General features: G+C 38.0%; 64 protein-coding genes and 2 riboswitches (1 of these 66 only partly in view). Of the genes, 45 read left to right on the forward strand and 19 right to left on the reverse strand.

Going from position 1 to position 57111, the window contains the following annotated elements; all coding sequences use genetic code 11:
• The first annotated feature begins 17 nt into the window (after positions 1–17).
• From AC5WOF_RS08040 to AC5WOF_RS08050, 3 genes are all read left to right on the forward strand, one after another.
• Complete coding sequence (locus AC5WOF_RS08040; protein WP_496049446.1) at positions 18–1580, forward strand: 2-isopropylmalate synthase; 1563 nt, start codon at positions 18–20, stop codon at positions 1578–1580.
• A gap of 21 nt (positions 1581–1601) precedes the next feature.
• Positions 1602–2072, forward strand: coding sequence for a YbaK/EbsC family protein (locus tag AC5WOF_RS08045; protein WP_496049447.1), 471 nt, complete (start codon positions 1602–1604; stop codon positions 2070–2072).
• A gap of 245 nt (positions 2073–2317) precedes the next feature.
• On the forward strand, positions 2318–3505 hold the full coding sequence (locus tag AC5WOF_RS08050) for a low temperature requirement protein A (RefSeq protein ID WP_496049448.1): 1188 nt from the start codon (positions 2318–2320) through the stop codon (positions 3503–3505).
• Between the two features lie 37 nt (positions 3506–3542).
• Here AC5WOF_RS08050 and AC5WOF_RS08055 read toward each other — a convergent pair whose 3' ends face one another.
• A complete protein-coding gene (locus AC5WOF_RS08055) occupies positions 3543–4907 on the reverse strand; it encodes an MATE family efflux transporter (protein WP_496049449.1) in 1365 nt (454 codons plus the stop codon).
• Between the two features lie 474 nt (positions 4908–5381).
• Here AC5WOF_RS08055 and desA point away from each other — a divergent pair, with 474 nt between their 5' ends.
• The 3 genes from desA to AC5WOF_RS08070 are packed head-to-tail and all read left to right on the forward strand — an operon-like array spanning position 5382 to position 7209.
• The gene (gene desA / locus AC5WOF_RS08060; protein WP_496049450.1) at positions 5382–6395 is read left to right on the forward strand and encodes a Delta(5) desaturase DesA; all 1014 of its coding nucleotides are present in this window, start codon (positions 5382–5384) and stop codon (positions 6393–6395) included.
• Between the two features lie 55 nt (positions 6396–6450).
• On the forward strand, positions 6451–6807 hold the full coding sequence (locus tag AC5WOF_RS08065; protein ID WP_496049451.1) for a PadR family transcriptional regulator: 357 nt from the start codon (positions 6451–6453) through the stop codon (positions 6805–6807).
• The gene (locus AC5WOF_RS08070; protein WP_496049452.1) at positions 6808–7209 is read left to right on the forward strand and encodes a permease prefix domain 1-containing protein; all 402 of its coding nucleotides are present in this window, start codon (positions 6808–6810) and stop codon (positions 7207–7209) included. It begins immediately after the preceding gene.
• Positions 7210–7352: 143 nt separating this feature from the next.
• On the opposite strand, the gene AC5WOF_RS08075 is transcribed toward AC5WOF_RS08070, so the two are convergent.
• From AC5WOF_RS08075 to AC5WOF_RS08085, 3 genes are all read right to left on the reverse strand, one after another.
• On the reverse strand, positions 7353–7814 hold the full coding sequence (locus AC5WOF_RS08075) for a VOC family protein (protein WP_496049453.1): 462 nt from the start codon (positions 7812–7814) through the stop codon (positions 7353–7355).
• Positions 7815–7828: 14 nt separating this feature from the next.
• Positions 7829–8260, reverse strand: a complete 432-nt coding sequence (locus tag AC5WOF_RS08080) for a MarR family winged helix-turn-helix transcriptional regulator (RefSeq protein WP_496049454.1) — start codon at positions 8258–8260, stop codon at positions 7829–7831.
• Between the two features lie 142 nt (positions 8261–8402).
• Positions 8403–8840: a DUF350 domain-containing protein gene (locus AC5WOF_RS08085; protein WP_496049455.1), complete on the reverse strand. Its 438-nt coding sequence runs from the start codon at positions 8838–8840 to the stop codon at positions 8403–8405.
• 242 nt (positions 8841–9082) lie between these two features.
• Here AC5WOF_RS08085 and AC5WOF_RS08090 point away from each other — a divergent pair, with 242 nt between their 5' ends.
• The 6 genes from AC5WOF_RS08090 (at position 9083) to AC5WOF_RS08115 (ending at position 18823) form a co-directional block, all read left to right on the forward strand.
• The gene (locus tag AC5WOF_RS08090; RefSeq protein WP_496049456.1) at positions 9083–10705 is read left to right on the forward strand and encodes a SulP family inorganic anion transporter; all 1623 of its coding nucleotides are present in this window, start codon (positions 9083–9085) and stop codon (positions 10703–10705) included.
• Positions 10706–10907: 202 nt separating this feature from the next.
• Positions 10908–13232, forward strand: coding sequence for an RNA polymerase recycling motor HelD (gene helD, locus AC5WOF_RS08095; RefSeq protein ID WP_496049457.1), 2325 nt, complete (start codon positions 10908–10910; stop codon positions 13230–13232).
• Between the two features lie 256 nt (positions 13233–13488).
• Positions 13489–14910: a PTS mannitol transporter subunit IIBC gene (locus AC5WOF_RS08100; protein ID WP_496049458.1), complete on the forward strand. Its 1422-nt coding sequence runs from the start codon at positions 13489–13491 to the stop codon at positions 14908–14910.
• A gap of 185 nt (positions 14911–15095) precedes the next feature.
• Complete coding sequence (locus AC5WOF_RS08105; protein WP_496049459.1) at positions 15096–17222, forward strand: BglG family transcription antiterminator; 2127 nt, start codon at positions 15096–15098, stop codon at positions 17220–17222.
• A gap of 1 nt (position 17223) precedes the next feature.
• On the forward strand, positions 17224–17661 hold the full coding sequence (locus AC5WOF_RS08110; RefSeq protein WP_496049460.1) for a PTS mannitol transporter subunit IIA: 438 nt from the start codon (positions 17224–17226) through the stop codon (positions 17659–17661).
• A gap of 1 nt (position 17662) precedes the next feature.
• Positions 17663–18823, forward strand: a complete 1161-nt coding sequence (locus AC5WOF_RS08115) for a mannitol-1-phosphate 5-dehydrogenase (RefSeq protein WP_496049461.1) — start codon at positions 17663–17665, stop codon at positions 18821–18823.
• Between the two features lie 307 nt (positions 18824–19130).
• Here the strand turns inward: AC5WOF_RS08115 and AC5WOF_RS08120 are convergent, their stop codons facing one another.
• A complete protein-coding gene (locus AC5WOF_RS08120; RefSeq protein ID WP_496049462.1) occupies positions 19131–19532 on the reverse strand; it encodes a hypothetical protein in 402 nt (133 codons plus the stop codon).
• A 181-nt stretch (positions 19533–19713) separates the two neighbouring features.
• Between AC5WOF_RS08120 and AC5WOF_RS08125 the strand changes: the two genes are divergently transcribed.
• From AC5WOF_RS08125 to AC5WOF_RS08135, 3 genes are all read left to right on the forward strand, one after another.
• Entirely contained in the window at positions 19714–20154 is a 441-nt protein-coding gene (locus AC5WOF_RS08125; RefSeq protein ID WP_496049463.1) for a GNAT family N-acetyltransferase, read from the forward strand.
• A 133-nt stretch (positions 20155–20287) separates the two neighbouring features.
• Positions 20288–20743, forward strand: coding sequence for a hypothetical protein (locus tag AC5WOF_RS08130; RefSeq protein WP_496049464.1), 456 nt, complete (start codon positions 20288–20290; stop codon positions 20741–20743).
• Between the two features lie 56 nt (positions 20744–20799).
• On the forward strand, positions 20800–21009 hold the full coding sequence (locus AC5WOF_RS08135) for a hypothetical protein (RefSeq protein WP_496049465.1): 210 nt from the start codon (positions 20800–20802) through the stop codon (positions 21007–21009).
• Between the two features lie 346 nt (positions 21010–21355).
• Here AC5WOF_RS08135 and AC5WOF_RS08140 read toward each other — a convergent pair whose 3' ends face one another.
• The 5 genes from AC5WOF_RS08140 to AC5WOF_RS08160 form a co-directional block, all read right to left on the reverse strand.
• Positions 21356–21880, reverse strand: coding sequence for a 1,2-dihydroxy-3-keto-5-methylthiopentene dioxygenase (locus AC5WOF_RS08140; RefSeq protein WP_496049466.1), 525 nt, complete (start codon positions 21878–21880; stop codon positions 21356–21358).
• 12 nt (positions 21881–21892) lie between these two features.
• Positions 21893–22525 (reverse strand): methylthioribulose 1-phosphate dehydratase, encoded by a 633-nt coding sequence (locus AC5WOF_RS08145; RefSeq protein ID WP_496049467.1) that lies wholly within the window; start codon positions 22523–22525, stop codon positions 21893–21895.
• On the reverse strand, positions 22522–23181 hold the full coding sequence (locus tag AC5WOF_RS08150; protein ID WP_496049468.1) for a 2-hydroxy-3-keto-5-methylthiopentenyl-1-phosphate phosphatase: 660 nt from the start codon (positions 23179–23181) through the stop codon (positions 22522–22524). Before AC5WOF_RS08150 ends, AC5WOF_RS08145 begins: the two co-directional genes overlap by 4 nt.
• Positions 23178–24377, reverse strand: coding sequence for a 2,3-diketo-5-methylthiopentyl-1-phosphate enolase (locus AC5WOF_RS08155; protein ID WP_496049469.1), 1200 nt, complete (start codon positions 24375–24377; stop codon positions 23178–23180). The genes AC5WOF_RS08150 and AC5WOF_RS08155 overlap by 4 nt, the downstream gene beginning before the upstream one ends.
• A 74-nt stretch (positions 24378–24451) precedes the next feature.
• A riboswitch (SAM riboswitch) is annotated at positions 24452–24561 on the reverse strand.
• A 57-nt stretch (positions 24562–24618) separates the two neighbouring features.
• The gene (locus AC5WOF_RS08160; RefSeq protein ID WP_496049470.1) at positions 24619–25794 is read right to left on the reverse strand and encodes a pyridoxal phosphate-dependent aminotransferase; all 1176 of its coding nucleotides are present in this window, start codon (positions 25792–25794) and stop codon (positions 24619–24621) included.
• 176 nt (positions 25795–25970) lie between these two features.
• A riboswitch (SAM riboswitch) is annotated at positions 25971–26135 on the forward strand.
• Positions 26136–26209: 74 nt separating this feature from the next.
• On the opposite strand from AC5WOF_RS08160, the gene mtnK reads away from it, so the two are divergent.
• The 6 genes from mtnK to AC5WOF_RS08190 all read left to right on the forward strand — a co-directional run bounded on the left by mtnK (position 26210) and on the right by AC5WOF_RS08190 (position 32439).
• The gene (gene mtnK / locus AC5WOF_RS08165) at positions 26210–27427 is read left to right on the forward strand and encodes an S-methyl-5-thioribose kinase (RefSeq protein WP_496049471.1); all 1218 of its coding nucleotides are present in this window, start codon (positions 26210–26212) and stop codon (positions 27425–27427) included.
• Positions 27424–28491: an S-methyl-5-thioribose-1-phosphate isomerase gene (mtnA, locus tag AC5WOF_RS08170; RefSeq protein ID WP_496049472.1), complete on the forward strand. Its 1068-nt coding sequence runs from the start codon at positions 27424–27426 to the stop codon at positions 28489–28491. The genes mtnK and mtnA overlap by 4 nt, the downstream gene beginning before the upstream one ends.
• Positions 28488–29600, forward strand: coding sequence for a sugar ABC transporter substrate-binding protein (locus tag AC5WOF_RS08175; protein WP_496049473.1), 1113 nt, complete (start codon positions 28488–28490; stop codon positions 29598–29600). Before mtnA ends, AC5WOF_RS08175 begins: the two co-directional genes overlap by 4 nt.
• Complete coding sequence (locus AC5WOF_RS08180) at positions 29597–31114, forward strand: sugar ABC transporter ATP-binding protein (RefSeq protein WP_496049474.1); 1518 nt, start codon at positions 29597–29599, stop codon at positions 31112–31114. The genes AC5WOF_RS08175 and AC5WOF_RS08180 overlap by 4 nt, the downstream gene beginning before the upstream one ends.
• Before the next feature lie 31 nt (positions 31115–31145).
• Positions 31146–32111: an ABC transporter permease gene (locus AC5WOF_RS08185; protein WP_496049950.1), complete on the forward strand. Its 966-nt coding sequence runs from the start codon at positions 31146–31148 to the stop codon at positions 32109–32111.
• Between the two features lie 76 nt (positions 32112–32187).
• Positions 32188–32439 carry a hypothetical protein gene (locus tag AC5WOF_RS08190; RefSeq protein WP_496049475.1) on the forward strand — a complete coding sequence of 84 codons (252 nt, stop codon included), beginning with the start codon at positions 32188–32190 and terminating at the stop codon, positions 32437–32439.
• 149 nt (positions 32440–32588) lie between these two features.
• Here the strand turns inward: AC5WOF_RS08190 and AC5WOF_RS08195 are convergent, their stop codons facing one another.
• Positions 32589–33209, reverse strand: a complete 621-nt coding sequence (locus AC5WOF_RS08195) for a TetR/AcrR family transcriptional regulator (protein ID WP_496049476.1) — start codon at positions 33207–33209, stop codon at positions 32589–32591.
• Positions 33210–33297: 88 nt separating this feature from the next.
• Here AC5WOF_RS08195 and AC5WOF_RS08200 point away from each other — a divergent pair, with 88 nt between their 5' ends.
• Positions 33298–33834 carry a hypothetical protein gene (locus AC5WOF_RS08200; RefSeq protein WP_496049477.1) on the forward strand — a complete coding sequence of 179 codons (537 nt, stop codon included), beginning with the start codon at positions 33298–33300 and terminating at the stop codon, positions 33832–33834.
• A gap of 35 nt (positions 33835–33869) precedes the next feature.
• On the opposite strand, the gene AC5WOF_RS08205 is transcribed toward AC5WOF_RS08200, so the two are convergent.
• Positions 33870–35306: an NAD(P)/FAD-dependent oxidoreductase gene (locus tag AC5WOF_RS08205; protein ID WP_496049478.1), complete on the reverse strand. Its 1437-nt coding sequence runs from the start codon at positions 35304–35306 to the stop codon at positions 33870–33872.
• Between the two features lie 291 nt (positions 35307–35597).
• Between AC5WOF_RS08205 and AC5WOF_RS08210 the strand changes: the two genes are divergently transcribed.
• Positions 35598–36302 carry a hypothetical protein gene (locus AC5WOF_RS08210; RefSeq protein ID WP_496049479.1) on the forward strand — a complete coding sequence of 235 codons (705 nt, stop codon included), beginning with the start codon at positions 35598–35600 and terminating at the stop codon, positions 36300–36302.
• An 89-nt stretch (positions 36303–36391) separates the two neighbouring features.
• Here AC5WOF_RS08210 and AC5WOF_RS08215 read toward each other — a convergent pair whose 3' ends face one another.
• Positions 36392–37396 carry a C40 family peptidase gene (locus AC5WOF_RS08215; protein WP_496049480.1) on the reverse strand — a complete coding sequence of 335 codons (1005 nt, stop codon included), beginning with the start codon at positions 37394–37396 and terminating at the stop codon, positions 36392–36394.
• Between the two features lie 344 nt (positions 37397–37740).
• Between AC5WOF_RS08215 and AC5WOF_RS08220 the strand changes: the two genes are divergently transcribed.
• The 5 genes from AC5WOF_RS08220 to AC5WOF_RS08240 all read left to right on the forward strand — a co-directional run bounded on the left by AC5WOF_RS08220 (position 37741) and on the right by AC5WOF_RS08240 (position 42523).
• Positions 37741–38775, forward strand: coding sequence for a M23 family metallopeptidase (locus tag AC5WOF_RS08220; RefSeq protein WP_496049481.1), 1035 nt, complete (start codon positions 37741–37743; stop codon positions 38773–38775).
• A 136-nt stretch (positions 38776–38911) separates the two neighbouring features.
• Positions 38912–40012, forward strand: a complete 1101-nt coding sequence (locus AC5WOF_RS08225) for a winged helix-turn-helix transcriptional regulator (RefSeq protein ID WP_496049482.1) — start codon at positions 38912–38914, stop codon at positions 40010–40012.
• Between the two features lie 236 nt (positions 40013–40248).
• Positions 40249–40566 (forward strand): hypothetical protein, encoded by a 318-nt coding sequence (locus AC5WOF_RS08230; RefSeq protein ID WP_496049483.1) that lies wholly within the window; start codon positions 40249–40251, stop codon positions 40564–40566.
• Between the two features lie 57 nt (positions 40567–40623).
• Positions 40624–41046: a DUF6678 family protein gene (locus tag AC5WOF_RS08235; RefSeq protein WP_496049484.1), complete on the forward strand. Its 423-nt coding sequence runs from the start codon at positions 40624–40626 to the stop codon at positions 41044–41046.
• A gap of 136 nt (positions 41047–41182) precedes the next feature.
• Positions 41183–42523, forward strand: coding sequence for a D-alanyl-D-alanine carboxypeptidase family protein (locus AC5WOF_RS08240; RefSeq protein ID WP_496049485.1), 1341 nt, complete (start codon positions 41183–41185; stop codon positions 42521–42523).
• Positions 42524–43098: 575 nt separating this feature from the next.
• Here AC5WOF_RS08240 and AC5WOF_RS08245 read toward each other — a convergent pair.
• Positions 43099–43491, reverse strand: coding sequence for a DUF1885 family protein (locus tag AC5WOF_RS08245; protein WP_496049486.1), 393 nt, complete (start codon positions 43489–43491; stop codon positions 43099–43101).
• 109 nt (positions 43492–43600) lie between these two features.
• Here AC5WOF_RS08245 and AC5WOF_RS08250 point away from each other — a divergent pair, with 109 nt between their 5' ends.
• Both AC5WOF_RS08250 and AC5WOF_RS08255 read left to right on the forward strand, forming a co-directional pair.
• Positions 43601–44038 carry a hypothetical protein gene (locus tag AC5WOF_RS08250; RefSeq protein ID WP_496049487.1) on the forward strand — a complete coding sequence of 146 codons (438 nt, stop codon included), beginning with the start codon at positions 43601–43603 and terminating at the stop codon, positions 44036–44038.
• Positions 44039–44118: 80 nt separating this feature from the next.
• Positions 44119–44232 carry a GapA-binding peptide SR1P gene (locus tag AC5WOF_RS08255; RefSeq protein WP_240873783.1) on the forward strand — a complete coding sequence of 38 codons (114 nt, stop codon included), beginning with the start codon at positions 44119–44121 and terminating at the stop codon, positions 44230–44232.
• Between the two features lie 98 nt (positions 44233–44330).
• Here the strand turns inward: AC5WOF_RS08255 and AC5WOF_RS08260 are convergent, their stop codons facing one another.
• A complete protein-coding gene (locus AC5WOF_RS08260; RefSeq protein ID WP_496049488.1) occupies positions 44331–45821 on the reverse strand; it encodes an aminotransferase class I/II-fold pyridoxal phosphate-dependent enzyme in 1491 nt (496 codons plus the stop codon).
• Between the two features lie 101 nt (positions 45822–45922).
• Positions 45923–46549: a YktB family protein gene (locus tag AC5WOF_RS08265; protein ID WP_496049489.1), complete on the reverse strand. Its 627-nt coding sequence runs from the start codon at positions 46547–46549 to the stop codon at positions 45923–45925.
• 235 nt (positions 46550–46784) lie between these two features.
• Between AC5WOF_RS08265 and AC5WOF_RS08270 the strand changes: the two genes are divergently transcribed.
• The 6 genes from AC5WOF_RS08270 (at position 46785) to AC5WOF_RS08295 (ending at position 49935) form a co-directional block, all read left to right on the forward strand.
• Positions 46785–46976, forward strand: coding sequence for a YkzI domain-containing protein (locus AC5WOF_RS08270; protein ID WP_496049490.1), 192 nt, complete (start codon positions 46785–46787; stop codon positions 46974–46976).
• Between the two features lie 117 nt (positions 46977–47093).
• The gene (locus AC5WOF_RS08275) at positions 47094–47819 is read left to right on the forward strand and encodes a glycerophosphodiester phosphodiesterase (RefSeq protein WP_496049491.1); all 726 of its coding nucleotides are present in this window, start codon (positions 47094–47096) and stop codon (positions 47817–47819) included.
• Positions 47820–47868: 49 nt separating this feature from the next.
• Positions 47869–48135, forward strand: a complete 267-nt coding sequence (locus AC5WOF_RS08280; protein WP_496049492.1) for a YlaH-like family protein — start codon at positions 47869–47871, stop codon at positions 48133–48135.
• 23 nt (positions 48136–48158) lie between these two features.
• Positions 48159–48437: a hypothetical protein gene (locus AC5WOF_RS08285; protein WP_496049493.1), complete on the forward strand. Its 279-nt coding sequence runs from the start codon at positions 48159–48161 to the stop codon at positions 48435–48437.
• A 416-nt stretch (positions 48438–48853) separates the two neighbouring features.
• Positions 48854–49162 carry a magnetosome magnetite crystal formation protein family gene (locus AC5WOF_RS08290; protein WP_496049494.1) on the forward strand — a complete coding sequence of 103 codons (309 nt, stop codon included), beginning with the start codon at positions 48854–48856 and terminating at the stop codon, positions 49160–49162.
• A gap of 197 nt (positions 49163–49359) precedes the next feature.
• Positions 49360–49935: a hypothetical protein gene (locus tag AC5WOF_RS08295; RefSeq protein ID WP_496049495.1), complete on the forward strand. Its 576-nt coding sequence runs from the start codon at positions 49360–49362 to the stop codon at positions 49933–49935.
• Between the two features lie 27 nt (positions 49936–49962).
• Here AC5WOF_RS08295 and AC5WOF_RS08300 read toward each other — a convergent pair whose 3' ends face one another.
• Positions 49963–50715 carry a M15 family metallopeptidase gene (locus tag AC5WOF_RS08300; RefSeq protein ID WP_496049496.1) on the reverse strand — a complete coding sequence of 251 codons (753 nt, stop codon included), beginning with the start codon at positions 50713–50715 and terminating at the stop codon, positions 49963–49965.
• A 238-nt stretch (positions 50716–50953) separates the two neighbouring features.
• Positions 50954–51469, reverse strand: coding sequence for a YhcN/YlaJ family sporulation lipoprotein (locus AC5WOF_RS08305; RefSeq protein ID WP_496049497.1), 516 nt, complete (start codon positions 51467–51469; stop codon positions 50954–50956).
• 57 nt (positions 51470–51526) lie between these two features.
• Between AC5WOF_RS08305 and AC5WOF_RS08310 the strand changes: the two genes are divergently transcribed.
• The 6 genes from AC5WOF_RS08310 to AC5WOF_RS08335 are packed head-to-tail and all read left to right on the forward strand — an operon-like array spanning position 51527 to position 55387.
• The gene (locus AC5WOF_RS08310; protein ID WP_496049498.1) at positions 51527–52153 is read left to right on the forward strand and encodes an MBL fold metallo-hydrolase; all 627 of its coding nucleotides are present in this window, start codon (positions 51527–51529) and stop codon (positions 52151–52153) included.
• Positions 52154–52168: 15 nt separating this feature from the next.
• Positions 52169–52729: a TlpA family protein disulfide reductase gene (locus AC5WOF_RS08315; RefSeq protein ID WP_496049499.1), complete on the forward strand. Its 561-nt coding sequence runs from the start codon at positions 52169–52171 to the stop codon at positions 52727–52729.
• An 18-nt stretch (positions 52730–52747) separates the two neighbouring features.
• Positions 52748–53467, forward strand: coding sequence for a cytochrome c biogenesis CcdA family protein (locus AC5WOF_RS08320; protein WP_496049500.1), 720 nt, complete (start codon positions 52748–52750; stop codon positions 53465–53467).
• Positions 53468–53484: 17 nt separating this feature from the next.
• Complete coding sequence (gene resA, locus AC5WOF_RS08325) at positions 53485–54009, forward strand: thiol-disulfide oxidoreductase ResA (protein WP_496049501.1); 525 nt, start codon at positions 53485–53487, stop codon at positions 54007–54009.
• A gap of 17 nt (positions 54010–54026) precedes the next feature.
• Complete coding sequence (locus AC5WOF_RS08330; protein ID WP_496049502.1) at positions 54027–54347, forward strand: rhodanese-like domain-containing protein; 321 nt, start codon at positions 54027–54029, stop codon at positions 54345–54347.
• Positions 54323–55387 carry a class I SAM-dependent methyltransferase gene (locus AC5WOF_RS08335; protein WP_496049503.1) on the forward strand — a complete coding sequence of 355 codons (1065 nt, stop codon included), beginning with the start codon at positions 54323–54325 and terminating at the stop codon, positions 55385–55387. The genes AC5WOF_RS08330 and AC5WOF_RS08335 overlap by 25 nt, the downstream gene beginning before the upstream one ends.
• A gap of 42 nt (positions 55388–55429) precedes the next feature.
• Here the strand turns inward: AC5WOF_RS08335 and AC5WOF_RS08340 are convergent, their stop codons facing one another.
• Positions 55430–55645: a DUF2626 family protein gene (locus AC5WOF_RS08340; RefSeq protein ID WP_496049951.1), complete on the reverse strand. Its 216-nt coding sequence runs from the start codon at positions 55643–55645 to the stop codon at positions 55430–55432.
• A 321-nt stretch (positions 55646–55966) separates the two neighbouring features.
• Here AC5WOF_RS08340 and AC5WOF_RS08345 point away from each other — a divergent pair, with 321 nt between their 5' ends.
• From AC5WOF_RS08345 to AC5WOF_RS08355, 3 genes are all read left to right on the forward strand, one after another.
• The gene (locus AC5WOF_RS08345; protein WP_496049504.1) at positions 55967–56557 is read left to right on the forward strand and encodes an RsfA family transcriptional regulator; all 591 of its coding nucleotides are present in this window, start codon (positions 55967–55969) and stop codon (positions 56555–56557) included.
• A 153-nt stretch (positions 56558–56710) separates the two neighbouring features.
• Positions 56711–56932, forward strand: coding sequence for a biotin/lipoyl-containing protein (locus AC5WOF_RS08350; RefSeq protein ID WP_496049505.1), 222 nt, complete (start codon positions 56711–56713; stop codon positions 56930–56932).
• On the forward strand, positions 56929–57111 hold the 5' portion of the coding sequence (locus AC5WOF_RS08355; protein ID WP_496049506.1) for a hydroxymethylglutaryl-CoA lyase. 717 nt of this gene lie beyond the right edge of the window; the window shows 183 of its 900 coding nt (coding positions 1–183); the start codon lies at positions 56929–56931; the stop codon falls past the right edge of the window. Before AC5WOF_RS08350 ends, AC5WOF_RS08355 begins: the two co-directional genes overlap by 4 nt.

The following is a 57111-nucleotide window of genomic DNA, read 5'->3' on the forward strand; positions in this document are numbered from 1 at the left end:
GATGAGGAGAGATTAAGATGACGAGAAAGATATGGGTGTTCGATACGACTTTGCGTGATGGAGAGCAAGTTCCTGGAGCAAAGCTAAATCTTTATGAAAAGGTTGAGGTAGCCCAGCAGTTGAGAAAACTGCAAGTGGATATCATTGAAGCTGGTTTTCCTGCATCCTCAACTGGTGACTTTCAAGCGGTAAAAGCAGTAGCAGAGAAAGTAGGAAATACGGATGACTTGATGATCACCGCATTGGCAAGAGCAGTGAAATCGGATATAGATGCAGTGTATCACAGTGTGAAATATGCAGTGAATCCCTTGATACATATCGTTTTAGGGACATCTGATATCCATGTGGAGAAAAAGTTTGGTAAATCCAAAGATCAAATTCTCGATATTGGAATAGAAGCGGTCAAATATGCAAAAACATTGCTACCTGATGTTCAGTATTCTACAGAGGACGCATCCCGTTCTGATTTTGAATATTTGTGGTCCACTATTGAAGCAGTAGTTAAAGCTGGAGCCACCATTATCAATGTTCCGGATACAGTAGGATATGCAGTTCCAGAAGAATTTGGAGAACTGATCTTTAAATTAAACGATCGGTTGAAAAATGTAAACGATAAAGTATTACTGAGTGTACATTGCCACAATGATTTAGGGATGGCGACTGCGAACACATTAGCTGCGATAAAAAATGGAGCAGATAAAGTGGAGTGTACAATCAATGGAATTGGAGAGCGTGCAGGAAATGCTGCTTTAGAAGAAGTAGTGATGGCACTTCATACTCGCTCAACCGTTTACGGTGCCTATACCGATATCAACAAAAAAGAAATCATAAATGCATCCAGATTGGTTAGCAGTTTTATGGGCTTGGATGTACAAGTCAACAAAGCGATTACAGGTGGAAATGCCTTCGCTCATTCTTCTGGTATTCATCAAGATGGATTGTTAAAATCGAGAGATGCTTATGAGATTATCCGTCCAGTCGAGATCGGATTGGAAGATATGGAGCTGGTTTTGACTGCACGTTCCGGTCGACACGCAGTCAAAAATGCTTTATGCAAACTAGGGTTTCAATCATTAACAGAACAGCAATTTGAAGGGATTTTTGCAGCTTTTCTAGCGCTGGCAGATGCGAAAAAAGAAGTATACGATCATGATCTATATGTATTAGTGGAAAACTATTATCGAGAACACGAGAAAAATCAAGATATGATGTACAGTGATCAGTTTTATGAATTAGTTGATCTGCAAGTCATTAGTAATACAACTTTTCCGTCTGCGAGTATTCATTTGAAAAAAGGTGATGAGACAATAAAGGGAAGCAGTGTTGGAGATGGTCCGATCGATGCACTTTATTCAGCTATCACGGATGGGTGTGGCTTTGATGTAAAATTAATGGAATATCATATTAGTAGTGTATCCAGAGGAAAAGAAGCTTTAGGGAAAGTAAAGATTCAAGTGGAGTATAAAGGGAATACCTATACAGCAAAAGCAACAGATACGGATATTATGAAGGCAAGCGCATTAGCTTATATCAACGCAATAAATAGTATTGTAGTAGAACACTTGATTTTAGTAAATTAAGAAACTGTGAGGTTCCATAGTATGAATGAAAGAGTACAGACAGTAGAACAAATCCTACAAGATATTGGACATTCCCAGGAAATTGTCACATTACCAGATGATGCTCATACGGCTCTTGCAGCAGCGGAGGCGATAGGATGTGAAGTGGCACAGATCGCTAAATCGATTATCTTTCAGTTAGAGGTATCAAAAACTGCGTTGCTAGTAGTAGCCAGCGGGATAAATCGGATTGATGAATCAAAAGTAGAGGACGTAGTAGGAGAAAAACTTGCGAAAGCAAATGCCAACTTTGTCAGAAAACAAACAGGCTTTGTCATCGGTGGAGTAGCACCCATTGGGCACAGTAATCCGATACAGATTTTGATCGATGAAGATTTACTGCAATACGAAATCATATGGGCAGCAGCAGGACATCCGAAGACGGTGTTTCAGATGACACCGGATGAATTGGTGCAGATGACAGGTGGAAAAGTTGCAAACGTGAAAGAATAAATATAAAGAAGGAGTTGAACATTGATTCAACTTCTTTTTGTTTAATAAGAAATTTTTCAATGTGAAATATATAGTATAATCAGATAGTCAAATCCACCACAAAGTTAGGCCTTAGGTGCACTCTCTTGGAGATTGTATCTGGGTCGGAGCTCGTTTATCCGTGTATTTATCAGGAGAATGAAGAACAGATAAAATTTCGATTCAATGATATAGAAAGGCTATAAGGATTTCAAAGGAGGAAGAAAGTGAAGGATCGATTACGTTCCTATTTGGGGATATGGTGGAGAAAACCTATCCTACAAACCAATGGAGAGGAACGAAAAGCAACTTGGTTGGAATTGTTCTATGATCTAGTGTTTGTAGAGATTTTTGCAGGTATTTCTTCGAATTTAGAACATCATTTAAGCCTATATGCGATAGCAAAATTTTTACTGATCTTTACTTCAGTCTGGCTAATTTGGCATAGTTCAACCATCTATAACGAACGATATGAGATGGATGATGTCCGGCATCGTTTTTTTACTTTTCTAAAAATAATTTGTTTAGCTGGTATGGCTTATTCTACAAAAAATATAGAGACAGATTCAGCTAATATTTTTGTTATCTTTTTTATCATGGCACGATTGATACAGATTTATCTTTGGTTATCTGCTGGGTATTACCATCATTTAATGAAAAATTTATCACAAAAGTATACGATTGGTTTTAGTATTGGAATTATTTTCTGGATAATCTCTATATTTGTTGATGGACCGTTACGCTATATTTGTTGGATAACTGGGATATTAGTGGATCTATTCACTCCCATATTCACCTTAAAAGATCAAGAAAAACTTCCCCCCCTCAGTCAATCTCATCTTCCAGAACGTACAGGTTTACTTACCATGCTAGCGATTGGAGAAATGGTGGCCGGGGTAATCCACGGTGCTTCGACTGTTGCAAACATATCTAGTTCTGTAATTTGGAGCAGCTTAATTGGTTTAATCCTATCATTTGGAGTATGGTGGGTGTATTATGATCAAATCATGTATCGATCCTTTCGCGGTAGGTGGTACACGATGATATGGATATATCTTCATTTACCGCTCTGCATGTCCATCGCTATGCTTGGAACGGGAATTTTAAATGTGATTGTGGAAATGAACAATAATAGTTATATGGAACATTGGTTTCTCTGTATTAACGCCGGAGTTCTTTTGATATGTATAGGTTATATTGGTATTGTTAGTAGTTTTGTAGGTATAAAAAATAACATTGATTTTAGTAATCAGTATCGGAAGATTGCTATATCTAGTATGATCTCAGGAGTTTTAGCGATTGCATGTGGATTATTATTTGATGGGCAGTCTAACTTTATTATTTTAATAATTCTAACCCTTATTATCTTATACCAAGTAGTATGTGGTTTATTCTTTTGGAGACATCAGAAATAATTTGCAGCACCTCTCCTTAATCGAGAGGTGCTTTCGCTTATGAACCTACCACACTGTCTTTATCCTTTGGAATCCATCCACGACAATAAAATCGCAGAAAAGCGAAGATACAAAGAATGAGCCAGTATCCCATTTCGATAAAGAACAAGCTCCGATAGTTCCATTGGTTGTTGATTGCAAACCACACACCTGCGCAGTAGCAAATGGAACTGATGAAATCAGTCAACATCAGCCACTCGTTGTACGTGACCCCGTTGAGGGACTGCGTCACACACTTATAAATGCCCCAAATGCTATCCATGATGACCAGCATCATAAGCATCCAGTAACTCATATGTGTGATGTGTGAGTCATGAGTAAAGAGTTGGATAATCCACTTGCCTATCAGAAGTTCCAGTGTCAGCAGGAGCCCGTATACACCAACCATCACTTTGATCGCCCAATTACAGTAGCGCAGGGAATTTTTATAGTTTTTCATCCCATACTGCTCTCCTACCAAAGGGATCAGTGCACTGGAAAATCCAGTGACCCAGGCGACATTGATAGTGTTTTTAATTTGCCATGCGATGCGATAGGCAGCAAAGGCATCTTCACTTCCAATCTTCAACATAGCATAGTTGAAGGTATTGGTGACGGACCACCCAGCCAAAAGGGCTGCTGCGTTAGGTAGTGATTGCTTGATTATTTTTTTCTGTAGTGTCCAGTTGACTTCAACCGTAAAGTCAACCTGTGAAAACACCTTTTTTTGCAGCTTATTTCGCCACATATAAACTGCTCCGATTGTGGTGGAGAGAACAGTTGCGACGGCTGCTCCTTTAACACCTTGGTGTAGATAGAAGATACAGAAGTAATCGAGTGGCAGATGAATGAGATTCATTCGCCAGCCAGTTTGAAAAACAGACCTGCTATCTTTAACACCTCTAAGGATAGCTCCCATCGTTTGCATCAGCCATGTTACGATGGAGCAACCTCCGACAATACGGAGATAGGTTGACGCTTCTGCTGAGGTCTGTGTATCTACACTGAAGAAGGAAACCATCTCATGTGCAAAGCAGATGATTAAAATGCCGCCAAGCAGACCGAGAACTGCAGTTAGGATCAAACCTTGTACAGCGACAAGTCTGATCTGGTCATCCTGATTCGCCAATGGTTCGTCTTTTTCTAGAAGATTTTCACCACCTTTGCTTTGTGCTACAAAAGCAGAGGTGGAGTTGGATACTGAAAACGCTACGGTGGCAATCGTTGCTAGGATCGTGGTACTGATTCCCACTGCGCTTACAGCAACTAGATTGATTTTTGCGACGAATACAGCATCGACGAGATTGAGGCTCAGTTGAAAGACTTGTGTGAGAATGTTGGGCCACGCCTCTTTCCATAGGTTTTTTACATATGGAAGTGACACTTGAACTCCTAGATGTCGAGAAACAATATCTTTCTAATAGGATTATACTAGATGGAACCAATTATTTGTTAACTTATAACTTTTTAGAATTGAATATTAAAGAAATGAAGAAATTACATGTGAAGTCGAACGTAATGAAATACAGCAAGTTTAGCAACAAAGATTAGATAAAAAGCCATTCATCGTTAATCAGATGAATGGCTTTTTTTAGAAGTCTGTGAAAAGAAATATGTCTAATAGAGTAAATCAACCTTAAATTACTCTATCAAAGAAAGTAAAAAGATGTGTGTATTTAAAAGTATCAAGATAAATAAGGTGTTTGAAGAAAAAAGAAAGCAGTTGATTTATTCTATGTGATAGAGTACTATTGTTGGTAATTACTCTATGAGGAAAAGTAATTTGAGTATAGAAATATTCAATTCATGGAGCAATAAATCTTAGACGAAATGATCATTCAATTAGGAGGATTTATAAATGACAGAACACAATAAAGATAACTGGCGACAGATGATCGCCCCATATGAGAAATCCAATATGAAACGTAGTATTTGGCAATTAAGTAATACATTTATTCCTTTTGTACTACTTTGGTATGCAACTTATTGGAGTTTATCTGTTTCTTATTGGCTGACTTTGCCCTTGGCAACCATAACTGGAGCTATTTTAGTTCGAATCTTTATTATTTTTCATGATTGTTGTCATGGGTCTTTCTTTGCTAGCAGAAGAGTGAACCGTATCGTAGGAACGATTACTGGTATACTCACGTTTTGTCCATATGATCAATGGAAATACAGTCATTCCCGTCATCATGCTACTAGCGGAAACTTAGATAAGCATGGAGAAGGGGATATTTGGACACTTACCGTAGAAGAGTATTTAGCACTGCCGAAATTGAAACGACTAGCATATCGACTCTATCGAAATCCCATTATCATGTTTGGTCTTGGCCCTATTTATATCTTTCTTATCGAATATCGATTTAATCGAAAAGGTGCAAAACAGAAAGAGAAAAATAATACGTATCTAACAAATGTTGCGATCGTTGGAACCATAACTTTGTTTTGTTGGTTGATTGGCTGGAAAGCGTTCTTACTCGTGCAAGGACCTATCTTTTTTATTTCTGGTTTAATAGGTGTTTGGCTGTTTTATGTTCAACACCAATTTGAAGGTGCTTACTTTGAAAAAGAAGAAAATTGGAATCATGTAGATGCTGCTTTGCAAGGAAGTTCTTTTTATAAATTGCCTCGTATATTACAGTGGTTCACTGGTAATATTGGTTTTCATCACATTCATCATTTAAGCAGTCGTGTTCCTAATTATTATCTGGATAAAGCACATAAAGATAATGAATTATTTCAAGAGGTTGAACCGGTTACTTTTTTCTCTAGCTTCAAATCATTGCGATTTAAAATTTGGGACGAGAATCGGAAAAAATTAATGAGTTTTAGCTATATCAAAAAGTTCCTCCACAGCAAAAAAATAAGCTAACAAATTATGTCTTTTTATTCTGCGATTCCTCACTATAATAGAAGAATAGGCTCACATGTGGATTGATCATGCATTGGAGGGAAAAAACATTCGAAGTGATATTATTCGTGGACACTTGGACTCCATTATTTTACGGTTGATATTGGAGAAGGATCGATATGGTTATGAGATATCCAAGGAAATTAGCGAACGCACCAATGATCGATTTCACATAAAAGAAGCAACACTATATGCAGTTTTCCAACGGTTAAACCGTAAAGAACTTATCGAATCTTACTATGGCAGTATTACACATGGTAGCAAGCGAAAATATTATCGCATCACTCCGCTGGGGAAAGCCTATTTGCATGAAATAGTGAAGGAATGGCAGGAGACAAAAGATATTATTGATCTGTTTATGGAGGGAATGTGAGTGAAGACATTAAAACAACATGTGGAGAGACTTTTTAAGGATGTTCCGGAAAGTGATGAGAAAACGACAATTATACATGAGATTGTAGAAAATCTAGAAGAAAAAGTACAAGATTTAATGGCTGACGGGAAAGCAGAAGAAGATGCCATTAATAAAGTTATTGTTGAATTCGGTGATGTGCAAGAGATTAAACAAGAACTCATGCAAAAAACTCTTTCTCCCAAAAAGAATATGTCTAAAGTAAATTTAGGTTTTTCCATATGGGGAAGCCTGTTGATCATAGCTTTGTTTGTTTTTGCTAACTTTTACTACACTCCTCGTGAAATTTGGTTTGTCTATCCGACATTTGTCGTTTTATGGTGGCCCTTGTCCATGTTGTTCATTTGGATGCGATCCAAATAGGAGGGAAGACTCTCCACCATTTTGTTTCCCTCTTCTTTTTCACCTGTTTAAAAAAATTCAAGAAATAGTATACATATGGTAAAAACAAATATACATAAAAGAAAAACTGCCGTTGGTATTAACGACAGTTTTTTTATGCAATTTCACTTCGAGGGCCAAATAGCTTCTAATAAAATTCCATTTGTTTTGTCGATAAAGATCATATCTTTTAAGGACTCAATTTCATATATATCTGTCATTTCTATCTCAAATTTCAGTAATCGTTCGCGTAAGATAAGTGCACTTTCTTCATCAGGTAAGGAGAAAGCGATATGTTGCAATACACCGTCGACAAAAGAATTGGTTTGAAGAGATTCAGGTAGCAGTGTACCTCTTGGGAAGGAAATGATCTTAGCATGTGGATTTTCAAAGAAATGCAAACCTAATCCGTCACAAATACCAGGCTTAATAAATCCATGTCTTCCCCTTCCACCTTTAGCAGGGTAAATTTTCCCGATTTCCATTCCTAGTATATCTTGATAAAAGTGAATTGTTGTATCGAGATCAGGGGTTACAATGGCAATATGATGGAATCCTCCCCAAGGGGTTTTTGATCCATGATCCATATCTATACATCCTTTCACTTAGCTGTTAAATTTTCATAAGCTTGTCGCAACACTTTTACAGTTATTGCAATCTCTTCTTGAGGAATGTTATTTGACAATTTTTGATATACCAGTGATTTTGGATCCGGAAGGGAAGCCCATCTAATTTGCCCGGTTTTTGTCATCATTATTTGTTTGACTCGTCGATCCTTTGGATCTTCTTCTCTGAGAACCCAACCTTTACGAATCAGTGCATCAATCACACCAGTTAACGTGCCGGATTCTACATTCATCTGTTCTCGTAACTTTTTTATAGAAATTTTCTTTTCTGCATCTAAAATATGAAGCACTTGCCATTGGCTGTGTCCTAAGTCAAAAGGTTTTAATGATTCACTTATGTTATGGATCAAAACATGATTAAGTCGTCTTACCCAATGGCCCAGTTGTTGTTCGGATAAATCACTCAAGTGATCACCCTCCAAAAAAAGAGTCTGTACTCATTATATAGGCGCCGACATAACCACACAATGGAACAGCTGCTTCATTTTCTGTGTTTATCCATTATCCTTATTCATATACCCAAAAACACACCAATAATTGGTGTGCGTTTTAATAACTTACCAGTGCTGCAAGTAGTAAACCAGAAACAATACTCATGCGCGAAGAGAATATTCCAATAGCGACATTTCCTTTTGGTATTTCTTCAATAACATGAAAAGGAGTGAGCCACGCAAAAAGATAAAAGATGATGACTTGAAAAATGATTCCGATCAATCCCCAGATGAGTAGATCCAAAATACTTCCCGAGCTGATGACAACAGAGGCCACAACAATAGCAAGACCGATAATTTTCCCACTTAAATCATGAGCAGCAGCTTTGGCAGCAGCTATTTTTTGCGGGTCATTTGTAGCAGCTCCATCTTGGATGAGGCGATATTCGCGATAAGGAGTTGTATAAATGAAGACAAGAATCCCTATAATTAGAATCGGTAATGCGACAACGAGATACAGCAAAAAGTTTAAAATCGAATCCAACTGATCGTTCAATAAAATACCTCCAATTGTTGTTTCAAATTTATATTTACTTTTAAAGTACAATAGAAGTAATCAAAACAAAAGGTTATTTGCTTATTTTATTCGTATTTATATCTTTTTTCTTTGATAGGCAAGAAAAAAGATATAGTGAAATGTAACGTTTTTATGAAAGAAATTGTCAATGAATAGACATTTTTCACAAAAGAATATAAATTAGAAGGAAAAGGTAAAAATTCATGACAAAGGGGATAGGCATGTTTCGTGTATATCGTTTTCAAAATTATTCCTGGGCACGCTTACGTAAAGACGTAACTGCTGGAATCGTAGTTGGAATTGTAGCTTTGCCATTAGCGATGGCGATTGCAATCGCTTCTGGTGTTCGACCGGAGTATGGGTTATATACTACCATTATTGCAGGATTTCTGATTTCTTTATTTGGTGGTTCCTTTTTCCAAATAGGAGGACCTACAGCTACCTTCGTACCAGTTTTACTAGGTTTAACAATGGTATATGGGTATGAAAATCTCCTTCTGGCTGGACTATTATCAGGTATTTTACTGGTTTTGATGGGAATATTTAGATTAGGTGCAGTCATTCATTATATTCCAAAGCCTGTGACAATTGGGTTCACTGCTGGTATTGCTGTCATCATTTTCTCCAGCCAAATTCATACTTTTTTGGGGATGGAGAATATCAAAGATGGTCATATCCTGTATAAATTCAAGCAAATATTTGTTCAGCTGCATACTATTAGTTTTGCTAGTGTTGGAACAGCTCTGATATGTTTGCTGGTTATTTTTTTGGTTCAAAAGTTTTTGCCACAAATCCCTGCGCCTCTGGTAGGGTTAGTTGTTTCGAGTTTCATTGCCACATGGTTTTATCCTTCGCATGTTCAAACCATAGGAAGTACTTTTGGTGGAGTTCCTTCTACCCTGCCTGCTATTCATCTTCCTGAGATTACATGGAGTAAAATCGAGTTGCTATTTTTTCCTGCTGTTTCTATTGCTTTACTTGGAGCGATTGAATCTCTTCTGTCGGCTGTAGTATCTGATGGAATGACTAGTAAGAAACACCACAGTAATCGAGAATTAATTGGGCAAGGCGTTGCTAATATTGTGACACCTTTTTTCGGTGGGATTCCTGCTGCGGGAGCAATAGCTCGAACAGCAACCAATATTCGCAATGGAGCGACATCGCCTGTCTCTGGAATTGTTCATAGCATATTTGTTTTGCTTGTTCTGCTTTTTCTTTCCCCTTTAACGATGCATGTTCCACTCGCTAGTATGGCACCCATTTTAATGCTCGTTGCTTGGAATATGAGTGAACGAAAAGAATTTAAATTTGTATTGCGGTCAAAGACAAGTGATTCTATTGTGCTATGTGCAACATTCCTATGTATTGTACTGACTGATATTGCAATTGGCGTAATGGTTGGACTTGGGTTGTCCATTTTGTTCTTTGTTTTCCGAATGAGTAAAGAATTTGTAGTGAGAAAAGCAAACGTGGAACTACAAGAAAATGAAATAACACATGTATACACGTTAAAAGGACCTATTTTTTTTGGAACTGCAAAACGGTTGGCAGGTCTTTTAGCAAAAGATTTACCAAAAGATTATCTTATTCTCTCAATGGAGCATGTTCCGTATATGGATATCACGGCTGAAGCAGTATTGAGTTCGATTATTCGAAAGTGTAAGCAACATCAGGTGCAATTTATCCTCGCTGGTTTACAGACTCAGCCACTCGAATTGCTGCAAACGACAAGGTTATATCAAAGCTTAGATGAAAAATACGTGTTTAAAAATATAGAAGAAGCAAAAGATTTTGCAAAACAGCTCGAAATACAGTCTATTAATATCCAAGCGTATGAAAAGTAACAAAACGCATAAAAAAGAACTTGTCTGGTGTTACGAGACAAGTTCTTTAATTTTTATTTGCAAATGTACGAAAAACGTACTAGTATAGATGTACGACTTTAAAAGAAGGATATATATTTAGTCATTAATATCCAATTTAATTATACCATTTGCATCAGCTGATGTCAAACATTCTTTTACTAAGAACGTAAGGGGAATTAGGATGAGTATCTCAAAGGAAGATTGGAAAAAAGAGCAGCAGCGAGTGGAGCAAGTAACGAGCAAAATTGATACATCTTTGAGTAAATTCACAACAGAGACAGATAAGTTAAAGTCAGATATCGTCAAAATCCGCAAAGGTTTTTGGGATGATGTGACAGTTAATATGGAGGATTCAATAGAAGCAATAGAAACAGCGGCCAGCATCCGCCAACAAGCAGAAGTTTTATCTGAAAAAGAGCGAACTCACCGTCATACTGATCAACGTGTCGTTTTACTAGAAAAACTAAAAAATTCTCCCTACTTTGGACGTGTTGATTTTCAAGAGGATGGAGAAACAGAAGTAGAATCTGTTTATCTAGGATTAGGTTCTTTTTACGATGAAGATACAAGTGAGTTTCTTATTTATGATTGGCGTGCTCCTATCTCTAGTTTATATTATGATGCTTCTCCAGGAACAGCATCATTTGAGACACCAAGTGGATCGATTACAGGGGAAATGAAAATAAAACGGCAATTTTTGATTCGTCGTGGTGTGATCAAAAGTTTGTTTGATACCAGTGTTACCATTGGCGATGAGATGTTAAAAGAAGTTTTGGGACAGCAAGCTGATCCAAATCTTAAAAATATCGTTTCTACTATTCAAAAAGAACAAAATCAAATCATACGTGATGATAAAAGTCATTTATTGGTGGTTCAAGGTGCAGCTGGGAGTGGAAAAACATCCTCTGCTATGCAGAGAATGGCTTATCTTTTGTATCGGTTTCGAGAAACATTGAAAGCTGATCAAATCATGTTATTCTCACCAAATGCGATGTTTAATAGTTATGTGTCTACTGTACTTCCAGAGCTAGGTGAAGAAAACATGCTACAGTCTACATTCCAAAACTTTTTGGATCGTCGCTTAGGAAAGCAGTTTCGAGTAGAAGATCCATTCCATCAGTTGGAATATGCTTTGAATCCTAAAAATAATAACGATTACTTGGCGAGAATGGAAGGGATACGTTTTAAGTCCTCCCTTTTATTTCTAAATATGATGAATGATTATTTGACAAGCTTAAAACAATCCGGCTTTTTGTTTCGTGATATTCATTTTCGAGGGGAAGTAGCCATTTCTAAAGATGTAATCAGAAAGCAGTTTTACGATATGGATTCTAATATGTCCATTATTAATCGATTAGAGATCATTCAAAAGAAATTACAACAACAATTAAAGGAAGTGGAAGAAGCACAAAAAGATAAAGAGTGGGTGGAGAAAGAAATTGATCTTTTAGAAGAAGAAGTATATACGAAGGTACATCAACAACTACAAAAACAAAAGCGCTTTGCAGACAATACGTTTGACGATCATACAAGGGAATATGACATGCTTGCTTCCATTGTGATCAAACGTGCGTTTCGTGCTGTTTATCGTTTTGTCAATCGACTTTCATTTGTGAATGTCAAAGGGATATACAAGCAATTTTTTGATCCGAAAAAGACAGATAGCGATTTACCAAAGAACTGGAAACTTATTTGTAAACAGACAAAACAGCAGATCGATCAATCTATCTTGCCTTATGAAGACGCAACTCCTTATTTATTTGTGAAAGAATCCATTGAAGGATTTGAAACGAATCGTTCTATTCGTCATGTATTTATCGATGAAGCTCAAGACTATTCTCCATTTCAATTTGCATTTATCAAACATTTATTTCCCAAAAGCAAATGGACTGTTTTGGGGGATATTAACCAAACGATTCATGCTCATCAACTGGAGGATGGATTAACCCCATTGCTTGCTTGGTTTGAAACAGATCGATCCAAAAAAATTATATTTCATCGAAGCTATCGATCTACAAAGCCAATTATCTTATTTACGAGAGAATTACTTCCAAATGGAGAGAAGATAGAACCATTTGAACGTCCAGGCTTGTTTCCCATTCTTACCAAAGTGAATAATAAGGAAGAACTGAGGGAGAAATTGATTCAGCAAGTAAAAAAATCCCAAGAGAACCATACTTCTATTGCTATCATCTGTAAAACAAAGAGAGAAAGCGTAGAAGCGTATGAACTATTAAAAGAGAAAATGGATGTAATACTCATTAAAAATGGGAACAGCTCTTTTAAACAAGGAGTCGTTATCATTCCATCCTATCTGGCTAAAGGAATTGAATTTGACGTCGTTTTGGTTTATAACGCTTCAGATCAAGTTTACTATCGAGAAGAAGAGCGAAGATTGTTTTATACAGTATGTACAAGAGCGATGCATGAATTATATTTATTTTCATTGGGAGAAGCATCAAGGTTGATGAATAGAGTAAACAAAAATCTGTATGAAATACAGTAGTAACGGGAATCTATACTTTCAAATAGATAAAAATTCCCTTGTCTGCTTCAAATGCCATCATTATTCAGAGCAATTGTTTGTGGGGTAAAAAGAGGGAAGTCAGTGCTGAGGTCGGCGCAGTAACCCCTGTATAAACTCATTTTAAAAATGGCAACAATCAGTTTGCCATTTTACTTTTTTGTATGAATGGAAAATAGAGTGGAAGCGCTTTAATATAAAACTGTAAGCATTTCACATTAGAAAGGAGTAGAGAAAAATGGTAAATTCCGTTGATAATACATCCAACTTGAAAGTGAGAATTCAAAAATTTGGTAGCTATTTGAGTGGGATGGTGATGCCTAATATTGGTGCATTTATTGCTTGGGGTATCATTACTGCTTTATTTATTCCAACCGGCTGGCTTCCGAACGAAGCATTAGCCAAATTAGTCAGTCCAATGATTACGTACTTGTTGCCTTTATTAATCGGTTTTACTGGTGGTCGATTGGTATATGATACTCGCGGTGGTGTAGTGGGAGCAACAGCTACTATGGGTGTCATTGTCGGAACAGATATCCCTATGTTTCTAGGCGCAATGTTGATGGGTCCTCTTGGAGGATATCTCATTAAAAAATTTGACAAGCTAATCGAAGGAAAAGTTAAATCTGGTTTTGAAATGCTAGTGAATAATTTTTCTGCTGGTATATTAGGAAGTGCATTAACTCTACTTGCATTTAAGGGTGTCGGTCCTATTGTGGAAGGACTAAGCAAAATTTTAGCATCTGGTGTGCAATTTGCTGTTAATCATCATATCCTTCCCCTAGCAAATATCATTATTGAACCTGCAAAGATTTTATTTTTGAATAACGCAATAAACCATGGAATCTTGAGTCCACTTGGAGTAGAACAAGCTGCTCAAACAGGGAAATCGATTCTATTCATGTTGGAATCCAATCCTGGCCCTGGTTTAGGAATCTTACTTGCTTATGTATTATTTGGAAGAGGAACCGCAAAACAAACGGCTCCGGGAGCAGCAATTATTCATTTTTTTGGTGGAATTCATGAAATCTACTTCCCATATATTTTAATGAAACCAATGCTGCTTATAGCAGTAATTGCCGGTGGTGTAAGTGGTACCTTTACATTTACGCTTTTCCATGCAGGGCTTGTCGCTGCGCCATCACCTGGCAGTATTTTTGCATATCTTGCAATGACACCAAAAGGTGGATACTTTGGAGTACTTGCTGGAGTACTGGTAGCTGCTGTAGTAACATTTCTAGTTGCTTCCCTTATTTTAAGGACAAGCAAAGCAGCAGATGAAGATTTAACTTCGGCAACTGAGAAAATGGAACACATGAAAGGGAAGAAAAGTTCTATTTCGTCTGTATTAACCAAAAATCAACCAGAAACTGTTACTCCAGATAAAGTAGACAAAATTGTGTTCGCGTGTGATGCAGGAATGGGTTCCAGTGCAATGGGGGCTTCGATATTGCGGAAAAAAATACAAAAAGAAGGTTTGGATATATTCGTCACCAACACTGCAATTAATAACCTTCCTTCCGATGCAGATATAGTTGTTACTCATAAAGACTTAACAGATCGAGCAATTGCTAAATTGCCAAATGCTACTCATATTTCAGTAGAAAACTTCTTGAATAGTCCAAAGTACGATGAGCTAGTAAATTCATTAAAAAAATAAAAGTTAAAAAAAGAAGCCCAGTGCTTCTTTTTATTTTTGTCAACAATTGCTTGGACGAAATTGTGTTTATCTTTGCTTCTAACAACAAGGAAGGAGCATTAGAATGAAAATAGATTGTATATCATTTCGATTTTGTCAACAACATAAGATTATAAATCATGAAACTATAAATCGGAGTGAGAGATTTGTATATATCAGCAAGAGAACGACAGCTGCTTGAAATTTTGTTATCCAATAAAGAGGAAATAACCGTTCGAAATCTCGCTGATCAAATCAAGGTTAGTGAAAGGACGATTCATCGGGATTTAAAGAATGTAGCTGATATCTTACGGGAATATAATCTTACATTAGAAAAAAAATCAGGTGTTGGCATCAATATAACAGGAGATACGACCAAAGTTCGTGAATTGGAACTATTTCTGTTCAGTCTTTTTCATACGGAATATACTCCTGATGAACGAAAAACTATTATCTTGTGTGAGCTGCTAGAAGCCAATGGTCCAGTGAAGCTTTTAGGTCTTGCAAACGACCTAAATGTGACGATTGCCACAGTGAGTGCAGACTTGACCAAATTGGAGGGAAAATTACAGACCTTTGGGTTATCACTCATAAGAAGAAGAGGGTATGGAGTAGAGATCACAGGGGAAGAAGAAGCAAAAAGGAGAGCAATGAGCTATCTCATCTCCGAATATCTCGATGAGTCCGAAATTTTATCTTTGACTCGTGGAAATATCCAAAAAAAATCCACATCACAAATCAATATGATTTCAGAAAGACTGATGGGTCTAGTAGAAAAGAAAAAGCTAATCATGGTAGAAAAAATAGTGGAGTCCATTGTACAAGAATTACCTTTTACTATGGCAGACAGTGCCTTTATTGGATTGGTTGTACATTTGGCACTCGCATTGGAGCGGATTCAAAAAGGTGAAGCTATTGCTATTGATCCATCTTATTTAAAAATACAACAGGCCACAAAAGAATATGCATTTGCGAAAAAAATAGGAGTTGAATTGGAACATTTTTTTCAAATGAACATACCAGAAGCAGAGATCGCTTACATTACGATGCATTTAAAGGGTGCAAAAGTAAGGCATGACCAGGAATATTTAATCGAGGATTCGAGCATGGAGGTTGCCATTAAAGCAAAGAATCTCATTGATTTTATTGGAAAACATACAAGAGTTGACTTATCAAAAAACCACTCTTTATTTGAAGGTTTGGTACTACATTTAAAACCGGCATTATTTCGGATGAAGCAAAAAATGAGAATTAGCAACCCTTTACTGGATAAAATCAAGCGAGATTATGTTGAACTCTTTTCTCTAGTGAAACAAGCAATGGGTACGGTATTTGATGATTTACTCGTTCCGGATGAGGAAATAGGCTATATTGTTATGCATTTTGGTGCTGCCATGATGGGAAATAAGTATGATGTGTATCTTAAGACACTAGTCATTTGTTCAAGTGGAATTGGGACTTCAAAACTATTAGCAACTAAATTACAAAAAGAGTTTCCTGAGTTGAAACAAATCGACAATATTTCTGCAATGGAATATAAGAAGATGAAAAAAGATCACGACTACCAGCTAGTCATTTCAACGATTCCGCTTCCAGATATTGATTTGGAACAAATCGTCGTTTCTCCTTTTTTAACAAATGAGGAGATTCATCGAATTCGTTCCTATATCAACCAATATAAAATGGTACATGGTTCAGAAAGGGCATTTTCTGTTTCTTTTCGTGGGGAATTACCTATTAAAAATAGATCCTCATTTATAAAGGAAATGAAAAATATGAAAGAATATGCAAATACAATCGCGATCATTCTGGAAGGTTTCGAATTAATTAATCTAAGTTCACACCAATCAATAGAAAAGATTTTATATCAAGCCTGTAAGAGACTTTTTGAACTGCGGAAAATCGAACATCCTGATAGGATCGTAAGAGAAATACTGGAAAGACAGAGAGCAGGAGCATTGGGTATTCCAGGGACAGCAATGGGTTTATTCCATACACGATCATCTCATGTTTTAGAACCTAATCTCTCGGTTTATAGGTTACATGAGCCAATTGAGGTGGAGGGGATGGATATGGATGTCGTGAAGATGGAATCACTTATCTTGCTTTTATCCCCCTTAGAATTGTCTGAACAAGGATTGGAAGTGTTGAGTCATATTAGCTCGATGTTAATTGAAAACGATGAAAACATCTCTATTTTTCAATCCAATGAAGCAAAAAAAGTGACCGATCTTCTGATCACAAGATTTGACCAATTTTTAGATGAAAAAAGAAAGCAACCTAGGAGTGAATAAGATGTCAAGATCGATTTTATCAACAGAAAACATTTTATTAAATCAACATGTTGAAACAAAGGAAGAAGCTATTCGATTAACAGGGAGTATCCTCGTGGAAAAACAATATGTGGATGCAGATTATATTGAGAAAATGTTGGAAAGAGAAAAATTGACCTCTACCTACATGGGGAATTTTGTGGCAATACCTCATGGTACAGAGGACTCGAAGCAATTTGTAAAAGAATCGGGAATATCTTTTGTTCAAGTTCCTCAGGGTGTAGATTTTGGTGCAGGAAACATGGTAAAACTGCTTATTGGTATTGCAGGGAAAAATGATGAACACATAGAGATCTTATCGCAAATTGCTATCGTTTGTTCCGAAGAAGAAAATATTGAGAAACTAGTTGCAGCAAAAACTCCAGAAGAGATAATGTCTATTTTTGAAGAGGTGAACTAACATGCTGGCAGTCCATTTTGGTGCAGGAAATATCGGTAGAGGATTTATTGGCAATTTATTATATCATTCTGGATACGAAACGTGTTTTATTGATGTGAATGAGGAAATGGTAAATACAATAAATAAGAAAAAACAATACCGTGTGGTGCTTGCAGAGCCCTCTCAAAAAGAAGTTATGATTAAAAAGGTTAGAGCGATCAATAGTGAACATAACCCAGAGAAAGTAATAGAAGCTATTGCCAAAGCAGATCTCGTAACAACTGCCATTGGCCCCACCATACTCCCTTTAATCGCCAATTTAATTGCGGATGGATTGTGCGAACGGATGGAACAATCAGAAAAGCCTCTCAATATTATCGCTTGTGAGAATATGATTGGTGGAACTTCTCTGTTAAAAGAAAAAGTTTATGAAATTATACCTGAAAAGGATAGAGAACAATTCAACCGGCAATTTGGTTTCCCAGATTCAGCAGTTGATCGGATTGTACCTAATCAAGTAAATGAAGACAAACTCATGGTTAAAGTAGAATCTTTCTATGAGTGGGTGGTAGATGAGACGAAAATAGTGGGTGAAAAACCACCGATTAATGGGATTACGTATGTGTCAGACCTTGTACCGTATATAGAAAGAAAACTATTTACAGTAAACACAGGACATGCATTGGCAGCGTACCTAGGTTATTTATTTGGAATGGAGACAATTAATCAGGCAATGGAAAATCCACAAGTTAGCAGACTGGTGGAGGGAGCTTTAGAAGAAAGCGGAGAGTTTCTCATTCAAAAATATGGATTCAACTCGAACGAACACACGAATTACATTCACAAAATCATTTCACGTTTTCAAAATCCTTTTATTGTCGATGAGGTAACACGGGTAGGGCGTTCTCCTATTCGAAAATTAGGTTCAAATGACCGTCTTGTCAGCCCAGCGAGGCAATATTTAGAAATTATGGGAAGAGAACCGGTGTTTTTATTAAAAGGAATTGCAGCTGCCTTTTTATATGATTTTTCAAATGATAGAGAGGCTGTTCAAGTTCAAAATACTATTATTGAATTAGGCATTGAAGAAGCGATTGAAAAATACACAGAGCTTTCTCCCGCCTCTTTATTGTTTAAAGGGATTATGGAACAATATGATCTATTAAAAATAAGAAAGAAATAATTTGAACAAAGCATTGGATATTGGCCGAGTTTTTTATATTGTAGAGGTTGTTGCATAAATAAGATTGAGCACAGGATAAAGTCGCTTGATGTGAGTGTTTCGCGTCTGTTGTTGAAAAAACACAAAGGACGCTCCACCCACCCAAAGCGAGACTAGGGGCACAGCGACGTAGCGAGACTTGTGCCCTTGTCTGAGGTGCACATCTGAATAATGCAACAGCTTTTGTAGTTAGACTGATGAGAATGAGACCTTCCAGGTGATCAATAATAATCGCCTGGAAGTTAATTTTCTACTCTACGTTTGATATTTAGGTTTCATCTAATAATATTTGATATAAGCAATCTTGGTTCATTTGGGTGGTCATCATTTTCTTAAGACTTATGTGCTCCGTATGGGTAATGGGGAGAGTTTCCGTTTCAATTTCACTTCGAAAAAAGTGAATATGAATAAATATATTTTTCGTGTATTTCGCTAATCTGTTAAAATAGTTCAGGACATCTGCCCGAAATCCGTACATTTGATTTTCTGTTTTTTCATAAAGTTCACAAGAACATACTTCTGTAGTCAGAAAGTATGTTTGAAAAGTATGGGGGACAAGTGCTCGGAAAGATTTATTTCTGTTTGGAAGAAGCTCTAAATTAGAAGATAGCATCATATACGCCTTATGATGGGTGTTGGATTTAACAGCGAAAGAGATATAATAACACATGTTTTATACTAGTCCTCCTTAGCAGATTGTATTATTATATACAAAAAAAGAATAATAAAACGGAAAAGTCACGAAAATGAAAAGAGATTTTCATTTCCTAATAGTAATATTTATTAATAGTTGTTATGCGATTGGAACAGTGAGTTATAATACTATAAAATCTATGGATTAGGAGCCGAGCATGCTAACTATTAGGCGCATTAAACCGAGTGATACATACCATTTGCGACACACAATTTTACGACCTAACCAATCGATAGAAGATTGCATGTATAAAGGCGACGAAGACAACTCTACTATTCATCTAGGTGTATTTTGGGAAGGAAAATTAATTAGCATAGGTACTTTTCTGCAAGCTTCTTATCCGGGGCTAGGTGGAGATCTTCCTTATCAACTGCGTGGAATGGCCACCGATCCAAATTATCGCCGGCAAAAAGCAGGGAGTATGTTAATGGCTCATGCGGAATTACTATTAAAAGAAAAAAACTGCGATTTACTTTGGTGTAATGCACGTTATAACGTAAAGGATTATTATGCACATATGGGTTTCCAGGAGCATGGGGAAGTATTTGAAATCGACCCCATTGGACTGCATGTAGTCATGTTTAAAAATCTAGTCTAAAAAGAGAGGAGAGTCCCTTCACTAAAAATAAGTCGAATTATTCCAATTAATGGTAAAATAAAAGCGTCATTTTTGTATGCTAATATTTGGGAACATACAAGAAGTAGAAGCAAAATTATAAGAAGGGGAAATTATGGGGAAACACATTTGGTATACTTTCATTCGTAAACTCATTGTATTTGGTTTGATAACGATTATAGGATTGCTAAGTGGTTTTGGAGCAAGTCTCATCTTTGGAGGCCCTGCTGTATGGATTGGGATCAGCGCTACTGTGATGATCGTTATCTCCATCACGCTGCTCATGACTGTGGTAAGTTTGATTGTTGATGGAGTTTTGATCAGGGCTGGTGAATGGAAGCGGTGGGTTCATCTACTGCTTATTATTGTCTCTACCTTCCTATTGGTATATTATTACTTTTTGGATAAAGGTATCTTTTTGGACTTGCCAGAGTTTAAAATACTCAGTCAAATTGTATTATATGGTTCGATTGTGTTGTCCTTTTTCTATTGGGGAGTAGATGAGTGGACTGCGAAGTTTATGAAAAATCGTTTCAATAGAATAAGAGAAGAGAAACAGACCAAAATCTGAGCTTTCCGGCTCAGGTTTTTTATATAATATTAGCAAAGTGGAGCAGGAGTGATTTTTTGAACACCATACTCATTGTAGAAGATGATAAGGAAATTAGTAGTCGTTTGCAGTCGATGTTAACCAAAAATGGATATGAGGCTTATTGTGTGGATGATTTTGAAAATATCAATATCATTGCGAGCGAGAAAATCCATGGTTTAACTCGTGAGATGAAAGTGATCGTTGGACGAGGAGAAGGAGTTTTCCTTCACCAATCCAACCTTTGAAAAAATAACTTTACAAACAAATATTCGCATGGTAATATATGTCTAGTCGCTTCAGACGAAAACCAAGTTGTCGCGGCAAAGAGGAAATCAACATACATAAACCGTGGGACACACGGGGTTAGCTTGGTAATGAAATAGTCAAGAGTCTATCGTCCCAAGAATCCTACGGCTATAGCCGTATGGAGTGTCAAGATGGATATTATTGGTGTAGATAAAATTGTTTGTAGTCGAATTGTTCTATTTAAGGTAGTACCAGTGAACGTGTCGTTATCTCTATTTGCAAGATTCTCTTATCTAGTAGTACCAAAAAGAGATGTATTATGAAAAACAGAACTGAGTGAAATACTCAGTTCTGTTTTTCATAAATGGGAACCCAGCCTTCTTTTCCTTTAAAAATCCGAACAGCTACTACTTGTTTGTCCTCCATTAAAGTAAAGTAATGGCGGTAGTTTTCCGGTACGGAAATGAGGTCTCCAGGTTCTAACTCTACATCGACGAATCGTCCGTTCGGTCCTTCGATTGCAAAAATACCATGACCACTCACAATAAAACGAACTTCATCATCAGTATGATGGTGTTCTTTAAGGAAGTTGTTCAGCAACTCATCTAGATTTGGAGTATTTGGAGATAAAGAGATAACATCTTCTGTCGCATAACCACGACGTGCAGATAAATCATCGATTTCTACTCGAAAAGTTTGGATAATCTCTGCTTTTTCGCTGTCTGATAGATCATATTTTTCTTGAAGGTGGTTAGGAAGCTTTGTAATGTTCCAATGTTCATAGATGACGCCTTGGCTTTCCAAATACTTACTCACTGCTTGTTGATTGGAAACACGTTCTTCGTTGTCATGAAAACATAACTGTGCCATGTTAACACACTCCTAAATGTATTGGATTTTAGATGAAACTATCATTTGTAATTTTACTTGATAGGAGAAGAGGAACTCGAAGGCCTCTAAATGCTTTTTTGCTTCAAATCCATTTTTGCCCCAAGCCGTAATACCATGATTTCGAATCAGTACGCCGGGAACTGGAGGTCGGATAGCATTGCCAAACAAAGCAGCTAGTGCTTTAAGATCAGCAAGGTTTTCGATAATGGGTACTACAATTTGGGCATCTTGTTCCCAAATACCAAATGCTTTAATCAGCTCTTGATTGCGGATCACAACTTGTCCTTGGTCACCGTAGATTTCAGAGATAATATTATTGTCGACAGTATGGACATGTAAGCAACATCCAGCACTCGTGCGTTTATATACCTCTACATGTAATGCTGTTTCAGCAGAGACTTTTGTATTCGTTTCTTCTACTGGATTTCCTTGTTCATCGACCAATATAAAATCATCAGGTGTACGCTTTGTTTTATCTTTACCGCTTGCAGTGACCAAAAAGGTAGTAGGGTTAGTAGTTACCTTAATCGATAGGTTGCCACTGGTGCCGGGAAACCAGTTTCTTTCAGCCAATTCTTGCTTGATCGATGAGATTTCTTCAAGGCGTGTTAGTAAGAGACTCATACTGACTTAACCCCTTTTAAATCTTGGATAATTTCTGTGAATTGCTCAAATGGAGTATAAGGTATTTGTAATTCTTCACATTTTTTGCTTAAGAAATCTCTTGCATAGACACGATCAGCAAGTTTGGCAGCTTGTAAGTCTGTGATTGAATCCCCGATGACGATTTTCTCGTATTTCGTGCCGTCAAATTGGCGTAGAATGGAAGGTTTGCAACATCCACAATCATTGGAACAATGGGTATCACAGACATGTGGCCAAATAATTTCAATTGTTTCCTTCGAAAAATCACTTGCATTACAGTAAATGAGATCTCGATCTATATAGCGATCTAAGATCGGATATACAAAAAAATCAATGCCGCCAGAAACGATATAAAGAGGGATATTCTGTTTTTTTGTGAAGGCAACAAATTCAGCAAATCCAGCTCGAATAATACCAATTTCTTTTACATACTGGATGATTTCTTCTTTGAGCGTACTTGGTAACAAGGAAAACATTTTGCCTACACCTTCTTTGACAGATAGGCTTTGGCTTAACACTTTGTCTTTGAGTGTTTCCCATTGTGGAGGGGCAAAGTGTTTCATAATGGATACGATGTTATCAGATTGAGTGATTGTTCCATCAAAATCACAAAAGATAATCGGTTGTTTGCTCATTTTCCTGTATCACCCCATAGTTGAAGTGCTGCTGCAAGTTCATGGTGTGTTTGGGCTGCTTCTTTTAGCGGAATGCCTTTTTGAACAGCTTGGATAGCTTGCCGAAATGCTTTTCCACCAGCAGATGCACCGTCTGGATGTCCATGTACGCCGCCGCCGGCATTGATCACAGTATTCACCCCAAAATCCTCGATCAGCTTTGGAACAAGCGCTGGATGGATTCCAGCAGATGGTACAGGCAGTGCTCTTTTCCATGTTTCATGTGGGGAAGTCAGTTCTCGTGCTATCCCTAAAGCTGCGTCTTTTTCGAGTGCTACACTTCCATAAGGTGACGGAAATAGGACCAAATCAGCGCCTGCTGCGCGCAATAATTTCCCATACCACAATGGTGCGCTTACTCCATAGTGAGCAGATGCAGTCACTGCACCACCAAACGCGGGATGTGCCAAAATAGGGATACAGATATCTTTGTCTTCTGCTAACGCTTGCAACGTGTCCAAGCCATATGTAAACACATTGAACAACAATGCGGTGGCTCCTAGCTGGACTGCTCTTTTTGCTTTTTCCAATAGTTCAGTAGAACGACCAGTAAGATTTACAGCATATAATGTCGTTTCTCCTGTTTCGTGTTCGGTTTCTTGAAGTATTTTTTTGGCAGCATCGATTCGTTGCTCAAAAGGTGTAGCTGGGTTGTCGAATAAGATCTCATCGTCTTTTACGATATCAACACCGCCAAGTGCCTGTGCTCGTAGTTGCTGTTTGAAGAAAGTTAGGTCTCTGCCGAGAATGCCTTTAAAAATACTCATCAACAATGGTCGATCCGAAACTTCTAGTAGATTGCGAACACCTAGGTTTCCAAAGGTAGGTCCAGGAAAACGCCCTTCTAATTCTGGTGTGAAATCGAGATCTACTAGCTTTACTTTTCCATCAAGGGATAATTTCCCAAATACAGTTGTGAGGATGGCAGGAATATCAGCGGAAAAGTTGACCGCTGGATAAGAAATAGTGATCAGACTTTGATCGTCAGAGATTTCATTTACAGAAATGACTTCTCCTTTGTGTTTCGCCAGTTGTGTTTGATCTACCTCAGGTAAGTTTGTCCATGAACCGACAGTTAGTCCAAGGGCGATTTGTTCTGCTTTTTCTAGTATATTTCCCTTGTTTGGTACTAAATAAGTTGCAGTTGCCGCACCCATACCTTATCCCTCCTTTATCAAAAAAAGTGAAAAACCCTCTTCCAAGAGGAAGGGGGAATAGTTTACGCCACTTCCTCTTATCTTTCAGTTTGAAAACTGTAAGAATTAGCACCGTTTCTACCTATTGGGTAAATCGGTTGCCGGGCTTCATAGGGCTTGTCCCTCCGCCTGCTCTTGATAAGAGAATGTTTCATTTTATATGCAACAGTTAGTACGATTATGAATGAATATGATTTTTTTGTCAATGAAATAATGCCAACTGATCCAATCGGTAAACTGCTTCTTCCAATCGTTTTTCATCTGTGAGCAAACCTACTCGAACATAGCCTTCTCCCGCTTTTCCAAACCCTATGCCTGGGGCGACGGCAATATGTGCCTGATCTAAAAGTTTTGCCGCAAAAGTAGTGGATGTATACCCAGAAGGTACTGGAAGCCAGCAAAAGAAAGAACCTTTTGGCTGAGGGACATTCCATCCTATTTGTGTTAGACCGGAAATAAAGGTATTTCTGCGATTTTCATACGTTTGAACCAATTCTTTCACACAGTCTTGGGATTCTAAAAGAGCAGTAACTGCTGACTGCTGAATAGCCCCAAACAAACTGACATAAAAATGATCTTGCAGCAGTTCAATCGCTTGAATGACAGATCTATTTCCAAGTGCGAATCCAACCCGCCAACCTGCCATATTATAGGTCTTACTCAACGTATAGATCTCAATTCCAATTTCTTTTGCACCTGGAGTTTGTAAGAAACTTAGTGGTTTTTGTCCATCAAAACCAATTGCTCCATATGCAAAATCGTGAACCACACAAATACTGTTTTGCGTTGCAAGTTTTACGGTTTCGACAAAAAACTCTGGTGTTGCAATTGCAGCAGTTGGATTGTTAGGATAATTTAAAAACATTAGTCTTGCTTGTTCTAAAATATCTTGAGATATTTGATGAAAGTCAGGGAGAAATTGATTATCTGCTAAAAGTGGCATCATTTCCATATGGGCTCCTGACATGGCAATTCCTGACCAATAATCAGGATACCCGGGATCAGGTACCAATGCGACATCTCCTGGATTTAAAAAACATTGTGCGATTTCTACTAATCCTACTTTTCCGCCAAAAAGAATGGCTACTTCTGTTTCTGGATCGAGTGATACATGATATTCTCGTTGATAGTAGGCAGTAATTGCTTCTTTGAGAAAAGTAAATCCACGGAACGGAGAATACTTGTGAAATTGTGGATTTTCAGCTGCTAATTGTAAGGAATGAATAATATGATCAGGAGTAGGGAGATCAGGATTTCCTTGACCGAGATTGATGACATCTTTTCCTGCTTGCACATATCGATTAACATCAGCTACCAATTTGGCAAAAAATTGTTTGGGTAATGACTGTAGTCGATCAGCATATTGAAATGTTTGCAATTTTTCCACTTCCTAGTTTGTATCTAATTATCTTATGCTACAATTTAGCCGAATAACTGTCAAAAACTTTTTGTTTAAAAAAGACTTTTTATTGACAAATACAAAATAAGCCTTTACTATTCTGAGATAGTACTTATTCAAAAACATTGGATAAACAAAAATATAAAGCTGTGCATCTCTTATCAAGAGTAGGTGGAGGGAAATGGCCCGATGAAGCCCAGCAACCGACCGTAATACCATCGCAAGATGGGGCTCATGTTTTTCTTATGGGCCGTGGAATAAACCCACGCAAGGCACGGTGCTAATTCCAACAGGACGTTGTTCGTTCTGTAAGATAAGAGGTTTGGACTATTCCGAGCCTCTTTCTTACAGAAAGAGGTTTTTTGATTTTGCCAGAAAAAAGGAGAGGTCATAGATGACAACAACTCAGGAGCGTTCGTATCGAGCACTAACGGTTGATACGGTTCGATCTGTAGTAGAACAGCTCCAGTATTTTGAAAATGTAAAACAATTGGAAGTATCGGAGGTTGGAGATGGAAATCTCAATTATGTGTTTCACCTTCGAGAACCAAAGACAAGTAAGTCTTTGATTGTAAAGCAAGCATTACCTTATGCAAAAGTAGTAGGAGAGAGTTGGCCTCTTACATTAGATCGGGCAAAAATCGAATACTTATCCTTGCAAAAAGCAGGAGAAGTGGTTCCTGAGTTAGTTCCCGTTGTTTATGATCATGATCAAGACTTAGCTTATACCGTGATGGAAGATTTATCGTCTCATGATATTCTTCGCTCTGGATGGATAGCTGGCAATCAGTATCCTGAGCTCGGAAAACATATTGGTACGTTTACTGCGCAAACATTATTTCATACTAGTGATTTTTATTTACATCCATTTACCAAGAAAGCCTTGGTTAAAGATTTCCTGAATCCAGAATTATGTAAAATTACGGAAGATCTCGTTTTTACTGATCCATTCTTTGATCATGATACGAATGAGATTTCTGATGAAATAAGACCTTTTGTGGTGAAGTTTTGGCAAGATGAAGAGTTAAAACGAGAGGCAGCCAAACTCAAACTGCAATTCCTCACAGAAGCTGAGGCTTTGCTTCATGGTGACCTCCACTCCGGAAGTATTTTCGTTACCAAAGATTCTACTAAGGTGATAGATCCAGAATTTGCTTTTGTTGGTCCTATTGGTTTTGATCTAGGATCTTTCCTTGCTAATCTGTTGTTGAATTATATTTCTCAAGAAGCTCACCTCCAAAAAACGGAAGATTTGCAGGCTTTTCGCAAGTATCTATTAGATACAAGCAAGCAAACATGGGAAACGTTTGCCACTCAATTTTTAGAACTTTGCAAGAGAAAAGGACATTTTACTTTTTCAAGCATTGATGGTGTAGCCGAAGCATTTCTTGAAAAAGTTTGGCAAGATACACTCGGTTTTGCAGGTTGTGAAGTAGTGCGTAGAACGATTGGTCTGGCACAAGTTGCTGATCTAAATTCGATTGATGATGCACCAGTTCAAATTGACTTAAAACAAAAAGCACTGACTGTAGGAGCTGTATTGATTAAAAATAGAGGAAAGTTAAAAGATATCCATACTTTTCTCGCTTGGGTGGAGGAATCGTTAACATGACAGTTGTAGAGCAGAAAGTGGGAGTTACATCCGTAATTTATAAGAAAGATCATATCTCATTGTTGGATCAGCGTTTATTGCCACAAAAAATGGAATACGTTCGACTTTCTTCTCTCAATGATGTTTGGCATGCCATTCAGCGTCTACAAGTGAGAGGTGCGCCAGCTATTGGCATAGCAGCGGCCTTTGGACTTGTAGTATGGGCAAATGACTGGAAAGCATCTGATTTTCCTAGCTTTCTCGATGCACTGCGCCGCGCGAAGTCTCAGTTGGCAAGCTCACGTCCTACTGCAATTAATCTGAAGTGGGCTTTAGATCGCGTTGCAAATCAAGCAGAAAAGGTGAGTAGTGTTTCCGAAGCAAAACAAGTGATGGAAGCGGAAGCTTTGAAAATCCAAGCGGAAGATGAAGCAACTTGCCGAAAGATTGGTGAACATGGGTTGACATTGTTTGCCGACGAACAAAATATCATGACGATTTGTAATGCGGGTAGTATAGCGACAGCAAGATATGGCACCGCTTTAGCTCCTTTTTATATAGCAAAAGAACAAGGATGGAATCTTCACATCTATGCATGTGAAACCCGACCGCTTTTGCAAGGAGCACGTTTGACAACATGGGAATTGCAGCAAGCAGATATTGATGTGACATTGATTACGGACAGCATGGCTGCACACACGATGCAAACCAAAAGGATAGATGCAGTGATAGTTGGATGTGACCGGGTTGCTAGAAATGGTGATATTGCCAATAAAATAGGCACTTTTGGTCTTGCCATTCAAGCTAAAGCTTTGAATATACCATTTTATGTGGCAGCACCGCTGTCCACATTTGATATAGATACAGCTTCTGGTAAGGATATACCGATTGAAGAACGCTCTGGCGAAGAAATCTCTCGAATTGGGGATGCACTATTGGCACCGCTTTCTACCAAAGTCTTCAATCCAGCGTTTGATGTTACACCAGCAGATTATATTAAGGCAATTATTACCGAACAAGGGATTTTCTCCCCGAACAACTTAGACAATCTTATAGAGCAGATAACAAAGGAGACGGTGTCATGAAACGTACGAAATGGCTTATTTTTCTACTCATCTCGATCTTAGCATTGACCGCTTGCTCTAACGAACAAAACCAAGTAAACCAATCGACGAATAATAATTCTGTTTCTACATCATCTACCAGCCAAAGTAAGAACACAGCAATCCCAGAAAAATTAAAAAAGCCTCTAAAAATAGCAGCTATATCGCAATTGTCTATCGGTACGTTTTCTAGTCAATATATTGCAGGAGTACAAGCACAAGTAAAACAATTTGGAGGAGAAGTGCAAGTATATAATGCTGATAATGATCTTGCGAAAATGGCCTCTTATATCGATAATGCAGTAAGTCAAAAAGTGGATGGTATATTGTTGGATCATGGTCGTGCGGACGCACTCCTTCCAAGTGTAAAAAAAGCAATAGCAGCAGGTATTCCAGTCATTGCTTTTGATAGTGATCTACGCATCCCTGGTGTTACCGTTATCGATCAAGATGACTACTCCTTAGCTTGGAATTCCCTTCGTACCCTTGCGCAAGACCTCAATGGAAAAGGGAACATTGTCTACGTTTGGGTTGGCGGATTTGCTCCGATGGAAAACCGTAATGTGATCTATAACGCGTTTAAACAACGTTATCCAGAGATTAAAGAGATTGCTAAATTCGGAAATGCTTCTAATAACACTGCACTTGATACACAAACGCAGATGGAAGCTATTTTGCAAAAATATCCAAAAGGTCAAATTGACGCTGTATTTGCTCCTTGGGATGAATTTGCAAAAGGAGTTACTAGAGCAATTCAACAAGCAGGAAGAACAGAAATCAAAGTATATGGAATCGATTTAAGCGATGAGGATTTGCAGTTAATCCAGCAGAAAAACAGTCCATGGGTAGCATCAACAGCAACTGATCCATCGGAGATGGGGAAAATTCAAGTTCGATTCCTCTATCAAAAAATAGCGGGAGAAACTATTCCCCAAGTATTTAGTGTACAACCTCATTTGGTTGAAAAGAAGAATCTACCTAGTCAAGCTGTAACAATGGGTCAATTAGGGAAATACATCCCAGAGTGGGGCGCTACCAAAACGGCTACATCCCCTTGGATGGACAAGTTAGTTGAGGCGAATAAAAAATGACACTCCAGATGAAACGCATTGTCAAATCTTTTCATGAGAATAAAGTGCTCCAAAAAGTAGATTTTAATGTTCATAAAGGTGAGATTCATGCTTTATTAGGAGTGAATGGAGCTGGAAAGAGTACATTGGTAAAAATTTTGTCTGGTCAACTTCAAAGCGATAGTGGAGAAATAAAGATAGGAGAGCGACGGGTTTCGCTCTCTTCTCCACATCAAGCAATCGATGCTGGAATCGGTATTGTTGTACAGGAAGTGGATACAGCATTATTTCCTGAACTTACAGTAGCGGAAAACGTGAGTATACATGAATTGGTACAAGGTACTGCATTTTTCAGTAGACAGAAGCGAAAAAAACGAGCAAAAGAATGGCTAGAGCGAGTTGGATTAAATATTTCCATGGATCGATTGGTATCCGAATGCAGATTAAGTGAAAAACAGCAAATCGTAATCGCCCAAGCATTGGCTAGAAATGTGCAATTTCTTATTCTAGATGAACCAACTGCACCACTGAGTGAAGTAGAAACAAAAGCATTGTTTCAGCTCATGAGCCGTTTAAAAGATAGTGGAGTAGGAATTGTTTTTATAACACACCGCTTGCCTGAAATTCGTGCTATCTGTGATCGAGTAACGGTATTGCGAGAAGGACGAACCGTGCTGCAAAGTAAAGTATCGGAATTAACGGATGATCAAATTGTAGAAGCAATGCTCGGTAAACAGTTGTTAGCAATTCAAGAGAAAACACCTCAACAAAGGACTACTCCTTTGCTCAAAGTTCAGCAATTTTTTGTTCCTAAACTAGATAAATCGGTCACTTTTACTTTGCACGAAGGGGAAGTTTTAGGTATAGCTGGTTTAGTAGGGGCAGGAAAAACAGAGATTGCTAGAGCTCTAGCAGGGCAAGATCAAAGTTATAGTCTTGTTACGATTAAAGCAAAGCCTTGGAAAATAAAACATCCACAAAAAGCAATCGAAGCGGGAATTTGTCTCATTCCAGAAGAGAGGCGTAAAGAAGGGGTATTGGTTGATTTTCCGATAGACCAAAATCTTTCCTTGCCACATATCGATAAGATTACCCGAGCAGGATGGCTAGATTGGCGTAAAGAACGACTATTAGCAGAAAAAGTGATTGAACAATTAAGTATTCGAACTTCCTCTTCCAAACAATCAGTTGGGCTTCTCAGTGGAGGTAATCAACAAAAGGTATCCATTGGAAGGTGGTTGAATACGGATGCTTCTATCTACCTTTTTGATGAACCGACAAAAGGCATTGACATTGGAGCGAAAGTAGATGTTTTTTCGATCATCTCCAAATTGGCAGAAGAGAAAAAGGGTATTTTGTACTTTACAAGTGAGCTAAATGAACTATTGACAGTTGCCGATCGAATACTCGTGTTATATGATGGCAGATTTATTGCAGAGAGAAGGACAAATGAAACGACACTAGAAGAGCTCATGACATTAGCAACAGGAGGGATTTCGGATGGAACAGAGCATCGAGATAGCGAATCTCCCTAAGAATAAAACGAAGAAGAGTAAAGATGGATGGATTCGTTTTTTGACCAAGTATGGGACAATCATCGCGATTCTCTTGATAATAGCTTTTTTTAGTATTTTATCGGATGAATTTTTCACGTATAAAAATTGGACAGATATACTGCGTTCTATTTCGATAACTACACTAGTGGCTATTGGGGTTACCCTATCTCTAATTGTAAAAGGTTTTGATTTATCCGTAGGTTCGACCGTGAGTCTCGCTACGATTACTAGTACAGCTGTGATGGTTTGGTATCGTCAAGAAACAGTGCTTGCTATCTGTCTGCCGCTGTTAGTTGGATTGTTAGTAGGACTTATAAATGCATTTTTAATTGTTAAAATTCGTTTACCAGATATGTTAGCAACACTTGGTATGATGTACATGGTCAACGGTCTTCATTTGACGATTACAAAAGGATATAGCATCTATAACAATATGCCGCTTCAAGATGGGTCTCTAGCGCCAGGGAAAATTTTGCCTTCTTTTTTGTTTATTGGTCAAGGTGAAATTTTTTCCGTTCCCTTTCCGGTAATTGTGATGTTTTTCTTTGTGATAGTAGTTCATTTGTGTTTGAACTATACGAAGTTTGGACGTCTGTTGTATGTGACAGGTGGAAACGAAGAAGCAGCAAGGCTTTCTGGAGTTCCTGTAAATCGGTATAAAGCTTATGCTTATGCCTTAAGTGGTTTATTTGCTAGTATTGCAGGTATAGTATTGGCATCACGTATCGGGACTGGACAAGTTTCTGCTGGTGCATCTCTGTTGATGGATTCAGTTGCTGCAGCATTGATCGGGTACTCTGTTTTTGGGGCAAATAAACCTAACGTATTAGGGACATTCATTGGCTCCATTTTAATTGGTATTCTTCTAAATGGATTAACTATGCTCAATGTTCCATATTATGCCCAAGACATTGTCAAAGGTGCTATTTTGATTGGTGCTTTAACGTTAATGTATAAAAGTAGAAAAGAATCATAGCAATGGGCTTATTCCGTTTCTCTTCCTAGTAGACTTCCATATAATAATAGAAGTCTTTAGGAGAGGAGGTACTACTTTGAGAACCTTACAGTATATACCTCATCATAAATTGGGAACGAAGCACATCGGTAAACCAATGAAACTAGTTTTAAAAAACGGCAAAGTGATTTATGGCGTGATTAAAGAATTACATCAAAAAGGGATTGTGTTTATTCCTGTGCAAGTGAAGAAAAAGAATGGAAAAGCGAAAGCTCAGTGGTTTTGCCCACTGTTTCCTATCTTTTTACCCTTTCTTTTCTTCATTCCGTTCTTGTTTTTCTTCTTGTAGGATGAAACAGCTTGTATCTGATGAAGATACAAGCTGTTTTTTATCGTTCCCGTTAGACGATTGGAGGGCTCTCCGAAAATTAGGAGTCGATTTAACCACGAAATTATTTCGTATAAATGTGGATTACATCGAAAAAGATGGAAGGACATTCAGCCTTTTTCGTATTGTCTGTTCTTTTGTGGATGTATCAAACTCTTCATATGGTGATGAATGACCTTCTTCATTTCCTTTGCAGAGATTTTTTCTTTTTGTGTTACTCCGTGGACTGCAAAACCATCGATGAGAGCATGCAATCTCATCGTTTCCAACTCAGGGTCTAAGTTATCAAGAGTGATTCCTTGTTTTATTAGGGCATCGATCAGACTACGAAATAATTGGTGTAGAGAATCGTGGCTTTCTTGTCGCAATCGATGAAGGTCTGGGTCCGCTAGGGATTTACTTATAAAGGCTAACCATACTTCACTCTCTGCTCTTCGTTCATCATCCAGTGGCAATACTTGATCAATCATAGCAAGTATTGCTAGTTCTGTATCTGAAGGAATGTCTAACTCCTGAAGGCGTTGTGTTACTCGATCAATAATCATTTGCATGCAAAAAATCCACAACTCTGATTGACTCTTAAAGTAATGACGCATAGCTCCGAGTGACATATTTGCTTCTTGCGATATATTTCGTACGGAAGCTCTTTCCAAGCCTTCTTTTTGTATGACTCTCCAAGCGGCTTCAGCTACCTTCTTCCGACGAATATCATGGTCTACTTTTTTAGGCATAAAGAGAGTATACCACAAGGAGCATTTTTGTGATACATTTGTACTATAAAGATATAATACAAATGTATTAAAAAAGGTGGTGTCATAGGTGGCATTTGTTATCTTAGCGGGAGAAGTACTTTTTTGGGTGTTTGTATTAAGTGGGTTAATTTGCCGATATATTTTTCAGAAGAAAACGTTAGGAAGTTTTTTACTCTTGGCAACTCCAGTAATTGATTTGGCGATCATTGTCATTACAGTTTTGGATTTGAAAAACGGTGCAACGGCAAACTTCTTTCATAGTTTAGCAGCCATTTACATTGGGGTGTCGATTGTATATGGTAAATCAATGATTGTATGGGCAGACCAAAAATTCGCATATCGTTATAACAATGGGTCCAAGCCGCAAAAAACAAAGATGTACGGCAGTGTTCATGCTTACGGTGAGCGTATCGGATGGTATAAACATGCCCTGGCTTGGTTGATTGGCTGTGGTTTATTAGTTGGGATGATTTGGTTTGTTGGAAATGAAAGCAAAACGATTCAATTTGCTTATACCATTTACACATGGTCTATCATACTAGCAATTGATTTTTTGGTGAGTTTTAGTTATACGATTTGGCCAAAGGATAAGAAAGAAACATAAAAAGAACGATCTAGTAGAGATCGTTCTTTTTTCTATCAGGCTGTTTTCTCTGTAATATCTCGGGCAATCCATACTCCACATGCTCCTGCTTGAGCTAGTCCGCGGGTGATTCCTGCTCCATCACCGCCAAGGTAAAGTCCTGCTATCTCTGATTCAAAACGATCGTTTAACTTAGGACGTGCAGAGTAAAATTTCGCCTCTACACCATAGAAGAGAGTGTGTTCCGAAGCAATCCCAGGCGTAACATGATTGAGTGCTTCCATCATTTCTTTCAAACTATTCAGCGTATGAGCAGGTAATACATAACCAAGATCCCCTGGCACTGCCTCTTTCAAGGTTGGTTCGATAAATCCTTCCTTGATTCGCTTTTCTGTAGAACGACGACTTTTTTGAATATCGCCATATTTCTGAATGATTAGTCCTCCATTGGACAATTGATTTGCCAATCGAGATATTTCGTGTGCATATTCTGTTGGCTGATTGAAAGGTTCTGTAAACTGATGGGAAACGAGTAATGCAAAGTTAGTGTTGGCACTACCAAGGTTCGGATCTTTATAAGAGTGACCATTAGCTAGCATGATACCTGAGTGATTTTCCACTACTACGTGTCCCGAAGGATTACTACAGAATGTACGAACCTTTGTGCCGATTGAGGTGTTATAAATAAATTTGCCTTCATAGAGATGTTTGTTGATCTCACTCATCACAATGTCCGAAGTTTCCACACGAACACCGATATCTACTTGATTGGAATACATTTGTAAGCGGCGTTTCTTCATTATAGTAGAAAGCCATTTGGAACCATCACGACCGGGTACAATGACCACTTTGTCTGCATAGAGTGTTGCACCATCTTTTAGTTCTACACCGGTAATGGTATGTTTACCATCGGTTTTCTCGGTCACAACGTCAGCAACTTCGATTTTAAATCGCATTTCTATTTTTGTTTCGAGGTATTGGAAAATACTAGCTAAAATCGAGAGGTTTTGTTCGGTTCCAAGGTGACGTACTTGTGCACGCAGTAATTTAAGGCCAACCGCAGCACCTCTTCGTTCAATTTCGCGAACTTCTGCTGTTAAAGGATCTGTAATAGTATCTGTTGCCCCATGCTCCAGATTTATCTTATCAACATAGCGAATCAAATCTACTACTTGATCATTGGGCAGAAAGTCTGTCATCCATCCGCCAAATTCACTAGTAATATTGAATTTTCCGTCAGAGTAAGCACCAGCTCCTCCAAATCCATTCGTGATGGAACAAGCAGGCAAGCAGCCAGCAAACTCTTTTTTCTGGGTGGCAGGCGGGCACTTTTGAATTTTATGTTCGAGGATAGGACAGTTGCGTTTGTAAATATCATGCCCCTTATCTATCAATAGTATCTTTGCGTTTGGCATTTTTAAGCTGAGTTCATAACAAGTAAAAATGCCAGCGGGTCCTGCTCCTACGACGATTACATCGAATCGATTACTCACAGCAAATCCCCCTAAGTTTTAGTAGGCAAACCTTATATAAGGTACACGATTCAACTATATATATCAATAATAATATTTACCAGATCAAAAAAATTAATAAGTAATGTTTAATTCTTTATAAAGATAAGAAGGAGAGAGTTTTAGTGATCATCAAAGAATACTTTCATTCCATGTAGTAAGAAATGGGAACATAAAAAGCGTAACCTAATTTTAAACAGGTTGGTTTCTTTATCAAACAATTCAATATGAAAAATGATACAATTATATTAGCGAATTAAAGGTTGGTAACTCATGGATAAATCCAAAAAGGAAGCGCTACACAGAGAAAAAGAGAAAGCCTTTCTTTCTAACAGGATGGAGTATAACAAGCTAATGAGTCGCCTTCTTCCTCATATTTTTGTGGAAGTATCGAGTCCAGAGAATGGGATTACTGGTGAACTCGGTTATCCGCGATACTTGAGGAAGAGTGAACTTCCTGGTGAGGTACTGCGAAAGTTCGAGAAGGAACAACTTAAATCTGACAGCAAAGGATTTCTAGATCCCGTGATCCTTTTGGGAACAGGCGAGTCAGGAGCACTGCGGTTTCCTCAGAAACATGACGGACTTTCTCCCATGCCTTTCGCTGCAAGAGGGAATTTTGCGATTCGTAACTTTTTCGCAGGTTCCTTTCATTTGTTCGATGGGAGCTACCAAGATGAACTTCTGACTTGTGAAAACTTAGGTCTGATTGAAGTATTCCTTTCGTTGCATGCAGAAAACTATACTATAGGTAGTGAGTGGTATGACTACTACCGAGATGCCTATTACGCGGTCGCTATCGGTAGTTCAGCCTCCGTTCGTGTCGGTGGTACTGACTTGCCCCAAGCCGTTGGTTACCATATCTGGAACAGGACAGGAAAAACGCTTATTTCGCGCATCGATCAACCTCTTGATAGATCGGTTTTGAAGATCACCACAAATCGGTGGAAGACATTTCGGGATATCTCGGAATTTTAAGAGGAACGTGATGTGTACCACCTTCAAAGGTGAAAAAACTCCCGACAACATGAGGAAGTGTTGTCGGGAGACTGCTTTTTTATGGATATTTAATTTACTCGCTTTGCACCCCAATAATGGGTTTGGGAGTATGAATTGTTTAAGGAATCGATTTGCAGATCATTTTTTTCATTTTCATTGGAGATATATAATCCGTCACCTAAGTAAATTCCAACGTGAGAGACACCAGATTTATAGGTTCCTTGTAAGAAAATGAGGTCCCCGGGTTGGAGATTGCTTCGGGAGACGGAAGTACCTACTTGGGATTGAGCACCTGAGGTTCTTGGTATATTAATACCTCTATACTCACGAAATACATACTGTACCCAGCCAGAGCAGTCAAAATTAGGATAACTTTCCGCACCGAACACATAGTTGACTTTACCGATCATTGCTCTTGCTCTGTTGATCCATGATGTATCGGATAGTTTTCCAGGATCACTGATACTGACACCTGATTTTTTTGCCAATGCTTTTAACTGTTCACTTTTGAACTTTTTTTGTAAAGCTTTGTACTCAGCTTGTAATTGTTTCATCTTTTTTTCTGCATCATCGAGTAATTGTTTGGAGTTAGCTGCTTCTTGTTTAATAGCTGCTTGATTTTTCTGAATCGCTTCTGCTTGTTCTTTATACTTTTGATAAATCTGATAGTCATTTTCCATCAATAAGCGAATACCTTCTAAACGACTTAGAAATTCAGAAAAAGATGTAGAAGCGAGTAATTGCACTTCCATATTGTTGTGCCCAGAAGTATAAAGGCGAACCAACACGGAATCCAAGCGCTTTTTGGTTTGATCCTGTTCTTGGTTCAATTTGGTCAATTGTTGGAAAGTATCATTCAGACGTTTATCTGAAGATGCGATTTCCTTTTGAATTTTATCATATTCTTTTTTCGCAGCTTCGTACTGATTTAAAGCTTGTTCTACTTTTGCTTTTGTAGTAGTAGATGGCGCTGCATAACTGTTATTAGCCAAAAAAGGGTTAACGGCTAACGTGAGAGCTATTACCGCACTACATAAATAGTACATCTTTGTTTTGTGGTTACGTTTCAGCATGTCAAACTCCTTATTTGGAATAGGCTGATTTTCCGCTTCATATTTCAATTATTTTCCAATCTTTCGCAAATAAGATAAAGACTGCCTTTTTTGCTGGAAAATCAGAAGTAACACGAGTATACCATGTCTTTAAGAAAATGACGATGAAATCTAAAAAGGTTTCGCAAAACTGACAATTCATAAATGACTTATTTTTATATTTAAACGGATTGAATGTATATATTTCCATGCGTTAGAAACAATAAGAAAGTGGGCAGCCAAGTGCTGCCCGCTTTCTATTTGTGAAATTTACCAATTCATTATGGTAAAATAGATTCTAAATTTTGGAAATCAAGAGGGGACACATGAAGAAAATATTTTCTTGTTTTTTACTTACTGTACTTGTGATTATTGTCTTTATTTCATATGAAGAAATTGGTTCATGGGTGATTCCATTTTCGTTCAAACAAAATAATACCAAACAAACCTTTCGATTTACTGCAATAATGCATGAGATTCCAAAGAAAATAGTGGGACAGCGTACTTATTATGCTCTGGATGATTTGATGCAAAAAGGGGTTGTGAAAGGGAAGGTGGATAGCATCCAAGAGAATTGCAGGATGGAAATAGGAAAACACGATTATCAAATGGAACCAAATATAACAGTCCTCTTGCATGATGGAATATATGAACATATTGAAAATCCAGTTTTATTTCAAAATAAAACTTGTTATCTACCAGAAGAAATCTCAAAAAAAATAGTAGCACAATCCAGTGAACCTGTGAGTCATCCAAACAAGAAATTGACTCTCTCAGCTTCACAACTTGCAACATATCTGTCTTTTTTGCGTTCACCTATACCAAGTGCACATGTGAGTACAGTAGATTCTTCACTTCCAGGAGCACTGCGTAGCTACCGACACGGGATTCATGAAGGATTAGACTGGTATACTTTTGGAACTGGAAAAACCATTGATCTGAATACTCCTGTACGGTCAATGGGAACTGGGATAGTAGTTCGTTCTGATCAACATTACCACGAGATGAAGCCACAGGAAAGAAATCGTTTGTTAGCAAAAAGCGCACAAAATAATGGGCAGACACCAACTAGTATTCTTGATAAATTGCGAGGAAGAACGGTATGGATTCAGTTTGAAAATGGAGTGATGGCGCGATACTGTCACTTGAGCAAAATTCCAAAAAGCATTACAGTCGGTACTCATGTAAAAGCTGGAGACATAGTTGGCTATGTAGGGAATTCAGGGACAAGTGATGGAGCGTTGCACAATAAACAAGGACTACACCTGCATTTGGATATTCTCGTTTATGGTCAATGGATTTGGAGCAAGTATACATTAGCCGAACGACGTATGATATTGGAGACAGTATTTAATGGATGAATGATTACGTGATATCAAATTCACAAAATAAACTGTGAATTAAAATGACAATTACTATAGATTTAAAAAATTGATATAATTAAATAGAGTTTGTCTTTCTGTCATTCGCTCCTAACGAGAATAAGGATTTTCCATCATGAGTGAGCAAACCACAGGTACAGTAATCAGGTTCTCAAAACTACAGAAATCGATTATGCGTAGGCTGGAAGCGGATTTTAGGCTGAGTGCGATACAACTGGCTGAAAAACTCAAGCAGGATCCATCTAACATTCGAAAGGCACTGAAAGAACTGGAGAAAAAGAAAGCAGTTCATTCAGTGAAAGGACCAGGAAGAACTCATAGAAGTAGAACTCGCTACTTTGCACTAGTTTCACATTCTATTGATGTGCCTCCAAGTATGGAGGACTACATCTTGAATCTGCTAAAAACGATGCCTTGGGTGAGTGCAGTTGAGCTAGGTGAAAATCTAGACTTTCATCTGGTTGCAATTTATAAGAAACTGAGAGAGCTGGAGAAAAAGAAAGCAGTGATTTCAGTGGAAGGCCCAAGAGGCTTCCGTCTGTATGCTCTACCATCTGAGTTGCTGGATGAAGATCCCACTAGAGAAAATGAAATCTTGTGTGTTCTAGCATCTGATCCGTGGTGCACGTTGGAAGAACTCAGTGAAAAACTAAATCTTTCACTGTATCAACTCGAGGTGCCCATTAAGCATCTGAAGAAGGCAGAAGCAGTGATTTGGGTGAGAAGTTCGCAAAAGTTCCATTACGCTCTCGTAACTGAGTCACTTGAAGGAGCTCCTACTACTGAGGGGGACATCTTGGGGTTGCTCAGAATGGCCCCGTGTCAGAGCGCAAGTGAACTTCATGATAAAATGGGTTATGGGACTGTCGATAACATCCGAAAAATTCTTCGAAAACTGAAGAATCAAGGCAAAGTTATCGCTGAAAAAATCGACGGCCAGGAGATGTTCTACTCTCTTCTGCTTGAACAGGAAGATGAGAAGAGTATCAAGCAGCCCAACGCTTTTGAGCGAGCTCTTCTGATGCTGTTGCAACTGTACAAATCGGGGAATGCTTGGGTGGAAGAATCCCAAGTGAAAGGCATCTCGATTCCGATGTTTGATAACTTGCTTGCGGTGATGTTGGTAAGAAAGACTATTCATAACAACCTTCCTTACTACATGCTAACTCGTCGTGGAGTGGATACCGCGCTAAAGATCAAGCATCATCGGATGTAGTTATTATGAATGTCATCTGTATACGCTTGAACGTTCTCCTCCCGCAAATCCTACTGGATCAGGGAGAAGATTGCCCTCTGGTGAATCCATCCTGTGTCAAGGATATATGATCACCAGAGGGCAAACCATGTTCTATACAAATAGACATGTATACAGAAGAAGGAGATAAAGGACTTGCGTTACATATTCTGCAAATATACAATAGGCATTAACGAAATAGCTTAGGGGTGCTTTTTTTGGATAATGAGCAACTACTAGAGGCAATTCAGAGCAGCTTCCTGTCGGAATTAAGCAAATTGGAGAATCGAATTTCACAAGAAATGAGTACTTTGAGACAAGATTCGAAGACTCGTTTCACGAACGTAGAAGAATGTATTACCAAATTGCATGATGACACAAGCGAAGGGTTTCAGGAAGTCAAAAATATTTTGTATGAAGATGTTGTGGAGATTACCAATGAAATGGTGAGCGATAAGGAACTGATTAGAAGAGAAATCGACGCATTAAAGGGACGAATTTATCTACTGGAAAAGAAATTGAGCAAAATAAGTTAATAGATGTAACCTTCCGATGACTCTTTTCGAGTCGTTTTTTTATTGGGGGAATATATAATGCGCGAATTAAAGCAGCGTGTTCAAGCTGTCATTATAGAAAAACAACTAACTTCGGTTCTCAATCGTACCAAGTGGGAAAGATTACAGAAATCCGTAATAGAAGAATTGGCCTTTCCACCTTCGTATCAAGTAAAATATGTATTGGAAAATAAGCCTCATCCAGAAAACTTTGAACAAGATGTCTGGTATTGGGGGGATTGGGTAGAAGGGCTTGAGCCTTTTTATCATGTGGAATGGATAAGGGTTAGACCTCGATATATCAAAAAAAGGGAAAAAACATTAGAAAGTGAAATTATTGATATTATAGAAGAATTTATCCATCTATTACGAAAATGGAGGATTCCGTTTGTTGTAAAACAGGAATCCGTTTTTATATATGGATATGTAAAACATACCAACATATTTCATGATGATTATTGAAGAGGATAGGATGCTTTTCTTTTTTTGCCTAAGAATGACAAAAAATTTAATAATTATTGACTATTTCCGTTTTTGAGAGAATCGATATTGTTTTTTCGCTACCATAGTAGAGGTAGTGGAAAGAAGGAGTAATCGAATGAAGAAAATATGTTCCATATTGTTATTATCCATTAGCTTTTCTTTGCTGATTTTGCCTGTCAGTACTTTTGCACAACCACAGGCAAAAGTCGTTACCAAACAGTTCAGTTTTGAAGATGAAATTGTAGATTCACCCAAAGAAAAGCAGTCTTTATTGAAAAGTAATACCGAAAAAGAGACAGACAATATCAAAACAACTCAAGGTCAAACAAAACCAAATATTGAAGCAGAGGCCTATCTTTTAAAGGATTATCTATCTGGTGTCGTCTTAGCGGAGAAAAGTGAACATGATCCACGGCCACCAGCGAGCATGACGAAAATGATGACAGCTTATATTGTATTAGACCAAATAAAACAAGGAAAACTTCATTGGATGGACGAAGCGGTGATCAGTAAGCGAGTCGAAGATATCAATGAAGCACAAATTTATTTACAAAAAAATGAAAAAATAACAATTAAAGAACTGTTTACTGGGTTGATGGTTCAATCTGCAAATGATGCAGCAGTAGCTTTAGCAGAGCATATAGCAGGTTCAGAAGAAGCATTTGTCAAATTAATGAATCAAAAAGCAAAGGTTTTGGGATTAAAACATACCCATTTTCTCAATTGTTCTGGATTGAATCAAGAAGATTATCCTGATCCTCCCAAAACCCAAGGTCAGCATGTGATGTCGGCAGAAGATACCGTTCAGTTAGCGAATATGCTAATAACCGTTCATCCAGAAATATTTGACTTTACTACCATCGCAACCTATACGTTCCATCCAGGAACCTCAAGAGAACAAAAGGTTAATAACTGGAATAGCATGTTGCCAGGATTAAAACACGAATATAAAGGCGTTCAAGGGATAAAAACAGGTTCTACCCAGTTGGCAGGTTTCTGTTTTGCTGGTACAGTAAAGCGAGATCAAACCCGTTTTCTATCTGTAGTGATGGGAACAACATCCAAAGACAAGCGCTTTATCGAGACAAAAAAGTTATATGACTACGGATTTAGTCAATTTAAGCGGGTAACCTTTTTGAAGGCAGGTCAATCTGTTCCCAATCATGTTTATGTGCGAATTGCTAATGCAAAAGGGAAGAAACAAATTTCTGTTATTGCACAAGATATCAACATACCCGTTCCCATACAGACGAAAAGCAAAAATGACTACAGCTATCATGTAACATATAAAAGTAATCTAAAAGCACCATTGAAAAAAGGTACAGTGGTTGGAACAGCAGAGCTTTATTATAAAGGGCATCAAATAGAAGGTTTTAAACCGATACCAGTGGTGACGAAAAATGCAGTAAAACAAGAGAACATCTTAGACCGTATTTCTGATTTTATTGCAAGTTAATCTTTTGAATAGGAGACTGCTTACTTTGTATAGTAAGTGGTCTTTTTTGTATAAGTGGACACCTGATTTATTCTTTCAAAAAGATATCATCAACAATATTGCTAAATCTTGAGGAATCATCATGGGTTATTTTTTGAAAAATGGAAATCTATATATAAGTCATGGTATAATAAAGTGTCCATTACCTTGGACGACCTACTCGACTGAAGGGAATCCCCTTGAGCGACGAGATCGAGCAGAAGTGCGCGTGCAGAGATCGGTTCCACGACGAGGACTGCATTCTCCAGCTGACGGGTCCGAACCTGTTTGCAGAAGAGGATCCTCTGCATCCGTGGGATCATTGCCCTGGAACCAAGGGACACCACCCGTTCTGCAACTACAAAGGCCCGAAGCAACAGGGGTCGATTCCCAACCAGCGAAAGTAGGTAGGTATCTATGAACGCATCTGCGATACCAAAAGCCCGTGTCCTAGCTTAAACAAGCCAAGGATGCGGGCCCGCACTTGCAAATGAAATAGAAAAAAATTTATAAAACATAGAAAAAAGCGGATGTCAGAAGACATTTCCGCTTTTTAGTTAGGAATAAGCCATGATTCGTCCATTAAACAACTGCAATTCCCCTTTGAGTTGTTTAGCAATAAATTTTGCATACTCGTTTCCTTTGGCTACATCGTGATGAGTAGCATCCTCTGGTAGGACGATTTGTACATAATATTGCTGATTGTCTTCCTTTTGTCCTACTCCAATCACCATATGGTTGTTTAGATGAGGATCATTTCCAGTTAGAAGTAAGTATTTAGTACCCTCTGTTTCCTTTGCTTCCATCGTGTAGGGGAAAGCGGCTGCTTCATAATCCCAAGCGAGCTGTTTTCCAGTGTTGCGGGTCATTTCTCGATAGTAATTCAGCGTGTCTTGAACATCTGCTAGTTCAATCGTTTCTGTTCGTCGAATGTAAGCGCTTTTTTTCAAAAAGATTGTCCATCCTTTCTTGAAGGGAATTCATTTACTCCTCTGAATTGTACCACTTAATTGAATATGATACACTAACCGCTAGCAATGTTAGGAAAGGGTTGGGTTTATGGATAAATCGGATTTGTTTGATGATCTGCGGGCGGAAATTGGTTCCGTAGCAGATGGCTGGAAAGGAAATGATACCGTTTTTTACGAGGCAGTATGTCAACTTGTCTACGATCAAGTGGATGAATATAAAAGCGTTTCCATTTACTTGACCAAAGAAGATCACTTTGAACGTCAATTTCATCAAGGAATAGAAATGTTGCCGATGAAGATTCCATTTGGAGAAACCGTGCTGAGCATTGCAGCCCTACGCGGTGGTTTATCATCTCATACGGATAACACATTTACCCAATTGTGTGTTCCATTTTATTATGGCCATCATTTGATTGGTGAGATCATCATCACAACAGATACAAAGGATGGAGTAGATGATGATGATTACACGTTTTTTAGTGAAATAGCATCTCTGTTGGAAAATAAGTTGCAGAAATATAAATAAATGATAGCCTATTGACATAAATAGTATAACATAAATATAATAAAGGCACATACTAATATGACGGAGAGGAAGATGGGTAAATGGAAACCATCGTCTGCCAAACCTGTGAAGAAATTATTGCCTTTCAAGAAGCTGATAAAGTAGGTACGTTATACGGTACTTGTGATCATTGTCATGAGGATCATCAAGAGTAAAGAAATAGGTTATACTAGTCCACCCATTGGTGGGCTTTTTTTCAGAAGTAATAAAAGCCAGATATCCTCTATGTGATATCTGGCTTTTTGCTGTAAATTTAATCTCGGTGCACACGTCTTGTCCAATGAGAACGAATCACACGAACATTTTCCACTGATGGGTCTTCGGTTCCTTGGACAATCAGTCCCGCTGCTTTGTTTTTCTCAATATAAGCGATGTTTTCTTCGGTAATCCGTTCACCTGGCAGTAGTATAGGGATTCCTGGTGGATACATAAAAATAAACTCAGCGATAATCCTTCCAGCTGCTTGTTGAAAGGGAATCGATTCGGATTCACTGTAAAATGCGGTACGTGGGTTGAGGACGAGTTCTGGTATATCTGGCAGTGAGATCGATTCTTTTTCCGCCCACGTTTTCCCTGCGAAAGTATTTGCTAAGTCTTGGAGCCCATTGATTAGACCGCTAATGGTTTCCTCTGTATCCCCTAGTGTCACCAGACAGAGAATGTTATACAAATCGCTCATCTCTGCTTCAATCTGATGATGATCTCGTAACCAATCACTAGCCTCATGCCCGCTGATGCCAAGTTTCCCCACATGGATCAATAGTTTGCTTTCATCTAGGTCATATCGAGCTTCCGTGCCTAACCATTCTCGTCCTACACAGATAAGTCCAGCAGTCTGATTGATTTGTTTGCGTGCTTTTCTAGCTAACTGCAGCGTACGAGTCAGTGCAGCTTCTCCATGAATGGCCAAATACCTCCGAGCAGTGTCCAATGAAGCTAATAAGATATAAGACGTAGAAGTGGTTGTCAGCATACTCATTATTGCCTGTATATGCTGAGGATCAACCAAATTTCCTTGCATATTTAATACGGAGCTTTGCGTGAGTGACCCTCCAAGTTTATGAACACTAGTCGCTGCTAAATCTGCCCCAGCATCCATTGCTGAAACAGGAAGTTCGGAGTGAAAATGTGTGTGAACCCCGTGTGCTTCATCTACCAAAACCGGAATGTTGTGTGCATGTGCAACTCGTACAATTTCTCGTAAGTTACTAGTAAAGCCGAAATAAGTAGGATTAATCACCAAAACTGCCTTAGCATCAGGATGCCGTTCGATTGCTGCTGCAACTTGCATCGGAGTGATTCCATGTGCGATTCCGAGCATCGGGTCTAACTCTGGGTGAATAAAGATCGGGTTGCAATCTGCAAATACAATTGCAGAGAGTACCGATTTATGGACAGTGCGTGGGACGATAATTTTATCTCCAGGTTTACAAGTGGCAAGGATCATCGCCATGATGGCCCCACTTGTTCCCTGCACAGAAAAAAAAGTTCGTTCTGCGCCGAATGCTTCAGCTGCTAGTTTCTGTGCTTGTTCAATGATTCCTTGTGGCTGGTGTAAGTCATCCAATGGTTCAATATTTATTAAATCGATGGATAAAGCATTCATTCCCATAAACTCACGAAATTCTTTATCCATGCCTTGGCCTTTTTTATGTCCAGGTATATGAAAAGGTAATGGATTGGAATTGGCATATTTTTTTAATTTGGTAAAAAGTGGGGTGTTATTCTGGTTGGACTGCTTCATTATTTTTTCGGCCCTGCTTTCTACTCGTAATCACAAAACAAGCCTATTGTACAAGAAATACACATGAAGGTAAATGATAATTATAAGATATTTATGTATTTTTATTCGAACGACAAATGATAAAGAGGCAAAAGCTGATCAAACGTCTTTTCTATGTTCTTTTGGAGGACATTGCCATTAAGACTTACCGCTTCTTTACGGGGGATGAGCATACCACAGAGAAATTCCGCTTTCTTTACGGTGGCTAACCGTTGCATTATCGATTGCCAATTTTCTATATCCAATGTTTTAACTAGAGTGACGTCCGGAATCGTGTGATCGAAAGAAATGTAGAAGTCTGTTGGTATTTGTTTACTGTATTTTTGTACGTTTTTCAAGAAGTTGTTTGCAAATTGTTGCTTTTGTTCACATTCATAGATTAACGCAAACCAAGCAAAGACAAATGTATCCCGTAAACCTAATTGAAAATGAGGATGTGCTTTGTATCCTCGTTTATTGGTAGCCCAAGCGACCCATGTTTCTTCTGGTGGATTTACAGTCCTTCTAGCATGTCTTGCAATATGGGTGTAGACGGTATCTCCTAATTTGCTAGTCAAATGGGCAGAGACATGTTCTCCAATTGTGGAAAATTTCGGTTGAATGTCCCTTTGCAGTGCCTCCATTCTTGTCTCCAATCCATCAATCGCGAACACATGAAAATCCTGTTCTGTAAAAATAGGGAATGTCATGATCCATCCATCCTTTCTTTTTATCTTCTTTAGTATGTTGAAAGAATTAAATTTTACTATTTTCTTGTTTTCTTCTCATCAAATACCGTTACCTTCTTTCCATCCATTCATATACTAACTTAATCTCCAAAAAGGACTGGCTCCATGTGTTTATTTCAAATGAGCTCGGGGCATCCTGTTATCAAGTGGTTCCATTACCACTTGTTAGTAAAAAGAAAAGGGGTGCAGTGGTTACATGGAAGATGTCATTCGAGCTTTCAAGTGCCGAGATCCGGAGAAACGAATTCCCGTATTACGTATGGAATTGGATTATGAGCTGTCCCTGTTGTACGAAGCAATGCTAGAAAATAGCGTACACAAAATAGATCAATGTAAAAAAAGATTACAAGAAATACGCCATGAAATGTTGATGTTAGAAGCATTGTAAAAACCCAAAAAAAACCGCTACTTCCCATTAGTAGTGGTTTTTCCTATTATAAAAGAAGATAACAATCTCATTATGGCATATATTGAACAAATGGCAAAACAAGGGGGAATTGGATATATGGCTATTCAGATTTTTGCTCACCGCGGTTATTCGGGAAGAGCGATGGAAAATAGCATGACGGCTTTTCAAATGGCGAGAGAGGCAAATGTAGATGGAGTTGAATTGGATGTTCATCTTACCCTTGATAGGGAAGTAGTAGTTATCCATGATGAAACGCTGGATCGTACGACTTCTGGAACAGGTTGGATCAGTCAATTATCTTATGATCAAATCTCTCAAAATTCTTTGCTCACTTTGCCAAATGAAACCGTTCCAAAACTCTCCGATGTTTTGGAATTATTTTTCGATACATCTATTATGGTGAATATTGAGTTGAAAAATCAATATATTCGCTATCCTAATCTGGTAGAAGAGGTAGTAAATTTAGTAGAGTATTATGGGATGGAGCAAAGGGTTATTATATCTTCTTTTTATCATCCATGTTTACTTGAGTTAAAAAAGTACAGACCCTCATGGAATATTGCCTTTCTTCTCGATTGTGTTCTCTATGAACCTTGGAAGTATGCCAAGGCTGTGGATATCCATCAATTACACCTTCATTATTCTGCGATTGATCAGCAACTCTATGATACATGTAAAAAGAATGGTGTGGCAGTAAGAGCTTACACGGTAAATGAAGAAAAAGAGATGTTTCGACTTGCATCGATCGGGATAGAAGCAATTATTACCAATTATCCGGACAGATTACGTCGAGTAATTGAACACACAGATATGGAATGTTAGAGTAGAAATGATGGAGTAGTTTTGGATAGACAAGGGAGTGTCGTTCACATTGTTCAGCTGGATTTCTGTAGTCCCTCCATGGACGTTATACTTTATTATTTTGATCCTTAGTGTAGTGATTTATAAGGTAGCATTTGCTAGAAAATTACCACCTTTAAAATCGCTCGTCGTTTATTTTGTATTAGCAATCGGGTGTGTGTTATTTTGGATTATGCAATTAGCACAATTTCCTATGATTCAGGCTTTATTGATAACAGTAGCTATAATTGTTGTGACACGTGTTCGGCTCTGGTATAGTAAAAAACAGGTAAAATAGGGTTACAGTGGGAGTGTTGAGAGGTGCAACAAAAAGATGCTCTGTTTAATTGGCTGCAAATCAAAGTCGTCTGGGAAGCTAGACCAAGTGATGTATCTGCAAAGGATACAGTAGACTTTTTTCAAACCATGCTGGAAGAAGATCATGAGATAATGAATGTAGAGATGAAAAAAGAAGATCAGATATATCATGTCTCTTATCATCAAAAAGGGGAAGAGCATATGATCTCTTTCCCTAGAGAGTTAGCGGAAAAATTATTAAAAGATATAACCGAAGAGCCCAAATATAATCAATGTCACTAAGTTTTTTCGATACGATGCATATTTACTTTTGCCGAAATTCGATGATGACAAGCTTCACAGATCTGAATTTTATGGGGATGTTTTATAATTTTTCTTGCTTGCGATTTAGTAGGTGCAAAAGGTTCATCACAAAGGATACAAATTACTTTCATCAGAATCAATAATTCCTTTCTGAGCAAACAGGTCATATATCCTTAAGTATACACCAAATTTTTTCATTATAAAAAGAGAGTAGTAACATTTCCGTTACTACTCTCTTTTTATTTTTGTGGCGAAAACACCTTGCGACTTCAGTCGTGAGAGGTTCACAATGTATATACGACTTAAGATGTAGAGAAGAATACAACTTATCTCCCAAGCAAAATGGATTGTTTTTCAATAAAATAGAGGTAACTATAAGAAAAGGAGAGGTTAAATTGGATAACAAGGGTATAAAAATTTTGGTGCATGCTAGTACATGGTTTGCTCCAATCTTACTCCCATGTATTGTCTTCTTTATCATCCAAGATCGATCTGTGAAGCGTATTTCCCTACAAGCCATATTTTTTCACTTGATCATGGTAGTATTGATTGCGGTATCGTGGTTTTTCTCCTTCATTCTGATTGGTGTACCATTCCTGATTATTTTCGGGTTAATGGCAATTATTTGTCCAATTATGGGTATTATCTATGCCCTGCAAGATCGCCAATACCAATATCCGATTGTGAAATGGTTTATTCATTAAAAGTACAAAGGAAAGAGAGGATGGAACTGAAGTTCTATCCTCTCTTTTTTTAGAATTCGTATTATATTAATATAAAAAATGTTTTTATATTTTGTTTGTTTAATTGTCTGTTATACTGCAAATAACATCATTCGGAATTTTGATTTTTATAATGTGGATCTTATCAGAGCAGATGATAGACAATGGAGGAACAAGATATGGAAGCAGATTTAGTGAATCTTTGTAAACTTGTAAATATCCCATCGACCACTTTCTTTCATCAACCGACGAGAAGTGCAGCCGAAACTCAAGCAGTATTACCAAAAGGATGCCTTGTACAAAAAACAATCACATGTAAGTTGGCAGATAATACTACAAATAAACTTGTTCTTTGGACGGGTGTTGCTGATTTTCGAATTCATCGTTCTCTGCATAAAGAAGCAGCTCATTTATTAAATCTGAAACGAATTCGAAGTCATACATTTAATCCGAGAGAGATTGAACCCCTACAATTTTATGGGGTTCCAGAAGGAACAGTGAATCCATTTCTTGCTAATTGCTCACCTGCTATTGCTCACCTCGATGCAATTATCTTACTTCCTTGGCCGAGAGATTGGAGTGAAAAATATAAAGTTGCGATTTCCTTGTCACTTGAAGAAAGTCTTATCATCTCACTCTTTCATTTAAAGCATTTGCTATTGGAATACCAGCAGAGGGTTTTTCCAGATTTAGACGTTTTTGAACTTACAGAGATACCATCTTATATGGCACAAAAAAACAACAACTATTCTTAACGAATGTTGTTGCTATTCTTATTTATTTTAGGATGTTGTTTCATAATATTCCTCTAAAGTAATCTTTTTTTGGGTGATCTCTTTTGCTATTTTTGCTCCAACATAGCGTATGTGCCAAGGTTCGTATTTATATCCAGTAATTGCTTCTTTGCCTTTGGGATAGCGGATAATAAACCCATATTCTTGTACGTGTTCTGCTAACCATTTTGCCTCTGGTTTTTTAGCAAAACAATCTTCTGCTGCACATGTTCCATCGTTACCTGTCATATCGATGGAAAGACCTGTTTCATGTTCACTTGTTCCGGGGATTGCGCTGTAAGTTCTTGCTTTGTTATATCCATCACGACTTACATAATTATTGAAGAGTGCTTTTTGTGTTTGATAGGAGCGATATCCAGAAACTCCTTTGAGAAAAATATTATCCTTTTTTGCATCTTTCACCATTTTTTCTAGCTGAATCGCTGCTTCTTTGCGTAGTTTGCGTTTTTCGGTAGCAGCACTTGCAAGAAAGGGTATTTTTGGGAAAATCAAATCTTTTGGGTTGAAAGTTTCTGGTAATTTATTGTATTTGTTTACCAACACAGAGATATTGTCAGGTTGAGTTACTATTTGTAACTGTTTGGGAGTTGGAACCTTGGTGTTACTCGATTGCTGGTTCGTTTGTACTACTGTCGATTCCGGTGTAACTTTTAGTTTGGAAGGTTCTGCTTGATTGGTACATCCAAACGATACCAGAGAAATCAGACAAAAGGTCATGCAGATTGCAAATTGCTTTCTCATTATGTGATTCTCCTAATGTAGGTGTGATTTTAAATTATGCGATAGGAGTAGGTAGCGTGGTTGATAAGCAAAAACATAAAATGTTTAGATTTCAACAGACACCTATTTAATATATTTATGGTAAAGAAAAAGAGGGAATAAATCAAATGGTAAATATAGAGGAAATGAGAAGTTTTCAATAAAAAATAAAAAAGCCATTCTATTTAAGAATGACTTTTTTGCGAATCAGAAGGTTATCTTATTTTTTAGGGACTACTTTAGTAGGTTGTGGTGTAATTCGTTCCGCAATAGCTGCTAATTCTTGTAAGGCCCCAGAAATAGGTTTACCTTGACGTACATCTTTAGCTACGTTTTTAATACGTTGTACTAAATCAGTATCAGCAGTAACGAGAGCTTTTGCACCAACAGGGTCCTTGCGTAAAGCCTCGGCGACAGAGTATTTCACTGTCCCAACTCTACCTCGATCCAAATTTGCTTCTAGATCAAGACCGACAATCGAGTATTTTCCAACCGAAACAGCAGTTGCATCTTTTACATGAGGCACATGCTTAGCGATTTGTTCAAGTCGATTGGAAACATTCCGGGAAGATTTGTTATACTGAGGGGCGGGAACAGTTTGTTTTACCCGTTGGGTATAAGAAATCTTTTGAGTTTTGGGTGTGACTTTATTTGGAGCGGATTTTTGTTGCGCGCATCCAAATAAAAGCCCTGCGGTCAAACTAAATATACCAATCAAACGAATAAAAGCAATCATCTATGGATAACTCCTTTCTGTCAGTTATCCTTTAGTTTGCTCAAAGGAGAGTTCTTCATGCAGGTGGAAAAATATGTATTAGGACCTATTGCGACTAATAGCTATCTGCTTTATGATGAAACGAGTAAAAAAGGCGTTGTAATCGATCCAGGGATGAACCCAACAGTTTTAACGGATCGAATTATGCAATTGGATCTAATCATAGAAGCGATCTGTTTAACGCATACACACTTTGATCATATTGGCGGATTAGGAATATTAAAAAAACTTACGAGTGCTCCTGTTATTGTACATGAAAACGAACAAGCTTGGCTTTGTGATCCTGTTCTTAATGGTTCAGCTGCATTAGCTGGAGCAGAGCTCATGTCATTTGAACCTGCAGATACAGTGGTTAAAGGTGGAGAAACCCTTTCCTTTATGGGGAGAAACTTTAAAGTATTGTTTACACCAGGTCATTCACCCGGTAGTATTTCCCTTTTTGTTGGAGATAAGGTCATTTCAGGGGATGCTTTGTTCAATGGAGCGATTGGACGTACGGATCTTCGAGATGGGAATTATACAACATTGATTCAGTCCATTGAAACTCAATTGTTTACACTAGCAGATGAAGTTGTAGTCCATCCAGGACATGGTCCATCAACGACGATTGGTCATGAACGAAATACCAATCCGTTTTTTTCCTAAGAAGGAGGAAGCCTGTTGAAGTTGATTCGCACTTTACTTATATTTGTTCTGCTCATTGCAGTAATTTATGCTGTATACGATGCTTCCGCAAATCAAAAACCGGTAGTCCAATATGCAAACTGCAAAGGAGATATCGGAATTGAAGTGAAAAACTGTGCACCAAACTTTAAACTAAAAACGCTAGATGGTAAGCAAGTGGAACTGTATCAAACCAATGGTAAACCTACGATTATCAATTTTTGGGCATCATGGTGTGATCCATGTAAAAATGAAATGCCTTTTTTAGAAACGGCATACCAAGAACACAAAGATCAAATAAATTTTCGAATGGTAAATGAGACTTCACAAGACACCATACCAAACATCAAAAAATTTATGAAACAGTACAAATATACTTATCCCGTTATTTTGGATCAAGAAAATGAAGATGGCCAGACAATTGGAACAGATCACTATCAATTGCTTGGTGTTCCAACTACCTTTGTCATCGATTCAACTGGAATGATAACACATAAAGTCGTTGGTGAAATGAGTAAAGAAGAACTGCAAGATATTCTAGATGATGTGTTATCGTAGAGAGGATAAATTTTCATCATGGAACAAGTAACAATCTGGTTAGCATTTGCAGCAGGAATGCTGTCATTTGTTTCACCTTGCTGTCTGCCGCTCTATCCTTCCTATTTGTCATACATAACTGGGGTTTCTGTCTCACAGTTAAAAGAAGAAGGTCGCTCTACACATCTTACAAAGTTAACGATGATCCACACCTTCTTCTTTTTACTTGGTTTTTCCCTTGTTTTCTATGCGTTAGGTTTTACTTTTTCTTGGATTGGCCAATCATTTGTAAATTATAAAGATTTGATACGTATGCTCGGTGGCGTCTTGTTGATTTTTATGGGTTTATTTCTCACTGGGATTATTGAGCCAAAATTTATGATGCGTGAAAAGAAATGGGATGTGTCCAAACAAGGTCTTGGTTATCTCAGTTCTATGCTGATTGGTATCAGTTTTGCGGCTGGTTGGACACCTTGTCTTGGACCAATACTCGCTTCTGTGCTCGCTATTATTACCATTAAGGCACAGTTAGGGATTGGCTTTTTGTATATCACTATGTATGTGCTCGGATTTGCAATTCCTTTTTTCATAATGGCCTTTTTTATTGGACGAACCAAATGGATACTCAAATATTCAAACCAAGTCATGAAGGTTGGAGGAGGACTGTTGATTTTATTTGGTATTATTTTATATACCAATCAAATGACCACCATTATCACTTGGTTTACCAATCTTACCGGAGGTTTTACCGGGTTTTAGTCTGAAGGGGAATAGACATGAAGAAACAGACGAGATATTGGGTGAGAAGGATATTGCTGCTTTGCTTAATTGGATTGGTAGGATATGCAATCTACCAGGTTTCTACGGATACGGGTGGAAAACCAGTAGAAGGTGATAAAGCTCCAGATTTCACCCTTACTACACTCGATGGGAAACAAAGAAGCCTCTCGGAACTAAAAGGCAAAGCAATTATGCTTAACTTCTGGGGGACTTGGTGCCCACCTTGTAAGACAGAAATGCCAGCGATTCAACAAGCTTACATCATAAATAAAAACCGCGGATTTGAAGTTGTTTCAGTTAATATCCGTGAGAATGAGTTACCTGTGAGTAATTTTGCTAAACAAATGGGACTTACTTTCCCCATCTGGATGGATAAAGATAGGGAAGTAGTAAAACAATACAAGATCGGACCAATTCCTAGTTCTTTTTTTATCAATCGAGATGGTGAAATTGTAAAGAGAGTGGAAGGTCCCCTGCAATTGAGTCAATTGCAACAACTTATTGATCAAATAACATCTTAGAATATGGAGTGATCATTATGGAAAAATACCAACATATACCTGCATCTGTTTTTGGAAAAAAGTTTGAAGAGGAAAAACATAATTATGTTTTTGTGGATGTTCGCACCAAAGAAGAATATGAGGATGCACATGTAGAAAATTCCATCCATATCCCATACGATGAAATGGAAGTACGCTATGAAGAATTACTTCCTCATAAAAATGAAAATATTTTATTGATCTGTCGAAGTGGGATGCGCAGTCAGATTGCAGCCCAAATACTCTCCGAACAGGGATTTGAAAAGCTGTATAATCTCGAAGGAGGCTTATTGGAGTGGACTGGTCGTCTACACAGATAGAGGGGATGTCGCAAGTGATTCGCAGCCATTTGCGACAAACTTCTCATCAACAATTACCTTTTGCAAAAATGATGGAACTTGCTTTATATCATTCCTCTTATGGTTATTACATGAAGCCCATTCCCAAATTAGGGAAAACGGGCGATTTTTTTACCAATGTTCATGTTAGTAAGCTATTCGGACGTGTTTTGGCGGATTATTTTTTGCAATATTGGCAAGAATCCAAGCCATCCGATCCTCTTCAATTGGTTGAAGTAGGAGGAGGCGACGGCAGATTGATGGAGCAGATCGCAAATCAATTTCATCAAAAATCCGTCCCAAAATCAGCGGTTGTTGTGTTTGCATTAGAGAAAAGTAATTATCATCGATCTTTGCAGCAAAAAAGGATGAAGGATATACCTTATGACGTCAAGTGGGTTCATCAGTGGAAGGAAATACCTCATGCTCCCTTTACCATTGTCTATCAACATGAATTAATCGATGCCTTTCCAGTACACCGCCTGATTTGGAAAAAAGGAAAGTGGTGGGAGATTTATGTTTCTGAGCAAAATGGAACTTTTGTAGAAGTATATGGGGAGCTGTCGGAGAAAGCATTAGTGCAATATGTAGACTCCGTTAAGGATGATCTAGTAGAAGAACAACAGATAGAAGTGAATCTTCTCGCTAAATCTTGGATACAAGAAGTTGCAAATAACTTGGAGTCTGGGATGATTTGGACACTGGATTATGGTGGGTTATCTAGGGAACTGCGTGGTATTCGATATTTAGACGGAACTGTACGGTTTTACCAAAATCATCAACATGTGTTTGATGCCTATCAAAAATTAGGCGTAGTGGATATCACAGCCCATGTCAATTTTGAAGACCTAATGAATTGGGGAGAAGAAGTTGGTTTAACTGCTAGTTTTTATGGAACCCAAGCGAAGTTTTTACAAGTTGCAGGAATATTATCTTACACCAATCCGCTCTATCGAAATGCAATCAAACAGCTTATGCTCGGGATGGGAGAGCATTTTCATGTTCTCATACAAAAAAAATAGAGGAGAAAAAAGAACCCTAAACTGCAAAGGGTTCTTTTAGTTTTAATAAACAAAAGTTGCGTATGCAACCATACCACAGAAAGAGATTAGCATGTAACTACCAAATAAGTACATGTAAGTTTTTTCAGTGAAACGTTGGTAACCAAGCACTACAAACAAGATGGCTTGGAAGATGAAGAGTCCTGCTTGAGTGTACATATGGCCAGCAATAAACATCAAAGCGATTGCTAAGGCCCAAAAACCGAGTACACGAAACATGCGATCCACAAAACCACAGCCTTTCAAATAGATCAAGATGAGTCAAGAAATAATTACCGTTATGAAGAGCTTCCGCTCAAGCAATCTTTATTATACCCAGTTCAGAAATTTGGTTCAAGTAGTGTTATGGCACTAGTTACTAACATAACTCTTTTTACATATTATTTTGCATCATTCTTGAAAAAATATATTTGTAAATCCCCATAAAACGTATAGTTCTAGCAATTTGAGGATATAAAAAGGATAGAGATATACTATTGTTCGGTTTTTAAGCATAGGATAAAACAGTCAAAAATATTGCTTAGAATAGGAGGTTTGAATATGGCTGTAAAGCGTCAAGATGCTTGGTCATCTGAAGATGATATGGTATTAGCTGAAGTAACCTTGCGACATATTCGTGATGGCGGTACACAATTATCTGCATTTGAAGAAGTAGCAGAGCGATTGGGAAGAACTCCAGCAGCTTGTGGTTTTCGTTGGAATAGTTCTGTTCGTAAAAATTATGATTCAGCAATACAAGTAGCGAAGACAGAACGTCAACGACGTGGGCAAGAAAGGGTACGTTATACAACTCCTATAACTCTTAGTAGTGTTCGGGTAGATAATACTCCAACATTGGAATCATATGAGGATGAATATTCACTAGATCATGTTATCCGATTTTTACGTCAGCATAAAAATGAAGTAGGGGAATTAAAGAAACAACAAAAACAACTGGAACAAGAGTTATATGAAAGAGAAGATGAGCTAAGGCGTTTGGAACAGGAAAATAAAGTGATGAAAGAACAATTGAATGAGGTAGAGTCAGATTACCAGTTGGTAAATGAAGATTATCGCACATTGGTGCAAATTATGGATAGAGCGAGGAAATTAGCTGCAAGAAACGAAGATTTAGAAAAAGAACCGAAATAACTTTATGTACTGCTGACAAACCGAGTCGGCAGTTTTTTATTTTAAAAGAATCGACGCTGCCCGAGGAAATTTGATACGATAGAGGGGAAATATATTTTGTCCAAACTGAATATTTTTTAGAAATGATTGGCAAATGGAAAGGGGTTTTTTAAGATGGCAAAAGTAGAAGCGACGATCGTAGGGATTGTTTCGAAGATACTGGTTTCCATCGGTGAAGAAATCCAAAAAGGCCAAGAAGTGATTGTATTAGAGTCCATGAAAATGTTAATTCCAGTAGAAAGTGCTGTCTCCGGAAAAGTTACAGCGGTCCATGTGAAAGAAAGCGATTTTGTCAATGAAGGAGAAGTATTAATTGAACTGGAAGAATTGGCATGAATGTGAAGATAGTAGAGGTAGGGCCTAGAGATGGATTGCAAAATGAAACTAAACTGCTATCAACTGACTTGAAATTCGAATTGATTAACAGGCTTATCGCTGCCAATCTCACAAATATAGAAGTAACTTCATTTGTCCATCCCAGATGGATTCCCCAATTAGCAGATGCAGATCAATTG

It is taken from the genome of Shimazuella sp. NTD250 (assembly GCF_059510375.1).

What these genes read in the sequence shown, in the direction of transcription:
- AC5WOF_RS08330 (WP_496049502.1), top strand. Translation starts at nt 54,027, where the DNA reads ATGGAAAAATACCAACATATACCTGCATCTGTTTTTGGAAAAAAGTTT.
- AC5WOF_RS08250 (WP_496049487.1), top strand. Translation starts at nt 43,601, where the DNA reads ATGGATAAATCGGATTTGTTTGATGATCTGCGGGCGGAAATTGGTTCC.
- AC5WOF_RS08215 (WP_496049480.1), bottom strand. Translation starts at nt 37,396, where the DNA reads ATGCTGAAACGTAACCACAAAACAAAGATGTACTATTTATGTAGTGCG.
- AC5WOF_RS08195 (WP_496049476.1), bottom strand. Translation starts at nt 33,209, where the DNA reads ATGCCTAAAAAAGTAGACCATGATATTCGTCGGAAGAAGGTAGCTGAA.
- AC5WOF_RS08150 (WP_496049468.1), bottom strand. Translation starts at nt 23,181, where the DNA reads ATGAGCAAACAACCGATTATCTTTTGTGATTTTGATGGAACAATCACT.
- AC5WOF_RS08065 (WP_496049451.1), top strand. Translation starts at nt 6,451, where the DNA reads ATGTGGATTGATCATGCATTGGAGGGAAAAAACATTCGAAGTGATATT.
- AC5WOF_RS08210 (WP_496049479.1), top strand. Translation starts at nt 35,598, where the DNA reads ATGGATAAATCCAAAAAGGAAGCGCTACACAGAGAAAAAGAGAAAGCC.
- AC5WOF_RS08155 (WP_496049469.1), bottom strand. Translation starts at nt 24,377, where the DNA reads ATGGGTGCGGCAACTGCAACTTATTTAGTACCAAACAAGGGAAATATA.
- desA (WP_496049450.1), top strand. Translation starts at nt 5,382, where the DNA reads ATGACAGAACACAATAAAGATAACTGGCGACAGATGATCGCCCCATAT.
- AC5WOF_RS08225 (WP_496049482.1), top strand. Translation starts at nt 38,912, where the DNA reads ATGAGTGAGCAAACCACAGGTACAGTAATCAGGTTCTCAAAACTACAG.
- AC5WOF_RS08320 (WP_496049500.1), top strand. Translation starts at nt 52,748, where the DNA reads ATGGAACAAGTAACAATCTGGTTAGCATTTGCAGCAGGAATGCTGTCA.
- AC5WOF_RS08260 (WP_496049488.1), bottom strand. Translation starts at nt 45,821, where the DNA reads ATGAAGCAGTCCAACCAGAATAACACCCCACTTTTTACCAAATTAAAA.
- AC5WOF_RS08265 (WP_496049489.1), bottom strand. Translation starts at nt 46,549, where the DNA reads ATGACATTCCCTATTTTTACAGAACAGGATTTTCATGTGTTCGCGATT.
- AC5WOF_RS08075 (WP_496049453.1), bottom strand. Translation starts at nt 7,814, where the DNA reads ATGGATCATGGATCAAAAACCCCTTGGGGAGGATTCCATCATATTGCC.
- mtnA (WP_496049472.1), top strand. Translation starts at nt 27,424, where the DNA reads ATGACAGTTGTAGAGCAGAAAGTGGGAGTTACATCCGTAATTTATAAG.
- AC5WOF_RS08305 (WP_496049497.1), bottom strand. Translation starts at nt 51,469, where the DNA reads ATGATTGCTTTTATTCGTTTGATTGGTATATTTAGTTTGACCGCAGGG.
- AC5WOF_RS08140 (WP_496049466.1), bottom strand. Translation starts at nt 21,880, where the DNA reads ATGGCACAGTTATGTTTTCATGACAACGAAGAACGTGTTTCCAATCAA.
- AC5WOF_RS08120 (WP_496049462.1), bottom strand. Translation starts at nt 19,532, where the DNA reads ATGTGTTATTATATCTCTTTCGCTGTTAAATCCAACACCCATCATAAG.
- AC5WOF_RS08175 (WP_496049473.1), top strand. Translation starts at nt 28,488, where the DNA reads ATGAAACGTACGAAATGGCTTATTTTTCTACTCATCTCGATCTTAGCA.
- AC5WOF_RS08145 (WP_496049467.1), bottom strand. Translation starts at nt 22,525, where the DNA reads ATGAGTCTCTTACTAACACGCCTTGAAGAAATCTCATCGATCAAGCAA.
- AC5WOF_RS08345 (WP_496049504.1), top strand. Translation starts at nt 55,967, where the DNA reads ATGGCTGTAAAGCGTCAAGATGCTTGGTCATCTGAAGATGATATGGTA.
- AC5WOF_RS08310 (WP_496049498.1), top strand. Translation starts at nt 51,527, where the DNA reads ATGCAGGTGGAAAAATATGTATTAGGACCTATTGCGACTAATAGCTAT.
- AC5WOF_RS08130 (WP_496049464.1), top strand. Translation starts at nt 20,288, where the DNA reads ATGGGGAAACACATTTGGTATACTTTCATTCGTAAACTCATTGTATTT.
- AC5WOF_RS08100 (WP_496049458.1), top strand. Translation starts at nt 13,489, where the DNA reads ATGGTAAATTCCGTTGATAATACATCCAACTTGAAAGTGAGAATTCAA.
- AC5WOF_RS08220 (WP_496049481.1), top strand. Translation starts at nt 37,741, where the DNA reads ATGAAGAAAATATTTTCTTGTTTTTTACTTACTGTACTTGTGATTATT.
- helD (WP_496049457.1), top strand. Translation starts at nt 10,908, where the DNA reads ATGAGTATCTCAAAGGAAGATTGGAAAAAAGAGCAGCAGCGAGTGGAG.
- AC5WOF_RS08300 (WP_496049496.1), bottom strand. Translation starts at nt 50,715, where the DNA reads ATGAGAAAGCAATTTGCAATCTGCATGACCTTTTGTCTGATTTCTCTG.
- AC5WOF_RS08090 (WP_496049456.1), top strand. Translation starts at nt 9,083, where the DNA reads ATGTTTCGTGTATATCGTTTTCAAAATTATTCCTGGGCACGCTTACGT.
- AC5WOF_RS08115 (WP_496049461.1), top strand. Translation starts at nt 17,663, where the DNA reads ATGCTGGCAGTCCATTTTGGTGCAGGAAATATCGGTAGAGGATTTATT.
- AC5WOF_RS08180 (WP_496049474.1), top strand. Translation starts at nt 29,597, where the DNA reads ATGACACTCCAGATGAAACGCATTGTCAAATCTTTTCATGAGAATAAA.
- AC5WOF_RS08295 (WP_496049495.1), top strand. Translation starts at nt 49,360, where the DNA reads ATGGAAGCAGATTTAGTGAATCTTTGTAAACTTGTAAATATCCCATCG.
- resA (WP_496049501.1), top strand. Translation starts at nt 53,485, where the DNA reads ATGAAGAAACAGACGAGATATTGGGTGAGAAGGATATTGCTGCTTTGC.
- AC5WOF_RS08255 (WP_240873783.1), top strand. Translation starts at nt 44,119, where the DNA reads ATGGAAACCATCGTCTGCCAAACCTGTGAAGAAATTATTGCCTTTCAA.
- AC5WOF_RS08235 (WP_496049484.1), top strand. Translation starts at nt 40,624, where the DNA reads ATGCGCGAATTAAAGCAGCGTGTTCAAGCTGTCATTATAGAAAAACAA.
- AC5WOF_RS08125 (WP_496049463.1), top strand. Translation starts at nt 19,714, where the DNA reads ATGCTAACTATTAGGCGCATTAAACCGAGTGATACATACCATTTGCGA.
- AC5WOF_RS08340 (WP_496049951.1), bottom strand. Translation starts at nt 55,645, where the DNA reads ATGTTTCGTGTACTCGGTTTTTGGGCCTTAGCAATCGCTTTGATGTTT.
- AC5WOF_RS08045 (WP_496049447.1), top strand. Translation starts at nt 1,602, where the DNA reads ATGAATGAAAGAGTACAGACAGTAGAACAAATCCTACAAGATATTGGA.
- AC5WOF_RS08270 (WP_496049490.1), top strand. Translation starts at nt 46,785, where the DNA reads ATGGAAGATGTCATTCGAGCTTTCAAGTGCCGAGATCCGGAGAAACGA.
- AC5WOF_RS08350 (WP_496049505.1), top strand. Translation starts at nt 56,711, where the DNA reads ATGGCAAAAGTAGAAGCGACGATCGTAGGGATTGTTTCGAAGATACTG.
- AC5WOF_RS08240 (WP_496049485.1), top strand. Translation starts at nt 41,183, where the DNA reads ATGAAGAAAATATGTTCCATATTGTTATTATCCATTAGCTTTTCTTTG.
- AC5WOF_RS08040 (WP_496049446.1), top strand. Translation starts at nt 18, where the DNA reads ATGACGAGAAAGATATGGGTGTTCGATACGACTTTGCGTGATGGAGAG.
- mtnK (WP_496049471.1), top strand. Translation starts at nt 26,210, where the DNA reads ATGACAACAACTCAGGAGCGTTCGTATCGAGCACTAACGGTTGATACG.
- AC5WOF_RS08275 (WP_496049491.1), top strand. Translation starts at nt 47,094, where the DNA reads ATGGCTATTCAGATTTTTGCTCACCGCGGTTATTCGGGAAGAGCGATG.
- AC5WOF_RS08110 (WP_496049460.1), top strand. Translation starts at nt 17,224, where the DNA reads ATGTCAAGATCGATTTTATCAACAGAAAACATTTTATTAAATCAACAT.